Annotated in this window: 65 protein-coding genes and 2 pseudogenes (1 of these 67 running past the window's edge); 20 read left to right on the plus strand and 47 right to left on the minus strand. The window is 34.0% G+C overall.

All coding sequences use genetic code 11. From position 1 onward, the window contains the following. Nucleotides 1-315: 315 nt before the first annotated feature. Nucleotides 316-861 (minus strand): DUF3967 domain-containing protein, encoded by a 546-nt coding sequence (locus QRY57_RS01155; RefSeq protein WP_026593416.1) that lies wholly within the window; start codon nucleotides 859-861, stop codon nucleotides 316-318. A gap of 483 nt (nucleotides 862-1344) precedes the next feature. Between QRY57_RS01155 and QRY57_RS01160 the strand changes: the two are divergent. Next, a pseudogene (locus QRY57_RS01160) lies at nucleotides 1345-1518 on the plus strand (IS4 family transposase); the annotation flags it as partial. Nucleotides 1519-1801: 283 nt separating this feature from the next. Then, nucleotides 1802-2449, plus strand: coding sequence for a type A chloramphenicol O-acetyltransferase (gene catA, locus QRY57_RS01165; protein ID WP_286015256.1), 648 nt, complete (start codon nucleotides 1802-1804; stop codon nucleotides 2447-2449). Between the two features lie 311 nt (nucleotides 2450-2760). Here catA and QRY57_RS01170 read toward each other — a convergent pair whose 3' ends face one another. The 4 genes from QRY57_RS01170 to QRY57_RS01185 form a co-directional block, all read right to left on the minus strand. Beyond that, nucleotides 2761-2916, minus strand: a complete 156-nt coding sequence (locus QRY57_RS01170; protein WP_286015257.1) for a hypothetical protein — start codon at nucleotides 2914-2916, stop codon at nucleotides 2761-2763. 267 nt (nucleotides 2917-3183) lie between these two features. Beyond that, a complete protein-coding gene (locus QRY57_RS01175; RefSeq protein WP_286015258.1) occupies nucleotides 3184-3819 on the minus strand; it encodes a recombinase family protein in 636 nt (211 codons plus the stop codon). Nucleotides 3820-4133: 314 nt separating this feature from the next. After that, on the minus strand, nucleotides 4134-6704 hold the full coding sequence (locus tag QRY57_RS01180) for a Spaf_1101 family AAA-like ATPase (protein ID WP_286015259.1): 2571 nt from the start codon (nucleotides 6702-6704) through the stop codon (nucleotides 4134-4136). A gap of 367 nt (nucleotides 6705-7071) precedes the next feature. Further along, a complete protein-coding gene (locus tag QRY57_RS01185) occupies nucleotides 7072-8091 on the minus strand; it encodes a hypothetical protein (protein ID WP_286015260.1) in 1020 nt (339 codons plus the stop codon). Nucleotides 8092-8436: 345 nt separating this feature from the next. Between QRY57_RS01185 and QRY57_RS01190 the strand changes: the two genes are divergently transcribed. Both QRY57_RS01190 and QRY57_RS01195 read left to right on the plus strand, forming a co-directional pair. Next, nucleotides 8437-9027 (plus strand): recombinase family protein, encoded by a 591-nt coding sequence (locus tag QRY57_RS01190; RefSeq protein ID WP_286015261.1) that lies wholly within the window; start codon nucleotides 8437-8439, stop codon nucleotides 9025-9027. A 746-nt stretch (nucleotides 9028-9773) separates the two neighbouring features. Continuing rightward, nucleotides 9774-11195 (plus strand): transposase, encoded by a 1422-nt coding sequence (locus tag QRY57_RS01195; RefSeq protein WP_286015262.1) that lies wholly within the window; start codon nucleotides 9774-9776, stop codon nucleotides 11193-11195. A gap of 746 nt (nucleotides 11196-11941) precedes the next feature. On the opposite strand, the gene QRY57_RS01200 is transcribed toward QRY57_RS01195, so the two are convergent. Next, complete coding sequence (locus QRY57_RS01200; RefSeq protein WP_286015263.1) at nucleotides 11942-12274, minus strand: hypothetical protein; 333 nt, start codon at nucleotides 12272-12274, stop codon at nucleotides 11942-11944. 179 nt (nucleotides 12275-12453) lie between these two features. On the opposite strand from QRY57_RS01200, the gene QRY57_RS01205 reads away from it, so the two are divergent. After that, nucleotides 12454-12582, plus strand: a complete 129-nt coding sequence (locus QRY57_RS01205; protein WP_286015264.1) for a hypothetical protein — start codon at nucleotides 12454-12456, stop codon at nucleotides 12580-12582. A gap of 140 nt (nucleotides 12583-12722) precedes the next feature. On the opposite strand, the gene QRY57_RS01210 is transcribed toward QRY57_RS01205, so the two are convergent. The 3 genes from QRY57_RS01210 to QRY57_RS01220 form a co-directional block, all read right to left on the minus strand. Next, complete coding sequence (locus QRY57_RS01210; RefSeq protein ID WP_286015265.1) at nucleotides 12723-12974, minus strand: YueH family protein; 252 nt, start codon at nucleotides 12972-12974, stop codon at nucleotides 12723-12725. 37 nt (nucleotides 12975-13011) lie between these two features. Then, complete coding sequence (locus tag QRY57_RS01215; protein ID WP_286015266.1) at nucleotides 13012-13206, minus strand: hypothetical protein; 195 nt, start codon at nucleotides 13204-13206, stop codon at nucleotides 13012-13014. Between the two features lie 63 nt (nucleotides 13207-13269). Next, nucleotides 13270-13845, minus strand: coding sequence for a recombinase family protein (locus tag QRY57_RS01220; RefSeq protein ID WP_286015267.1), 576 nt, complete (start codon nucleotides 13843-13845; stop codon nucleotides 13270-13272). A gap of 211 nt (nucleotides 13846-14056) precedes the next feature. Here QRY57_RS01220 and QRY57_RS01225 point away from each other — a divergent pair, with 211 nt between their 5' ends. After that, entirely contained in the window at nucleotides 14057-15475 is a 1419-nt protein-coding gene (locus QRY57_RS01225) for a hypothetical protein (RefSeq protein WP_286015268.1), read from the plus strand. Nucleotides 15476-15655: 180 nt separating this feature from the next. On the opposite strand, the gene QRY57_RS01230 is transcribed toward QRY57_RS01225, so the two are convergent. The 26 genes from QRY57_RS01230 to QRY57_RS01350 all read right to left on the minus strand — a co-directional run bounded on the left by QRY57_RS01230 (nucleotide 15656) and on the right by QRY57_RS01350 (nucleotide 37386). Continuing rightward, on the minus strand, nucleotides 15656-16150 hold the full coding sequence (locus tag QRY57_RS01230) for a hypothetical protein (RefSeq protein ID WP_286015269.1): 495 nt from the start codon (nucleotides 16148-16150) through the stop codon (nucleotides 15656-15658). 204 nt (nucleotides 16151-16354) lie between these two features. Further along, a complete protein-coding gene (locus QRY57_RS01235; RefSeq protein ID WP_286015270.1) occupies nucleotides 16355-17239 on the minus strand; it encodes an Rpn family recombination-promoting nuclease/putative transposase in 885 nt (294 codons plus the stop codon). A gap of 731 nt (nucleotides 17240-17970) precedes the next feature. Beyond that, on the minus strand, nucleotides 17971-18249 hold the full coding sequence (locus tag QRY57_RS01240; RefSeq protein ID WP_286015271.1) for an AbrB/MazE/SpoVT family DNA-binding domain-containing protein: 279 nt from the start codon (nucleotides 18247-18249) through the stop codon (nucleotides 17971-17973). Between the two features lie 174 nt (nucleotides 18250-18423). Beyond that, entirely contained in the window at nucleotides 18424-18561 is a 138-nt protein-coding gene (locus QRY57_RS01245) for a hypothetical protein (protein WP_286015272.1), read from the minus strand. A 32-nt stretch (nucleotides 18562-18593) separates the two neighbouring features. After that, nucleotides 18594-18806, minus strand: a complete 213-nt coding sequence (locus QRY57_RS01250) for a hypothetical protein (RefSeq protein ID WP_286015273.1) — start codon at nucleotides 18804-18806, stop codon at nucleotides 18594-18596. A 229-nt stretch (nucleotides 18807-19035) separates the two neighbouring features. Further along, entirely contained in the window at nucleotides 19036-19332 is a 297-nt protein-coding gene (locus tag QRY57_RS01255; RefSeq protein WP_286015274.1) for a hypothetical protein, read from the minus strand. A 16-nt stretch (nucleotides 19333-19348) separates the two neighbouring features. After that, the gene (locus QRY57_RS01260) at nucleotides 19349-19702 is read right to left on the minus strand and encodes a hypothetical protein (protein WP_286015275.1); all 354 of its coding nucleotides are present in this window, start codon (nucleotides 19700-19702) and stop codon (nucleotides 19349-19351) included. Between the two features lie 46 nt (nucleotides 19703-19748). Continuing rightward, nucleotides 19749-20333 carry a YddI family membrane protein gene (locus QRY57_RS01265; protein WP_286015276.1) on the minus strand — a complete coding sequence of 195 codons (585 nt, stop codon included), beginning with the start codon at nucleotides 20331-20333 and terminating at the stop codon, nucleotides 19749-19751. A gap of 23 nt (nucleotides 20334-20356) precedes the next feature. After that, nucleotides 20357-21481, minus strand: a complete 1125-nt coding sequence (locus QRY57_RS01270; protein ID WP_286015277.1) for a peptidoglycan DD-metalloendopeptidase family protein — start codon at nucleotides 21479-21481, stop codon at nucleotides 20357-20359. Between the two features lie 32 nt (nucleotides 21482-21513). After that, nucleotides 21514-21909 (minus strand): hypothetical protein, encoded by a 396-nt coding sequence (locus QRY57_RS01275; protein WP_286015278.1) that lies wholly within the window; start codon nucleotides 21907-21909, stop codon nucleotides 21514-21516. A 79-nt stretch (nucleotides 21910-21988) separates the two neighbouring features. After that, nucleotides 21989-24529: a CD3337/EF1877 family mobilome membrane protein gene (locus tag QRY57_RS01280; protein ID WP_286015279.1), complete on the minus strand. Its 2541-nt coding sequence runs from the start codon at nucleotides 24527-24529 to the stop codon at nucleotides 21989-21991. Then, nucleotides 24526-25035 (minus strand): hypothetical protein, encoded by a 510-nt coding sequence (locus QRY57_RS01285; RefSeq protein WP_286015280.1) that lies wholly within the window; start codon nucleotides 25033-25035, stop codon nucleotides 24526-24528. The genes QRY57_RS01280 and QRY57_RS01285 overlap by 4 nt, the downstream gene beginning before the upstream one ends. Nucleotides 25036-25093: 58 nt before the next feature. Beyond that, nucleotides 25094-27664: an ATP-binding protein gene (locus QRY57_RS01290; protein ID WP_286015281.1), complete on the minus strand. Its 2571-nt coding sequence runs from the start codon at nucleotides 27662-27664 to the stop codon at nucleotides 25094-25096. Continuing rightward, on the minus strand, nucleotides 27624-28178 hold the full coding sequence (locus QRY57_RS01295) for a TcpE family conjugal transfer membrane protein (RefSeq protein WP_286015282.1): 555 nt from the start codon (nucleotides 28176-28178) through the stop codon (nucleotides 27624-27626). The genes QRY57_RS01290 and QRY57_RS01295 overlap by 41 nt, the downstream gene beginning before the upstream one ends. 27 nt (nucleotides 28179-28205) lie before the next feature. Continuing rightward, nucleotides 28206-28460, minus strand: coding sequence for a TcpD family membrane protein (locus QRY57_RS01300; RefSeq protein WP_286015283.1), 255 nt, complete (start codon nucleotides 28458-28460; stop codon nucleotides 28206-28208). 15 nt (nucleotides 28461-28475) lie between these two features. Then, entirely contained in the window at nucleotides 28476-29444 is a 969-nt protein-coding gene (locus QRY57_RS01305) for a conjugal transfer protein (RefSeq protein ID WP_286015284.1), read from the minus strand. Between the two features lie 29 nt (nucleotides 29445-29473). Continuing rightward, entirely contained in the window at nucleotides 29474-29848 is a 375-nt protein-coding gene (locus tag QRY57_RS01310; RefSeq protein ID WP_286015285.1) for a hypothetical protein, read from the minus strand. A gap of 21 nt (nucleotides 29849-29869) precedes the next feature. Continuing rightward, nucleotides 29870-30067 carry a hypothetical protein gene (locus tag QRY57_RS01315; RefSeq protein ID WP_286015286.1) on the minus strand — a complete coding sequence of 66 codons (198 nt, stop codon included), beginning with the start codon at nucleotides 30065-30067 and terminating at the stop codon, nucleotides 29870-29872. 13 nt (nucleotides 30068-30080) lie between these two features. Next, a complete protein-coding gene (locus tag QRY57_RS27060) occupies nucleotides 30081-30287 on the minus strand; it encodes a hypothetical protein (RefSeq protein ID WP_432804047.1) in 207 nt (68 codons plus the stop codon). A 4-nt stretch (nucleotides 30288-30291) separates the two neighbouring features. Beyond that, entirely contained in the window at nucleotides 30292-31134 is an 843-nt protein-coding gene (locus QRY57_RS01320; RefSeq protein ID WP_286015287.1) for a replication-relaxation family protein, read from the minus strand. A 5-nt stretch (nucleotides 31135-31139) separates the two neighbouring features. Further along, nucleotides 31140-33953 carry a helicase HerA domain-containing protein gene (locus tag QRY57_RS01325; protein WP_286015288.1) on the minus strand — a complete coding sequence of 938 codons (2814 nt, stop codon included), beginning with the start codon at nucleotides 33951-33953 and terminating at the stop codon, nucleotides 31140-31142. Nucleotides 33954-33988: 35 nt separating this feature from the next. Beyond that, a complete protein-coding gene (locus tag QRY57_RS01330) occupies nucleotides 33989-34213 on the minus strand; it encodes a hypothetical protein (RefSeq protein ID WP_286015289.1) in 225 nt (74 codons plus the stop codon). Between the two features lie 59 nt (nucleotides 34214-34272). Beyond that, nucleotides 34273-34512 (minus strand): hypothetical protein, encoded by a 240-nt coding sequence (locus QRY57_RS01335; protein WP_286015290.1) that lies wholly within the window; start codon nucleotides 34510-34512, stop codon nucleotides 34273-34275. A 53-nt stretch (nucleotides 34513-34565) separates the two neighbouring features. Further along, entirely contained in the window at nucleotides 34566-34793 is a 228-nt protein-coding gene (locus QRY57_RS01340) for a hypothetical protein (protein WP_286015297.1), read from the minus strand. A 35-nt stretch (nucleotides 34794-34828) separates the two neighbouring features. Further along, nucleotides 34829-37084 carry a SpaA isopeptide-forming pilin-related protein gene (locus QRY57_RS01345; protein ID WP_286015291.1) on the minus strand — a complete coding sequence of 752 codons (2256 nt, stop codon included), beginning with the start codon at nucleotides 37082-37084 and terminating at the stop codon, nucleotides 34829-34831. Between the two features lie 71 nt (nucleotides 37085-37155). Further along, the gene (locus tag QRY57_RS01350; protein WP_286015292.1) at nucleotides 37156-37386 is read right to left on the minus strand and encodes a helix-turn-helix domain-containing protein; all 231 of its coding nucleotides are present in this window, start codon (nucleotides 37384-37386) and stop codon (nucleotides 37156-37158) included. Between the two features lie 129 nt (nucleotides 37387-37515). On the opposite strand from QRY57_RS01350, the gene QRY57_RS01355 reads away from it, so the two are divergent. Further along, complete coding sequence (locus QRY57_RS01355; protein WP_286015294.1) at nucleotides 37516-37914, plus strand: helix-turn-helix domain-containing protein; 399 nt, start codon at nucleotides 37516-37518, stop codon at nucleotides 37912-37914. Nucleotides 37915-38334: 420 nt separating this feature from the next. Here the strand turns inward: QRY57_RS01355 and QRY57_RS01360 are convergent, their stop codons facing one another. After that, nucleotides 38335-39510: an AimR family lysis-lysogeny pheromone receptor gene (locus QRY57_RS01360; RefSeq protein WP_286015293.1), complete on the minus strand. Its 1176-nt coding sequence runs from the start codon at nucleotides 39508-39510 to the stop codon at nucleotides 38335-38337. Between the two features lie 443 nt (nucleotides 39511-39953). Here QRY57_RS01360 and QRY57_RS01365 point away from each other — a divergent pair, with 443 nt between their 5' ends. The 9 genes from QRY57_RS01365 (at nucleotide 39954) to QRY57_RS01405 (ending at nucleotide 46697) form a co-directional block, all read left to right on the plus strand. Further along, the gene (locus QRY57_RS01365) at nucleotides 39954-40958 is read left to right on the plus strand and encodes a Replicase RepFR55 (protein ID WP_286015222.1); all 1005 of its coding nucleotides are present in this window, start codon (nucleotides 39954-39956) and stop codon (nucleotides 40956-40958) included. A gap of 1060 nt (nucleotides 40959-42018) precedes the next feature. Next, nucleotides 42019-42945 (plus strand): tyrosine-type recombinase/integrase, encoded by a 927-nt coding sequence (locus QRY57_RS01370; protein WP_286015223.1) that lies wholly within the window; start codon nucleotides 42019-42021, stop codon nucleotides 42943-42945. A gap of 76 nt (nucleotides 42946-43021) precedes the next feature. Beyond that, a complete protein-coding gene (locus QRY57_RS01375) occupies nucleotides 43022-43168 on the plus strand; it encodes a hypothetical protein (RefSeq protein WP_286015224.1) in 147 nt (48 codons plus the stop codon). Continuing rightward, nucleotides 43138-43530, plus strand: a complete 393-nt coding sequence (locus tag QRY57_RS01380; RefSeq protein ID WP_286015225.1) for a hypothetical protein — start codon at nucleotides 43138-43140, stop codon at nucleotides 43528-43530. The genes QRY57_RS01375 and QRY57_RS01380 overlap by 31 nt, the downstream gene beginning before the upstream one ends. A 205-nt stretch (nucleotides 43531-43735) precedes the next feature. Next, nucleotides 43736-44179, plus strand: coding sequence for a molecular chaperone DnaJ (locus QRY57_RS01385; protein WP_286015226.1), 444 nt, complete (start codon nucleotides 43736-43738; stop codon nucleotides 44177-44179). A 44-nt stretch (nucleotides 44180-44223) separates the two neighbouring features. Beyond that, nucleotides 44224-44634 carry a hypothetical protein gene (locus QRY57_RS01390; RefSeq protein WP_286015227.1) on the plus strand — a complete coding sequence of 137 codons (411 nt, stop codon included), beginning with the start codon at nucleotides 44224-44226 and terminating at the stop codon, nucleotides 44632-44634. Then, a complete protein-coding gene (locus tag QRY57_RS01395) occupies nucleotides 44634-44915 on the plus strand; it encodes a helix-turn-helix domain-containing protein (RefSeq protein ID WP_286015228.1) in 282 nt (93 codons plus the stop codon). The genes QRY57_RS01390 and QRY57_RS01395 overlap by 1 nt, the downstream gene beginning before the upstream one ends. Before the next feature lie 229 nt (nucleotides 44916-45144). Continuing rightward, nucleotides 45145-46305 carry a ParM/StbA family protein gene (locus QRY57_RS01400; protein WP_286015229.1) on the plus strand — a complete coding sequence of 387 codons (1161 nt, stop codon included), beginning with the start codon at nucleotides 45145-45147 and terminating at the stop codon, nucleotides 46303-46305. Next, nucleotides 46305-46697 (plus strand): hypothetical protein, encoded by a 393-nt coding sequence (locus QRY57_RS01405; protein WP_286015230.1) that lies wholly within the window; start codon nucleotides 46305-46307, stop codon nucleotides 46695-46697. The genes QRY57_RS01400 and QRY57_RS01405 overlap by 1 nt, the downstream gene beginning before the upstream one ends. A 58-nt stretch (nucleotides 46698-46755) precedes the next feature. Here QRY57_RS01405 and QRY57_RS01410 read toward each other — a convergent pair whose 3' ends face one another. Both QRY57_RS01410 and QRY57_RS01415 read right to left on the minus strand, forming a co-directional pair. Continuing rightward, nucleotides 46756-47340, minus strand: a complete 585-nt coding sequence (locus QRY57_RS01410) for a hypothetical protein (protein WP_286015231.1) — start codon at nucleotides 47338-47340, stop codon at nucleotides 46756-46758. Between the two features lie 109 nt (nucleotides 47341-47449). After that, on the minus strand, nucleotides 47450-47920 hold the full coding sequence (locus tag QRY57_RS01415; protein WP_286015295.1) for an endonuclease domain-containing protein: 471 nt from the start codon (nucleotides 47918-47920) through the stop codon (nucleotides 47450-47452). Nucleotides 47921-48303: 383 nt separating this feature from the next. On the opposite strand from QRY57_RS01415, the gene QRY57_RS01420 reads away from it, so the two are divergent. Beyond that, nucleotides 48304-48525: a helix-turn-helix domain-containing protein gene (locus QRY57_RS01420; protein ID WP_286015232.1), complete on the plus strand. Its 222-nt coding sequence runs from the start codon at nucleotides 48304-48306 to the stop codon at nucleotides 48523-48525. A gap of 38 nt (nucleotides 48526-48563) precedes the next feature. Here the strand turns inward: QRY57_RS01420 and QRY57_RS01425 are convergent, their stop codons facing one another. Genes QRY57_RS01425 through QRY57_RS01435 form a run of 3 tightly spaced genes read right to left on the minus strand, consistent with a single transcriptional unit; the run spans nucleotide 48564 to nucleotide 50703 of the window. Next, nucleotides 48564-49217: a replication-relaxation family protein gene (locus QRY57_RS01425; protein ID WP_286015233.1), complete on the minus strand. Its 654-nt coding sequence runs from the start codon at nucleotides 49215-49217 to the stop codon at nucleotides 48564-48566. Next, on the minus strand, nucleotides 49204-50367 hold the full coding sequence (locus QRY57_RS01430) for an FtsK/SpoIIIE domain-containing protein (RefSeq protein ID WP_286015234.1): 1164 nt from the start codon (nucleotides 50365-50367) through the stop codon (nucleotides 49204-49206). The genes QRY57_RS01425 and QRY57_RS01430 overlap by 14 nt, the downstream gene beginning before the upstream one ends. Nucleotides 50368-50379: 12 nt before the next feature. Beyond that, nucleotides 50380-50703, minus strand: a complete 324-nt coding sequence (locus QRY57_RS01435; RefSeq protein ID WP_286015235.1) for a hypothetical protein — start codon at nucleotides 50701-50703, stop codon at nucleotides 50380-50382. Nucleotides 50704-51174: 471 nt separating this feature from the next. Between QRY57_RS01435 and QRY57_RS01440 the strand changes: the two genes are divergently transcribed. The 3 genes from QRY57_RS01440 to QRY57_RS01450 all read left to right on the plus strand — a co-directional run bounded on the left by QRY57_RS01440 (nucleotide 51175) and on the right by QRY57_RS01450 (nucleotide 52650). Further along, nucleotides 51175-51837, plus strand: coding sequence for a hypothetical protein (locus tag QRY57_RS01440; protein ID WP_286015236.1), 663 nt, complete (start codon nucleotides 51175-51177; stop codon nucleotides 51835-51837). A 12-nt stretch (nucleotides 51838-51849) separates the two neighbouring features. Next, nucleotides 51850-52281, plus strand: a complete 432-nt coding sequence (locus QRY57_RS01445; protein ID WP_286015237.1) for a hypothetical protein — start codon at nucleotides 51850-51852, stop codon at nucleotides 52279-52281. Nucleotides 52282-52485: 204 nt separating this feature from the next. Continuing rightward, complete coding sequence (locus QRY57_RS01450) at nucleotides 52486-52650, plus strand: aspartyl-phosphate phosphatase Spo0E family protein (protein ID WP_286015238.1); 165 nt, start codon at nucleotides 52486-52488, stop codon at nucleotides 52648-52650. Nucleotides 52651-52804: 154 nt separating this feature from the next. Here QRY57_RS01450 and QRY57_RS01455 read toward each other — a convergent pair whose 3' ends face one another. From QRY57_RS01455 to QRY57_RS01480, 6 genes and pseudogenes are all read right to left on the minus strand, one after another. Next, nucleotides 52805-53161, minus strand: coding sequence for a hypothetical protein (locus QRY57_RS01455; protein WP_286015239.1), 357 nt, complete (start codon nucleotides 53159-53161; stop codon nucleotides 52805-52807). A 55-nt stretch (nucleotides 53162-53216) separates the two neighbouring features. Further along, nucleotides 53217-53721 (minus strand): annotated as a pseudogene (locus QRY57_RS01460) (hypothetical protein). Between the two features lie 259 nt (nucleotides 53722-53980). Continuing rightward, nucleotides 53981-54202, minus strand: a complete 222-nt coding sequence (locus QRY57_RS01465; RefSeq protein WP_286015240.1) for a hypothetical protein — start codon at nucleotides 54200-54202, stop codon at nucleotides 53981-53983. Nucleotides 54203-54371: 169 nt separating this feature from the next. Further along, on the minus strand, nucleotides 54372-54542 hold the full coding sequence (locus QRY57_RS27065) for a DUF3961 domain-containing protein (RefSeq protein WP_432804048.1): 171 nt from the start codon (nucleotides 54540-54542) through the stop codon (nucleotides 54372-54374). Nucleotides 54543-54703: 161 nt separating this feature from the next. Next, the gene (locus QRY57_RS01475; RefSeq protein ID WP_023441362.1) at nucleotides 54704-54871 is read right to left on the minus strand and encodes a hypothetical protein; all 168 of its coding nucleotides are present in this window, start codon (nucleotides 54869-54871) and stop codon (nucleotides 54704-54706) included. Between the two features lie 702 nt (nucleotides 54872-55573). Beyond that, on the minus strand, nucleotides 55574-57671 hold the 3' portion of the coding sequence (locus tag QRY57_RS01480; protein ID WP_286015241.1) for a type I restriction endonuclease subunit R. 989 nt of this gene lie beyond the right edge of the window; only the last 2098 of its 3087 coding nucleotides appear in the window; the start codon falls outside the window, past its right edge; the stop codon is at nucleotides 55574-55576.

The raw sequence follows: 57671 nt of genomic DNA on the forward strand, positions 1-57671 counted from the left end.
CGGAATTAATCCACCGATAAATTTTAAAACTGCCGTTGCGATTGCCATATGATTTCACCTCCTTTTGTTGTTGCTACGATGTGATTCATATTATAATAAGCGCTTATGTTTTATCAATACATCATTATATGCAATATTGCATATAATGATGTAGCAGGTTCCCTTTCTTTGTATTGTCATAAAGTGTACTTTTTGAAATAACATATAAATTTATAATGAATCAATCTTATTCCCCCTTTTCGGGGATTTAGGAAAGATTACCCTATTAGTACAAAAATCTGTATAAAAAAGCCCTGCATATAAGCAAGGCTTTTTCTATTTCCAAAATTGCCACCACTTTTTTTGTTGGGTGGCTGCAATCAATTTTTTAGTCTCCTGGTTTTCACGGATCATAGCCATTAGGTTTTGATCACGTTCATCAATTTTTTGAAAATCCTGTTGTTGTTTTTGCTGTTCAGTTAACCATTCCTTTAAATTTTCTTCATGTTTTTTAAGCAGTTCAGATACTCTTTCAGCAACAATTCTATCCAATTCCTGAATAGCTACAACTCCTTCTCCTACTTGGATCTGTTCAGGTTGTTGTTTAGTTATTTGGATAGGTTCAATGTCTATATATTCAGGTAATCCTTCTTTACTGAGGAGCTCAATAATTTGTTTTGTTCGGAGGTTTCTTTTACTTCTCATTTTAGCTATAAATTGAAAAACAGGTATACATTCTTGATGAATTAAATACTTGTTCTTTTCACCTTGTTGGAAATTTAAAAAACTACCGTAGGTTTGACAGTTTCGTTTTATAGTCATAGCTGATACTTTTATTTCCTTGGCTACTTCTTCAGCTGATAACCAGTCTTTTTGTTGCACTGTTCAGATCACCATCCTTCTAAACATCTATATATCTGAACAGAAAAACAAAGGTTTCCTTGTTTTTCTGTTTAGATGGATATTTAGATAATATACAAATAGTTTAACACCTGAACATCTAAACGCAATATATAAAAGAATTACTAGAAAGTAAAATATAAGGATAGTTCTTAAGTCATGCACAGAATGTTAGTATCATGGGGACTATGGGAATATCTAGCTTCTTATAATAGGACATTTGTTTTTTATTATAAATACGGTATGTAGAATTTTACATTTATTCTTATGAAAAATAAAATACCTACAGATTTAACCAAAATCACTTATAATGCTCTATCTTCTTCTTTATAATCACTTAGCTACATTGAATATAATTGCATTAATTTGCCCCCTATCTCATCATACAAACGAATCTGAGCACCCGCTTTTTTCCTAAACGCAAAATTTGAGTGATTATTTTATTCAACTTTAGATTTTGGCTCTCATCAAGCTATACAACAAAACACCATAGAAATGACAAAGATTCTAATCCGCTTATTCCACCTCCTAGAGAAGAATGGACGGAAATCTCATAGATATGAGAAAAAGACAGTCTTTGATATTATGGGCGTTGTCTATGAGTATAGTGGACTTGGAAAACAAAAGAAAGCAGCATAATTTTTAAAAATGATACCTATCTAGGTTTATTTGGTATGTTCATTTTTAAGGACACAAAATATTTTAAGTTTTTTTCGTTAATATGAACGAAAGTTCATTTTATTTTCCTTCTTACTTCTTCAACTAACGTGGCAGGATAGTGGAAGAATGTATGTTGACTCTAGTTAGAGATACTTGATAATATGGTGGCATGAAATTGTATATAAAAAAGGATGACTGTCATGAAAAAAGCAGTGAAAATAGCCTCCTAAGATAAAATTAAGTATATTAGGAGGCGTTAAATATGAAATTCAATATTATTAATCGTGACAATTGGTATCGAAAAGAATACTTTGAACACTATTTACAACAACAAACAACATTCAGTATAACGAATGAAATTAATATTACTATTCTTATGGAGAACTTAAAGAAAAAGAATTATAAGTTATATCCTGCGTTTATTTTTATGGTTACAAAAATAGTTAATTCCCACAGAGAATTTAGAACTAGTTTTAACTCAGAAGGTAATTTAGGTTATTGGACAGAGATTTGCCCTTCTTATACAATTTTTGATAAGAAGACGCACACATTTTCTGGCATCTGGTCACCAAATTTAGCTAATTTTTCTGAGTTTCATTCTCAATATGAAAAGGATGTAGAAAAATACAATGGTACGGGTAGTTTATTTCCAAAAATACCTATACCAGATAATAATATTCCGATATCTATGATTCCTTGGAGTTCTTTTACAGCATTTAATTTAAATATTAATAATGGTGGAGATTTTCTCTTACCAATAATAACTGGAGGGAAATATTCACAAGTAAATAATGAATTATTCCTACCTGTCTCTTTACAAATTCATCATGCTGTTTGTGATGGTTATCATGCAAGTGTTTTTATGAATGACTTACAAAGACTCGCTGATGAAAGTGCAGACTGGGTTTAACTGGCCATTGGAGGATAATACCAAGGGAACTGTGTGCAACAGTTCCTTTTTTATAGAAATACTAAAGTTTGTGAATAAATGCACTTAAACTAACGGGTGCGTTAGTTTAATAAGAAAGGACATAACATATTAGTCATATAAAATATATTATGTCCTTTAATTTATCTAACTTTTTTCAATTTAGGTCTTGATAATATAACAATGATTAAACTTTATTTCAAATCCACACCGTGCTATCAGAAATGACAAAAAACACTTATACATAAGCTTTCTTTATTCAGTTTATTCATTAACGTTCTTTATTAATAAAATCAAAAAGTGATTAATTGATTAATTGTTCCACGAACGGAAGTTTGTTTTAACTGTCTGTTTGGTTTCATATTCATTCGCCAACTGAATATAGACTTTGGACCAGGGATGTTTCTTTGTAGTGTTCTCATTTGATCTATATCATTCCCTTGTTTCATATGCACGCCCCTTTTTATATGCCATACATATTACTTCTTGTACTGTTTAAACGAATCATTTTTTCATTCATATGTTGAACAGAAATCTTATTTGGATGGCTCGTTTTATAATAGATACTTACTATAAATTATCTAAAAAATCCTTCTTATTTACTAATGAGGTATCGCCTAAAATTTAACGAAACTATACGCTAAGCAATTTCGACATAAAATAAGCCAAATTTCTTTCTTTAATAAAAATTCGGCTCATAGTTTTTACATATTAATTTATAATTTACTTTCCTCATATTCTTTCATTATTTTATAGAAAGTATTTTTCTTGAGTTCTAACATTTCCATAAACATAACAGCAGTAATTTCGCCACTCTTCCATTTTGAATGAGTTTCTTCTATTATATTTATTTGTTGTTTGCTTAAGGTCGAAAGGTTCACTTGAGGACGGCCTAAATGTTTTCCTTGAGATTTAGCTACTGCAATCCCTTCCGCTTGTCTCTGATGAATTTTTTTTCGTTCTTGATCTGCAACATAGGAAAGCAAAGATAAAAATTGATCTTCCATTAAACGTCCCATATCTCCCATCTCACGAAACTTTCGACTATCAAACAGTGTTTCATTTTCTAAAACAACAATATCAGCTTGTAATTCTCTGGTTATATATTTCCACTCTGAAATTACCTCATCATAGTTACGTCCCATGCGATCTAAAGCATCTATGTAAACAATATCACCTGTATTCAATATTTTTCGTAATAATTGATACTGAGGACGATCAAAGTGTCGTCCACTTGCTTTGTCGACAAAAATACGCCGAGCTTCCACTCCTCGTTCCATCATCTTATGTAATTGACGTTGTTCATTTTGATCTTTTGTACTTACACGTATATATCCATAAATATTTGCCACATTTGATACGCTCCTTACATTTGTTACCACAATTATACCATTTTGGTTTATAAAGGTGTTCATAAAAAATAAACGTTTATAAAATATTTTCAATCACCTTTATAAACTTGATGTTTCAATGTTTCATAGATATCCTTTAACTGTTTATAAAGGTATACGTTTATAAACGATTATAAAAACGCTTGGAGTATCAAAATTAACGTTTTTTATGTCGAAAATTGCTTAGCGTATATTTTTGTCAAAATGTGGGCGGTACGCCTTGTAGTGATTCCTACAAGTTCTTTTTGTTTTATAATTCTATTTATGAGAAAAATTTAAACGCCCAATAATATAGTAGAATATGCATCCATCTTATGTTTAAATGATTCTTCCCCACCTTCAAGGTATTGAACAATGTACTTCATTACTATCTTATCACTTGGATATCCTCTATTTTCAATCCATCCATGCTTGTTATCTGATTTTAGTACAATTACTTGTTCCGCATCAGCATTAGTTACAATTGTTGAGCTATGAGTGACTACAATAACTTGTCTTTCATTCTTTACCTGTCGCAAACTAGTTACTAAATTCTTATATATATATTGATTATCTAAATTATCTTCAGGCTGATCAATAATTAAAGGGCTGTTATCACCACAATATGTACCATAGTTCAATATAAATGTTAGTATTGCAACTACCTTTTGTCCTAAAGACAAGTATTCTATGTTTCTCATTATTACTTTTTCATGATTTATTGACTCTTTTGAGTTAATGTTAAAGAAAAGTGTGTAATCATCAATGATTGCAAAATATTTATTTAGTGCAGATAATAAGAGTTCTTTATCCTTAAGCAACTCATTTTTAATTTCCTTATAAACTGTAGTTAAATTGCGTTCGGTAATTACTTCAAAACTTTCATCAACATCATGCATAGAGCTACTAGCATTTTTTGTAAAGCTCAAGATTGAAACTGTTTTTTCTAGTTCCTTATATTTATCATTTGCTAATAAATTTAAAAACTCTAAGAATCCTATACGATCTACAATTTCATATAAATATCTTTCCACTTCTCCCCATGTTAAAAAGGTTTTAGCTAGATGTTTATTTTGATTGATACGAAGTAACAAATCTCCAAGAAAGTAATCTAACTGTTCTTGTTTAGGGGAAATGTCAATTTTTATTAAATCTTTATTTTCTTTATTAAATCCATCAATAACAGTTTTAACATGTTTTTTTTGTGAATCCAGACTTTTAATCAAATCATTCAAATTTTCTCTAAAATACTTTTTATATTTAATTTTATTCTCCTTTTCTAGTTGATTTAAAAACTCTTTAAATTCAAGTTTTATTCCATTGAAAACCGTCTCTCGTACAAAATCACCAATTTCCCCTTGATCTATTCGATGAATGATATTATTAATTGAGTACCCTTTTCTGTAAACTTTTTTTAAAATTTCACGTCGGTCTTGAATAGTAACTAAGGATGCAACAAATGTATCCTCTCTCTCCTTCTCGATTTCAAATAATTCCATCCAGTGGCTAGCAAGTTTTATTTTACCATCTTGAAACATATCAACTATAAAAGCCTTCTTATGAAAAACATGTTTACCAGTGTAACTTTCGCTACTATCTCGTTGAGGAAGGAAACGAATAATATATTCCTTTCCTTTCAAAGAAAACACAATATAAATTCTCTTGTGCTGTGAAAGAAATTCTAACTGAGCTCTATTGGTAGTTTCCAAGGTAAAAACCGTTTCGATTATATTTAATAAGGTGCTTTTTCCAGTACCTCTTCCACCTATGATACAGTTTAAATCTTTCGAAAAATCTAAGTTGAACATATTTTTATCAAACTGATCTTGTTTTTCTTGAGTTCCGCATAAGTAACCATCATCTCCAGGATCGATACATATTCCTTTTATATATTTATCTGTAAAATTTGGTTTGGTAGTAAAAACACAGAAACTATGGTTATTAATCGCTTGTTTTAATGCTCCAAAAGTAAAATTATTAAATTTAATCCAAGTATTGTTTATCCCTATACTATCTAAATCATGAGCATCACTTTCATGAAGAAAACAAAATTCTTTCTTTTTTACATATTTTCTAACTGAATTTAATACTTTCTCTTTAACACTTATGTTAGTTAAGCCTAACACTTTTAAGATATCTGATGAAAATAAACTTTTTTTGTAAATATTTGTTCCTATATATTCTGAGCTGTTTATATGAGCTATATAAGGTAACCCTCCAATATCTGCTATAGCCCGAATTATTGTTAGACTATGATCACAAGTTCCATCATTTTCTGTAATTACAAAACGTTCTAAAAAACCCATTACATTTTCATAATGTTCTTCATCAAATATACCAACTACATGATTTTTATCAGCACATGATATTTCTACTCCTAGGAATAGGTGTATGCTTTTTTGATTTAATACTTTCCCTTTTAGCCTCTCTATAAAGTATTTATTAAGAGCATATTGAAGTTTATAATAACCACTGATGGTATTGTGATCTGATATTACTACAACCTCAATTCTGTGTGAGTATAGTTGATGAGCAATTAACATATAAGCTATGTATTCTTTTAAGTTATCATAAGGTACTTTTTGATTAGACAAAGTATCAAGATACTCCTGTCCTTTATATTCACCATCATTAACGAGAGAAAGCATTTTCTGTTGCTGAATCTCGGTAAAATAACCATAATTTTTTGCTATATTAATAACATCTTGTTCTGTTAGTTGTTGAAACGACTTATCAGGAACTAGACGGTAATCATACGAAGCTGGGGTATGCAAATGAATTTCACATTTCTTCAAATCTCCGTATCTTTTCCGTGCATTTTCAATTTTCTCATATACCTCCAAGAGGTCATCTGTAATTACATTCATTCCACTCATCCTATCACTTTAATTTACTAAAACAGTTAGATATAAGTCATTAGCATAATTATATCACTGAAGATATATAATAAAAAAAATGTATTTACATTCACACTAGAGTACGTGAAAATTTAAAAATCTTTACTAAATGCTTAAATATCCTTTTATAGAGTTAATGAATTCTTCAAATCTTGAAAATTTTTTCTGATTACATAGATGTACATCCCTTAGACCATACTGTTAAATGTGAAAATAATAGAAATGTAATTGCGCCTTAAATATACAATAAAAAGGGAACACATATTATATAGCTAATATGTGTTCCCTTTTTAGTAATAGATGGAGAATATTAAGGATAAAGGTGTAACCTCACAGATTACCTTAGTTTAATCCCAATAATATTTGATGTGCAATGTAGTGCTTTTTTTATTGTATCTTCACCCAATACTTTTTCTTCTTCACTATAATAATCAGCAATTTCTTTTATGGTCCACCCCTGAATTTGAAAACGTACAAGCCATTCAAAATGTTCTTTATTTCTTTTTTCTTTCCCTTCTACATATCCTAATTTTTTCATATAATTTTCTGTACGATTCTTATATAAATCTTTATATTGTTTAAAAGCAATATCTAATTTTTTCTCAAATTCATTCCATGTTTGATCTCTAGGATCCCATGCATACCCAAATGTATACCCTTGTATATTTTCTTTTCTTCCATTAAAGGCCTCAGATAAATCAAATTCATAGTTGGTATAAATGTTCTCATAGCTATGTGCTTCAATGGGAAGTCCTGTAATGTTATACGGATTCATATTTTCAGAGTTTGGAGTAAAAACAAAAGGAAATTCATCTCCAGTGAAAACTTTGTCTTTGATTTTATTTTCGTCTAACTCTTCTTCGTCCTCTATATAAATTGAGTCAGTTATAGACCAATTAATAATATACTGTGGTAGCTCTCTACCCATTTGGCTATAGAATTTCTTTTTTTTCTCTATTTCTGCAGGATGATTTCGTTTGCTAGGTATAGCCCAAAGTCCAATTTCTAAAAACGTTTTCTTATTTAATGAATTATCCACTAAATTATATTTTTGAGCCCATTCAATAATTGCATCTCTTAATTCTAGAAGATGAGAATTACATTGAGTATTTGCTTTTTCAAGCACTGCCCAATCACTCATATCTACAATACTACCGTTAGAATCATCTAATGCTTTATGTAATCGCTCCGCTGTCGTATAAATTGGTACAATCTTATTTAAATCTTCCACAAATTGAGGATCAAGTGCTTCTATAACACGTAAAAAATAAGTAATTGCCTGATACTGGTAATAATTTGTGAATACAGGGATATTATCTATTTTATCTCTTTCCGGATGAAAATATATTTTCTTCATGAAATCACCTCAACTTTTATTTAATGCTATTGTCTCACCTTTATTTTTACTTTAATAGGAAATACAAAAACCTTTTCTAATTCTTTTTCACACAGCACTCTAAATTGGCATTATATCCCACAATTAAGTTTTTAAAGTACATTGTAAGAATTTGCAGAGTACCAAAAGGTACACCTTATGATGTACCTTTTTTTCAACGGAATGATTGTAAATTTTAACAATCACCACAACATCTTATTCATAACTTAAAAGTTTTGACACTATTTTCGAAGTACTGTAATATCAGTACATAGAGAGGTGTCATAACTTAGTGTCTAAAGTTAACTGTAAAAAGGAGCAATTTTTATGAAATATGGCTACGCACGAGTCAGTACATTACATCAAGATCTTGAGTCCCAAATTCAAACATTACAAAAAGAAGGTTGCGAAAAAATTTATTCCGAAAAATTCACTGGAACAAAAGCGAATCGTCCAAAGTTCCAGGAGCTATTGTCTTTGTTAGAAACAGGGGATACACTTGTCGTTACAAAATTAGATCGTTTTGCCCGTTCCACAGTTGATGCGATACAAACTGTCAAAACATTATTTGAAAAGGGTGTAAAGGTCCATATACTTAATATGGGTTTAGTTGAGGATACGCCAACAGGTAGACTGGTATTTAATGTAATGAGCGCATTCGCTGAATTTGAAAGAGACATGATTGTAGAACGTACACAAGAGGGAAAAGCAATTGCAAAGTTACGTGAAGATTTTAGAGAAGGCCGACCAAAAAAATTTAACAACAAACAAATTGAACACGCACTATCATTATTAAAAAATCAATCATATAAGCAAGTTGAAGAAATGACAGGCATTAGTAAGAGTACATTAATTCGAGCGAAGAAAAAAGCGCAAGTCAGAAATGAAGTGGAGCCAAGAGAAATTTTAGAACAATAAAAAAGCTATCTACAATAAGATAGCTTTTGATTAAATAACTATATAGAATGCCTGGATGGTTACATAATATCCAGGGTTAACCCTTGCGTGAGTGGATATATCCCTCCGCCTTAGGACGCTGAATCGCCCTAGCCTCTTGTAGCAAAAACTACAATGGCTGTTTTAATTCACCTTAAATAATCCATATAAAATAAACTAGATCAAATTCATATACACTAAAAGATACGGATTCACATTCTATATGGTTCATTCAAAACCCTTCTATCCAATTCTTTACGCAACTTCCGCATAATATTCACATTCTACATAGTTCATTCAAAACTATGGATGTACTCATTAATGAAGTTTTAGCTAGGTAATTCACATTCTACATAGTTCATTCAAAACCCATATACATGTTGTCAAAAAACACGATTGTAGCACTTATTATCTAATTCATGTTCCAAAGGTTTTTTTCCTTTTTTTGCAAAAAACCTTCAATAAAGTTTTTCATTCATACGGTAAAATGCTCATGAACCATTTGATATCAATACTTTGCATTATCATCTTCTATTCAGTGATACGCTGAAATTTTAAAAAGCTGTATTGTTATTAATTTTTATTTTGTATGAATATTTGTTTCAAAAATGAAGAGCTGAATATAAGAAAAAACAGACAGGGGAAAATGAGGTACTTCACGAATTATGATGAACAAGTCCTTTTAAGATATATGCAATACAAGCTTTCTAGTCAAGGAGTGATAAAACATGATTATCGCTAGGAAAATTAAGCTTATTATTATTGGTGAAGATCGAGATACCCAGTATAAATTTATTCGTGAAGAACGTTATAAACAAAATAAAGCTTTAAATGTAGCAATGAATCATTTGTACTTTCTTCATGTTGCAAAAGAGAAAATTCGATTGTTAGATATGAAATTTTTACAGAATGAAAAGAAACTACAAGAAGGCATTAATAAGCTTTATGCTGAAAAGAAGGTTATAAAAGATGAGAAAAAAAGAAATGAACTAGAAAAGAAAATACAGAAACAAACAAATGAATTAAAGAAGTTGCGAAGTAAAGGTAATAAAGAAGCGGATAAGATTTTACAAGAAGCGATTAAAATTAATCTTTCTAGTACAACACGTGAAGTAATCAGTAAACAGTTTGATTTGATAAGTGATACAAAGGATCGGATTACACAAAAAGTATACCAAGACTTTAAATCTGATTTGAAAAACGGTTTATTGAGCGGTGAACGTGTATTACGTACATATAAAAAGAATAATCCATTGTTAATAAGAGGACGTGCATTGAATTTTTATCGTGAAGGAAAAGATGTAATGATTAAGTGGTTTGGAGGTATTATTTTCAAATGTATGCTTGGGCAACATAAAAATAATGCTCAAGAGTTAAAAGCGACTTTAAATAAAGTGTTAGAAGGATCTTATAAGGTATGTGATAGCAGTATTTCAGTAGGAAAGGAACTAATTCTTAACTTATCCTTAGATATAGGAGAAATTGATACAAATGTATCCTGCAAAAAGGGACGTGTTCTAGGTGTTGATTTAGGTATGAAGCTCCCAGCATATATGTCTATAAATGACAAACCGTATATTCGGAAATCATTAGGAAGTTTAGATGATTTTTTAAAAATCCGTGTACAAATGCAAAAAAGAAGAAGAACTTTACACAAGGCATTAGTGAATGTAAAAGGTGGAAAAGGTAGAGAGAAAAAATTACAAGCATTAGATCGCTTAAAAGTAAAAGAGAAGAACTTTGCAACAACTTACAATCATTTTTTGAGTTATAACATTGTTAAGTTTGCAAAAGACAACCTTGCTGAACAAATTAATATGGAATTTCTTGCACTAGCAGGTGAAGATAAAGATATAATTTTAAGAAATTGGTCTTATTATCAGTTGCAACAATTTGTAGAGTATAAAGCTAAGCGAGAAGGAATCGATGTGAAGTATGTAGATCCATATCGTACAAGTCAAATGTGCTCAAAATGTAGGAATTATGAACCAGGACAAAGGGAATCGCAGGAAAAGTTTATTTGTAAATCATGTCATTTGGAAATCAATGCAGACTATAATGCATCACAAAATATTGCTCATAGTAAAAAATATATTACAAATAAAAATCAAAGTGAGTATTTTAAAAAATTGCAGCATACCACCGAATAGAGGATATTAATGCAAAGTATTGATATCAATGGGATTGTAGGTATTTTATGAGAGAAGTAAAAAGTCTTATTACAGGTTTACTGCAAAACAGGAAATTTACCTTTGGATCATGAAGTATATAAATAGTGCTATAATCATGTTCTTTGAAAACATGTAAATGGGGTTTTAAATGAACTATATAGAATGTGAATATATCGTTGATTTGTTTGTTAATACTTACAACACTTGGTTTTAAATGAACTATATAGAATATGAACAAAAACGAATTATTCTGTTATATATTTTGTTTCCAGTTATATATGAACTATTTGGAATTTGAATTTGTGTTCAATGAGATTAAGCATCAAGTTTAAATTATTTATAAGAAACATTAAAAAGCCTGTTATAACCAGGCTAGGGCGATTCAGCGTCCTAAGGCGGAGGGATTTTCCCACTCACGCAAGGGTTAACCCTGGATATTATGTAACCATCCAGGCATTCTATATAGTTATGAAATTAAAAACTATCTTATTTATAGATAGCTTTTTTATCAGTTCAAAATTAAGCCTGCATATAAGGAAACAAAAAGACTCTCATCTACTTACGAGAGTCTTGATATTCTTCTATTTGTTCTCGTGTCCAAACTGGACCACTTGAAATTTCTTGTATAGGTTTTGGAAATACCCCTCGTCTTCGATAGGTGGATATTTTACGCTTATCCCAACCTAAAATATCTGCAACATCAGATAGACCAACAAGGGGCGGAATTACTTTCCCATAATCACGAAAGGAGTTGTATCTGTTAAATCACTTTCGTTTGCATAAATGCAAATTGAATGAGTGTGTACGGATTCCGGCTTTTTGGCGTGGTTAGAGTACATCCATTCTAACTGTAACTCAACGCCACCTTTACCACCTAGCAACCCCTTATTGTAACAAGGCTTTACAGTCATAGGGAATCGGAATGGCACATGATGGTAAGTACATTTTGTAATTAAAGAATAAAAATTTCTTTTTACTGCATCAAGCAAGTTTTCTCCCTCGATTGTAAATTTGTTTGCAATTGATGGTGAACCAGCGATCTGAACTGTAAATTCCATTCTTATCATCCTTTCCGACTGCTTGCCATATGGTCAAGTCTTATGTGGTTATTCATTGTATGATAAAGTCAACATTTTGAGTGAAGAATTTAAATCGATCTTTTTTATAAAACTACACAAAAAGGATTATTTTGTTTGGAAATAGTATGAAAGCATAATTTAGAAAAGGAGGAATTCCAATGAAATACATAAATCATAAATACGCGGATGGAAATACCGGACACCATACCAATGAACAAGGTGGTTTGAAATGGTCACAACATGGGAATGGTGGCGGTCATCCTATTAGTGAGCCAGGTGGACATTAAAAACAACTAATTAAAACATAAAATTAACTCCTCATTATTTTAAGATGTAAACCTAAAAGATGAGGAGTTGACTTATATACAGACCAAAACATACGCATGATCATAATATTCTTTAGAGATTCCCAAAGGTTCCACGCATATTAATTAAATTCACTAAAAACAAAATTATAAAATGCATCTGTAATACTTTCAGCATCTTGATCTGAAACATGTTTTGATAATGTCTGGATTAACAAAGGTCTTTCTTCTTTAAAATCCATTGCATAATCTATTAAAAAACTCCAATTCCAGGATGGAATAGCAATCAAGCAACTATGCTTCATTTCGTGTTCACAAAAATAAACCGTTGGTGATCCATAGCTTTTTAGAGCCTCAAATTCCACACATTTCATCTTTCCATCTCCTTTCTTACAATTTTTATAAAGCCTTTTATTTTTGAGTATTGAAATGTCTCTTATACTTTTTTTGAGTCTCATTGGTAATTTTCATACTGACTAAAATCGCCAATGCAAAGTACATAGTAAATTTACCTATCACTGCAACGATTGCACCACTAATAAGAAGTATCACAAAAGTAAGAAAAGATATGGTGAAAATAAGTTCGTCATTTTTTCTTTCACACATCCTAGTCTCCTCCTTTAATTCCTATAATGTGAATTTATAATTCGTATTTTCATGTCCTTTACCCTAATCCTCTTTTTTAAAATTTCTCTTTTTAATCTCACGATATAATGCTGAACGACTTACCTGTGTTATATTGCATATTTTTCTTATCGTATGATTTCCTTCTTCATATAGCTTAATTGCATAATCCATTCCCTCATGTTTTCTTCCATACTTACGAGGGCGTCCTAACTGAACCCCTTTTTTCTTTGCAATATCTAAACCAGCTCTTTGTTTTTCTTTTAGTAACTCCCGTTCCCATTCAGCAACAGCCCCAATGATATGAAAGAGCATTTTACCAGTTGCTGTTCTGGTATCAAAGTTATAATCTAGGCTAACTATATGAACATTTCTTTTTTCCAGGTTTTCAACCAGCTCCAACATATGTTTCAAACTTCTAGCTAGACGATCCATTCGGGCTACAACAACTGTATCTCCTTCTTGAAGATCATGGAGTAAACTTTCTAACTCTGGTCGCTTTTCAGACACACCACTTACCTTTTCTTGATAAATTACATCTACTCCGAATTTTTCTAATGCTTCAATTTGTGTATCTAAATTTTGATCGTTACTACTTACTCTGGCGTATCCACGAATCAAATTTCCACCCCACTTTTGGAATAAGTTTTTGAGACATCTTAAACATAGAATACCACGTTCAAAATAGTTGGTAAATACTAGGATTCCAAAAACTTTACTTTTTGGGACATTTATAAATGAAATAATTACACAATATTAGATTCGTTTTACTTTTTATGGATTTTAGTTATATAATTTTTTTAGTTTAAGTATTTCACAAGGGGTGTTTCAATTGGCGGATGAAATTATTCAAAGAAAAGACATAACTGCAACAGTAGGGGATTTTTCAAGTGGTTTAACGGATTATTTAGTACATTTAGGTTTACCATGTGAAAGTATTTTAGTTGATCCTGATGAGCGTACAGTTGTTATTAATAATCTCCCTAATATTGTTACAAGGTTGAATGATCAACAAAAAACTGAAGCTATGTACATTTCTAAATTTATAGCAGCATGTGGTGCAGGGTTATTTGATGCTGCTATAAATTTTTTATGGAATGAAACTGTAGTAAATTTAAGAAACAAGGTAATTCGATTTGATATGGATTATTTTTTAAGTACAGTAGTTACTGATCCTAAAAGACGTAAGAATTTTAAAACTGAGGAAGACTTAGTGAAATTAGATGATTGGGAATTAGTAAAAGGATGTAAAGATACGGGAATTATCACTCAAATTGGTTTTAAACATCTTGATTATATTAGAGATATGAGAAATCATGCGAGTGCAGCACATCCTAATCATAATGATCTTGACGGTTTACAAATATCAAGCTATTTACAGACTTGTATTAAAGAGGTTTTAGCGAAAGAACCAGAAGGTCCAGTTTTAGAAATTAAAAGATTATTACATAATATAAGAACAGAGGTTTTAAATGAGACAGATGTTCCTCCTATATTATCTAATATTACAAAGCTACCAGTAGATTTAGTTGACTCACTTGTAAGAGCAATTTTTGGAATGTATTTAGATTCGGAAATTGAAGTGACAGTAAGAAATAATATAAAATTATTAGTACATTGTATTTGGAATAATTCTTCTAAACAGGCCAAACAAGATATAGGATTGAAATACGCTGTTTTTTCAGTAAATGCAGATTTAGAAAGAAAAAAATTATCTCATGAATTTTTATCATTAGTAGATGGTTTATCTTATTTGTCTGAGGATCAGATAGCTGTTGAGATTGATAGTTTATTAGATTCTTTACATACTGCACATTATGGTTGGGATAACTTTTACAATGAACCTAAGCATATTAGAATGATTTCAAAGTATGTTCCTCAATCTGGTGATATTCCTATTTCAGTTTTAGATAAATATGTTAAAACTATAATTACTTGTAGATTAGGAAATAGTTATGGGGTTTCTAGAGATGCTGTAGGGTATTATGATGAACTTATACAAAAATTCCAGGAGGAACACTTTAAAGTTTTTGTTGGGTTGCTTCAAGATACTGATATTATTTCTAAATTAGAAATTACTTCATGTGCTAATTTGTATAAAAAATTGGCTGGAGATTTTTCTATGAAACCTATACAGAATAAGGAATTAAAAAAATTCTTAGAACGATTATCAAGTGCTACTGTAAAATTGCTACCTAAAATTCATCGTGATGAAAGATTTCCAAAAATTATTAATGCTATTAATCAATAATAAAAATCATTAAATGTTATATGTTATTTCTATAAAAAGTAAAAGTAAGTTTACCTCTTTTTATAATTTGTAAAACACACTGTTAAATGTCTAAATAATAACCCATTGATATCGTGCATACGTACCGATATCAATGGGTTTTATGAGTTTAACATTTTGTATCTTTTGTAAAACTAATTTTCAATTTTTAATTTCTTTTGCTTCAAGAAAATGAAAAGTTGGAATACTTAATTCTTGACTTAATTTTTCTTGATATTCATCTACCTTTATAACTTTTAATACACCATTTTCTTCTTGATACTGTACTAAATATGGTTTATCTGAATCTTCATCTTTAGAAACTATATGATACAATACATTATTTTTTTTAATTGTCATCGCTTGTGTTGTCGCAATTTTCCCTGTTTGAAAAGGGTAAGATTTAAATTTGTTTTCAGTATTCGCTTGATCTAATGACCTTTTCTCATTATCAGTCATAATAGTATATACATAATTACCATCTTTTTCAGACAACATAGCGTAATCTTGACTCACTACACTACCATATATCGGATCTTGAGTAACTTTTTGCACTGTCTCTTGAAGAGCATTAATGTAAAAATATAAAATGACCATTCCAACAACCATACCAATAAGAACTACAGTTAAAACGATTTTTTTAATTGATTGCATCATAGATTGTAAAATCCCTCCTATATCTTTCTGAAAAATTAGACTTATACAATTATTTCCTGTGTTTTATATTACCATAAATAGTTCAAGATAAGGTGCTTTTACCCATATCAAGTTTATATCTCTTCGAACACTAATTATACTCCTGGTGGCGGCGGCCACTAAAAAATAACACCTACAGTATTTGTAGGTGTTATTTTTAATCATTTATGCTTGTAAAATGTTTCGTATTTCTTCTATATCTAAACTTGTAAACTTTGCAATATCTTCTATTGGCATTCCGTTTTTGTGCATACCACGAATAAGCTGTATTTTCCCTTTTTCAATGCCCTTCTCAATCCCTTTTTGTTCTGCATAAGCAAACTTCGCGGCTTCATCCATCAACGCTTTCTCCCTTGCTTCATACGCTTGTCGGAAAGAAGAATCTTGACTCATACGTTCCCATTTATTCATGGCCTTTTGTAAAATCGGGTCTTGGTTCATCGCAATCTCCTCCAATGTTTGGGTTAATTGTTCATCTTCATTTGCTGGAAGTAATAATAACCAACGAACAAATGAATCTTCCCAGGGATTTACTTGTTCATTCCGCCACTGTTGCATGAGTTTTGGAATCTCCACAATATGAACTTCAATATCATCACTTAACTTCTTTTGTTGTTGCTGATTCCATAAGATTCCTGTTGTATGAAATGCTTCATATTCTGGAAACATCACAAAGTTTAATAAATTAATCGTAATGGTTTTGTGAAGAGAACTATATGGCATTCCCTTTTGTAGTTGGGATGTATATAGCCTTCCCCAGTAATACAAACTTCTCTTAATCATGTCATGATTGTTATTCAGCTGTATTTCTACATTTACCTTTGTTCCTGTATCTAATGTAGCGGAAATATCTAAAATCGATAATTTATCCTCTTCATGTTCGCGGTGTAAGTGTGGATCTTCTAGTTGTAACGAAACAATGGGTGATTCTAAAGAATCTTGTAACATCGCATTTAAAAAAGCAATGAGAATATCTTCATTTCCACTTGTGCCAAATAATTGTTTAAAAGCAAAATCAATGCGTAAATTCACTAATTGTTGGTTGGACATGGGTTTTCCTCTCCCCATCTCATATGATGTTTTTCTTTCATTGTACATAAAAAAGTGATACACATGCAAATAAGCCCTTATGTCAACATACATGAGAGAATAATAAGGTTGCTATCCATTTCATTCAAAATTCTATCCAATGAACCTATTAATGCACCCTTTTACCCAATTTATTATCCAAATTAGGAATTTCATGCACCATTTTTTCGGAATTACTCTCCAGCTTCCACATAATTATAGCCACATAGACTTAAGCACATATACCTAGATATATGTACTTAAGTCTATGTTAGGGTGCATAACTTAGGTACATATCTCTCTCCTAACATAAAATGTTATAAATTCAACATTAATTGACATTTCAGAGACCCAAAAAACTGATTACAGTACGGCTCTCAAAACGGCAACTCAATACCCCTTGAAATAGACAATTTTGTTTAGAAACATGTTCATATTCCCCAAAAATTTTTTGTACAAAAACTAGGTATAATTTTAGCATTTTCACTATTGCACAACACCTAAATTACCACTCAAAAGTTTACATCTATATGGAAACTTTTAAAGAAAAAAACATGCCGATTTTCGGATAAGAAGTACAAAATTCTCATGTCTTTTATCATGTAATTAATACTAAAAGATTTTCATTCATCATATGAAGTAATTATGAAAAAAGGCCCCTTCTTTCTATCTAGGAACCTTTTACATTGAGTAGAGTTTTTACCTATATTCTTCTATTTCACAAGATATTGCTGTAATTCTTTTATTAAAAGTTCAGCACCTTCTGGACTAAGAACAATCTTTCCATTCGCTAGGGAAAAGTTTCTTTTTGAAACATCTCCTGTTATTATGCAAGCTTGGTGAGATTGATATTTTTGCAAAACAATCTTATCATCTTCTACAAAGATTTCCATTGGATCTTTTTCTATAATTCCTAATGTTTTTCGAAGCTCCATAGGAATAACAATACGCCCCAATTGATCTAATTTCCTAGTAACTCCTGTTGATTTCATGAAATCCCACCTTTTATTAATCTAGTCTTCTCCTATTTATTGTAACGGAAAATCACCGGTCGGAATAGTGTGATATACTCAATGAAATATAATTGTCACACATAAGAAAAAGCCCTGCTGTATAAGCAAGACTTTTTCAAACAACCGTATATCTGCTATCTTCTGAAACACATATCAATAAGTGAGAGGGCTTCTATCCTCATTCTCATGTCGATAATCACACTTCTTACAAAAAAGAATCCAATTTGGATATTCATCATACATCGGAATCATTTCAATTTCTTTTTCTTCTGAACATCTTGGACATACCATATTCGTTTCCTCCTTTTAGCAATATTATTTTTTCACTTTTGTACGACTGTATATCGAATTTCCTCCGAAATATATAAACTTGTATTATCAATTTTTATCCAACACTTTCCTAGTCTTCGTTTTATTTCTGATTGCAATTTCTCGTTTGCTTCCTCTAAAGAACGTGCTGGAATGATTGCGGATTGTAAACCTCTTTCCTTGCCACCATACATCACTGAAAAATCAATTTCATACCGATGTATCATGGTTCCCTCACTTCCTTTCTTTTGGAATCACTTTGTCCACTCGAGCGAAAGATAAATACCCATACATAATCAAATATATGCAATATCTTCTAAAAAATTGTCCATCTCCCTCTTATTTCTTCAAAAACTCATATGAAGCTCCTAATAAACTGAATAAGAAACAAAATCTCATTTGACATCAAATGTATTAGGATAATCCATAAAGTTCATTACAAGCGAATCTGAAAAGTCATTTTCTTTGAAAAGGAAACTTTCTTTGTCTGTAATCATACAAAAACTGTTTTCCAACACATGCAATGGAAAATCCAGCTGTAAAAGACGCTGCACTGATTCTTACTAGGCGCTGCCAATGATTTTCTTGCAAATAGTGATCTGCAAGATACATACAAATGACAGTCCAAAGAATGATTACAAAACCATATTCATCATATTTTCCTCGTTCTAATTTTGTTTGTTGAAATGGGTATACCTGGGTACATAAAAAGGCTATTAGTAACACCAATAGCCCAATTTCTATAGAAATCATTTCGCATCTCCACCTTTTATCTATTCATGATTTCATACTGTTGTAATAAATCCTTTATAACCATGCAATACCTGCTAAAATGGAGGATGTTTTGCGTGGCGATCTTTTTAAGATCTATATTCGTTACAAAATCTTGTAATATTCTTAACTCAAAAACTAAGAACTTTTCATTCTGTTGTTGAATAGAATGAGGGACATTGTGGATTGCATCTGTAATTTCTTGTATGCATTTCGCACCGTATTTATCTTCTTTTGAAAAGAAATCATTTTGATTCTGTTCATCAATTGGAAACAATGATACATTTCGAATAAAAACAAATGTTTCATGCAACACTTCATAAGAGATATCATATATTGATTTTTGCTTCATTCAAATTCCCCCATATTCTCTTTTTCTTATTCCGAGACAGAATGCATCAAGGTCCTTCCATTCCAGAATGAATTTGAAATTCATAATTCTCAACAAACCATTTTTCACCATCTAATACTAAATTTAATTTCATCGAATGTTTTTCTTGTTGCTCTGTTCCATCTACTGTCACAATATAATCATACTTGACCGTTACATCTGCCTTGTTCTCTGCGGTCTTGATATAATACATATCTGTAATCTTAGCTTTCGATTGAATATGCATAGAAGAATCATTCGTATGCCCATGTGTATCTTCTGTTGGCGCCTCAAACAATTTCTGCTTTGCTTCACCAGTTACCATTCCTTTGATTTCTTCTATGCCTGGCTTTTCCTTTTCTTTGCTATCATGTTGTATGAGGAGCTCAACAAACCGTTTCGCAACTTCTTGCCCTTTATCCTGTGTGTTTTCTTTTAAAACTGTAATGCGTTTTTCTAGCGTCTTATTCTCGGCTTTCAGCTCTTTTACTTGTTCTGTCCATTTCTTCTCTGTTCGCTCCACTTTCTTTTCTAACGTATGATTCTCTCTCCATAACCATACACTCGCTATACCCAATACAATGATGATGAAAACTGTTATCCCTTGCTTCACTTTCATGCCCCCTTTTTCTTTTGTTATTGTGGTAAGAATGGTCCTGGGTCTACTTGCCCAAATTTGAAAGATGTTTTAATTTCAAAGTGAAGATGTGGCCCTGTTACCTGGCCCGTTTTTCCGCAAACACCTACTTGCTGGCCGACACCAATGTTTTGTCCTTCTTGAACAGTAATAGATGACATATGACCATATAAACTCCAATATCCATTTTGATGATTAATAACTACTAGGTTGCCATACCCCCCGAACCCACTGCCAGATTCGCCAAACCTCGCTAATTCCACAACGCCATTTTTCGACGCGGCAATTGCGGTGACGCCGTCTTGGCAAGCGTAATCAATTCCTTTGTGAATCGTGCCCCAACGTGGACCATAAGGGCTCGTAATGATTGTGTTTGGAATAGGACGAACAAAGCCTTGTGAACTTGCCCCTCCTGTATCTACGACACCACCTGGTTTCCCTGCTTCGCAATTAAAAGTAAGTCCTCCCATTTCTGAAGCAAACTTCTTCACTAATGTTGGCCACAAACCGTTCGTACCAAATGGATCATTTGCTGCGCCAGGTGGCGCATACTTTGCACCAATGGCATCAATCGTTGTAATCCCCATTCCGATATAGTTTTTATATAAGTTTTTAGCCATAGCGTTAATGCCTTCGTCAAGTGTTGGAAACTTCATAAATCCCTTCATTTGAGCACTGCCAGGATCCATGAGCCCCCCTGGATTGTTATAGTTCTTCACCGCATTGGAAGTACCATTCCCCGTTTCTAACTTCGCAATCGCGGCCAATAAAATTGGATCAATTTGATTTTGCGTTCCCGCATTTAAAAAAGCCTGTGCTTTCCCTGTGAATACACCGCCCAGATGTGGTTGCAATTCCTCTGGTGTCACTGTCTTCCCGCCTGGGCGACACACTGTCATGCCATTGCTCTGTACAGTAGGCGGTGCCTCTTCTGGCTTCCCTATGTCTTGCCCAAGTATGATAAATAGAAGAAATCCCAAAAACACTAGTACTCCCACGATTAAAGTCGAACTACTAAAAAAAAGAGCTAGTAACCAAGATTTCTTTTTCTTTTTTTTCTTATAACTTTGGACTATCTCCTCTTGGATCATTTTGTCTACGGTTTCTTTAAGCTGTTCTTTCATATCAACCCTCCCCCTTTGTCGCTATGAAAATATTATGAGTTGGAATATCTTCTATATATCACCATGTACACAATAGCTAAAATGACGGGAATCGATGTAAATATGGGAAATCCGATTGTTAAAAAAGTAGATTGTTGTGATTGTACGAAGCCTAGAAGTCCAAAATGTCCGGTTCCTACAAACCAAACAAATAATACAAGTTGAGGAATTCGTGTTATGAAAGAACGTGTTGTTTTTTGTATGACCTGGATCAGAATTAAAATCAACATGTACCATATCAGCAATATGGAAACAACCCAAAACATCGTATTCGCTTGCCATTCCTGTTGTAAAAAGAGTATGATCAGATTCATCCAACCTAAAAAACCAATACAAAGAAATAAACCAACACTCATCACCTTTACCATTGTTAATACTTTGTGTTCCATCGTGTATGACACTCCTTTGCTTCTATACTTGTAACCTGGTATTTCTTATAAGGAAGTAAAGCCCTATGACACTAGGACTTTACTCATCTTTAGGTGATTGTAAGCTATCTAAATTCTTGAAATCTTGTGAAGGAGGATTCCAGTTTTCACTTCCGGCCGCTAAAGAATCCCATTGTAAATTTGGTGTATCTGGTAGTTCCATATCCCATTCTGAAGCAGGTTTATCCTTTACTTGTGCCAAAACTGAAACGGATTGAGTTGGAATAGAAAAACTAGATTCGTTTGTTGCTTGCATTTGTTTAGTTGACTCGACATCTATATCAGTATCTTGTGGGAGAATGCGCCCTGTTTCGTCTACTTTGGCAGGAATCGCTGATGGAATTGTGTCACTTACTAACGATGAATTCGTGTTTTCTGTACGTGGGACAATGACACCATCTTCTGTCACATCTGCACGAATCGTTCCTGGAATTACATCTGTCGGGATCTCTTCCGTTTGCATTTCTTGTGTTGGAATGTTTGTTGGGATTTCCTCTGTTGTAATGTCTTGTGGTAGTGCATCTGTTGGGATTTCTTGTACTAGAATATTTGTAGGGATTTCTTCTGTTGCCATATCTTGTGGCAATACATCTGTTGGGGTTTCTTCCATTGGAAGTTCTTGATCTGTTACCACTTCTTGCGTATCAAATTCATTTGTAGGATGGTCCACAATTTCAATTGTATCTAGTCCATCATGTGGTATATCTTGCGCGTCATCTTCTAGTGTAGGCAACTCTCCATCTATTGCCTCCTCTTCTTTTAGAGATGCAAGTTCTTGATCTGATACCATATCAGGATCTTCTAATGGTGTTGTTTCGTACTCTTCTTCCTGCCCCTCTTCAAGTTGCTCCTCTAATGCTTCATTATCTAAACTGATTAGGTTATGTTGCAATGACGCGTCTTCATCTGATTGGTCCATTTGCTCCACTTCTTCGTTTTCTTTTTCATCTTCTGTCTCTTCTTCTTTCTTAGCTTGATCTTGCAAAGAAATGAGATTCGATTTCTTTTTGTCTGCTTCTTCTTTTTCTTGTTCCATTTCTTCTTTTGACAAATCTTTCGGTACATTGGCCTTCATCAGCTGTTGTTCTTTCCCCTCTTCTGATTGATCATCTAACGCTTCTACCACTCCACCTGCCGCTGCCAATTCAGCTGCTGAATTGAAATGTCCTCCAATTTTATCTCCAACACTCGATACTGTATCTCCAGCCAATTCCTTCCCTTTATCAACAAATCGTTCTGTCATAAGAGAAATATCTGTTGCAACTTGATACACACCTTTTACTTTTTGGAATGAAGCAACAAGGTTATCTCTAAAGATGTAACATAAAACGAAGACAAGAATTTGAAGAACCATAGTCGATACATAACCTGCAATTCCCGCTTCTGGTAGTACGTATAACAGCTCCGCAACAGTGAAGATAATGACAAGCAAGGCAGACGCAAAGATTTTTAGAGCTAATGGTTTTACCCATTGTTTTGCCCAGCTTTCCATCACACGTCGATTCCCTGGTAATAAAGCAACTGCCATCACAATAGGTGCAATAATACTCATCACCATGAACCATAGTTGGAATGCTACAATCAGTAAACAAAAGACGATTACTGGAATACCCGCAAATGCATTGACGATATAGTACATGAGCGTAAATACGAGACGTTCACTTACTGATGATATGACCATCATTTTATTACCATTATTCACTTCATCTTTTATCAACTTATTGCGATCCCCTCCAGGAGGTTTCGCTAATAATTCATCTACTCGTTTTTCCCCAATTTTCTTCTTAGAATCTTCTCCATACTGCAAGAACAAGTATGGTCTCTCCACTAACAAATCCCAAATTTGCTTTTTCACTGAAAAAATCGCATCTTGTTTGGAACGTCCTGGATCTCCTGCAACTGTTCCTGTCGCTTTTGCTAATACGACTGTACTAATGTCAGAACTGATTGTATTGGCACTTTTTAGTATCGTGCTTGCATTCCCGATATAGAACACAATAAAAGCAATGACTAGAACTGTTTTGACTAATTCGTTTAAGCCAGCTGTTGGTTGACGTTTTACAAAGAAAACATATCCTGCATAACAGGCAGATAAAGCACACGTAATTCCGATAATCGCTGGGAATAAGCCACTGTCTAAAAAGCCTTTCTTTCCGACCCCTGCGATATTTTGCATGGCTGCCGCGAGTTTATCCGCAACTGCATCTACAATATCTAATTTCAACGCTTGATCAACTAAAAAGATGGTTAATTGTGATAGAATAACATTCAGCTGAAATGCCATATTTGCAAACCATTGACATACGGTGTATAGCATCCTTTGAAGGTCTTTTCCTATGCTGTCATCTCCAAATAAATAATCCCAACCTTTTTCTAGAATATTTTTGTCATCTTCTTTTGGCTGATACGTATCAACTTCATAATATTTATCCTTGTAAATCCCATCTGTATATCCTTGAAATAGATTGTTCGAAATCCGATCTGTCCCCGTTTTGTTTTTCTCTTCCGCTAGGGCCACTTGTGACCCTAGTGGAAGAAGGAAAAAGACAAAAATCATACAAATCGAAAGAAGTTTTCTCATTCTTTTTGCCCCCATTTATGGACATGAACAGGTTTCACACTACCTACAATTGATTTCAAACTATTATTTGAATCCCATGCCCATTCGTAATTTTTCCATTTCCCATCTTTCTTGTCTTTTATCATCCGCAGATATAATCCCATTTGCGCTTGTTCTACAGGATGATAAAATTTAATTCTGTAGTAATATTCATTTTCGTCTTCTTGTAAATCATATCGAAATACATCATATCGATTTTTCATGTCTTTACTAATACCAGGATTTCTAACTCCTTCATTCATAAAGCTGTACTTTTCATAATGAAGATCATTTAGCTTTTTCGTATCCATTTCAATATAGGCTTTTAAGTATTCTACTGCTGCTTTATCCGCTTCTTTTATATCTCGTTCCTTTTGATTTTCTTGCTGCGTTGCGTTACTTTTTGTTTCATTTCCGCATCCCGCTATACCCGTAACCATCAACATTCCTGCGACACATAATCCAGATAATTTGTGTAATGTTTTCATTTTCCCATCCTCCATATACAGATAATTTCGAATACTCTTATCTGTATTGTAATACGAATTACGCCAATTGTTGCGCACGTTCTTCATCCGTCTTCGTGGAGGAATCAAAGGCAGTCAATAATTCTTGGAAAACAGGATCAATATCAACGACAGCTGTTCGACCAAAAATATCCTGGAACAAAGCTTGCCCGCGATGTAATCCACGTAATCTTGTAATATTTTCTTCTGTGACTGGCAAATTATAATAACGTAACATTTCTTTTGCTTCCTCATCATATTTCAATGCAAAACAAAATTTCATACCCACATTGGCTATTTCTTTATTTTCAGATTGATAGTCAGAAGCATTTTGACTTCCAAGATATAGACCAGTGTTATGATAACGACCTTCCCGAATGATTTTATCGGAGGAAGCCGCTCCCTCTTTATTCTTCAAAATACTTGATGCTTCATCTTGTACATACACTTTGAAAATACTACGGTCTGAATGCATCAGTGACTTACCAAATGCTGCTAAAGCAATTAAGATACTGCGAGACAATTTATCTGTCACACTTTCGTTTTTCTCTTCTGTTTTTGGAATACGTAAGTGTTGGATTTGTAAGACTTGTAATGGACGTTCTAGGCTCAATACGCGATACTTTTGACCTGGTCTTCCAAATAATAAGTCTCCTAACTGTATGCCTTCTAATGTCGCTAGGCGGTTCGTAAGTGCGTTTAACTTTTCTAATTCGGTCGCTAGTAAATTCGGTTGTTTCTTCATCTCCTCTAGCTCTTCTCGAACCAACGTCATACATGCTTCTTCTTTCTCTGCTACCTGTTCAATGGCCTTATATAAATAGTCATATCTTGTATCTTCTAAGCCCACATTAGATAAGAAAGTGAGAATCTCAAGAGCTAAACTCTTCGCATCTTCTATTGTTGCACTAATGCGAAATGGATCTAAACAGCCTGCATCTTCTTTACTTTTACCAAGCGTCCAAACTTGCAACTTCTCTTCATCAAACCCCGGTAATAATTCTGGCCATCTTGTACGATCCCCCTTCGGATCAATCACGAATGCCCTTCCTCCGCTCATAACAATCCAGAATACTAAAAGGTTCATTAAGAATGACTTCCCTTTTCCCGTTTGTCCGGCAAACATAACCGATAAGCTATCAAATTCCGTCACAATATGACCAAGTGCTTTCGCTGCTAAATCTGGTCGAATAAAGACTGGACGGTTCAATTTGGTTGTCTTCCCAATATAGAATCCTTGATTGTCACCAATTTGTGTCGTGGCTCCAAACATTCCTTGTGCCAACACGCCTGGCTCTACAAATAATTTAAAATCTGTATTGTAACGGGTAGAACCTGGTAGGAACTCATAGAAGTAAGCGAGCTGCTCCCCGTATGGATTAACTAACTCAATTTTCATTTTTCGGTATTCTGTGATGAGCGTATTCACACGTGACTTCAATGTTTTTTCATCCTCTGCATAGACACAAAACAGAACACTTAATTCATATCCAGGTGCCCCTGTGGTTTCAAAGCGATCTTTTACAATCTTTACTCCTTTTGCTTTTCGCTCAATAGTTAAATCCGTTGTACGCCCTCCCACCATTGCCTGACGACGTTGATCATTTAACTCTAATTCACTATTGGTTAACTTTTGCGTGACTAACTGATTTTCTAAGTGATACGCACGCACACTCATTTCAACTGGAAATTTAAGCGATTGCGATTGTAATCGATAAATCCATTCTCCTCCTGGAAAACTGGAGATTTCCGGCATACTTTTTACCGCTAAAAAAGCCACATGCATGTTTTCTATTTCGCCTTCTTCATTTTGTCTCTCTATTGTAAGAGATCGTCCTGGGCTTTCATCAATCACACAATCTGTGAGGTGAATCATTTCTTGCAAGTTTGGGCGGCGAACTTTTACTGGCTTTCCTTCTTCATTTTTGAGGGTAAGAGTCGTTCCTGTTTTCCAGTTTTTCTCTACATGCGGCTCTTTCATGCCACGAGTGAAATTATGTTGGAAGAGAAAGCGAATCGATGCCGGAGTAGCACGACGGGTGTTCCGAAACGCGCCCCTTACCTGGTTATATAACACTTCCTCTACATCCAAATACTTTTCAATTTCTTCTTCTAAAATATCTGTTACGTTCATGCCCGATACATTGTGAGCTGTTTCAGAGAAACCTTCTTTTAACTTCTTCATAAATTTCCAAGTTTCTACGACAGGGTTTCGAATTTGTCTTTCCTTTTGCTGCGGATTGAGCTGTACAAGGACATAAAAGCGATATTCCATATTTTCTTTTGCAATGGATGCATTGCGTAAGTACTCTTTCATTTTCGTAAACAGATAACGACCAGCTGGTGCCATTGGCCCTTTTAAATTTGCGATATGTTCATCTAGAATTTCATCTGAATTTGTTGTACGAGGGATAACAAGTAAGTGGACATCATATTCTTGATGGGTAAAAAGTGCGAGTTGGTTACGATAGTACATTTTTTTTGTACTTTCATCTTGATGATCGTATTCAAATCCATCTACTTCATAGACACCAGATACTTTTCCGTCTGTACTAATCGCAAGATTATTTTCAATGTGTTTCAGTGAACTTCTCTTCATGCTTCTTAGCATATTCCAACTCCTCCTTTTGTGGTAAAAATGTAAGGTTATAAGCGTGTATATCTTGTTCTTCTATTGAGATAGAATCTGTTCTTACTTCTTTCAAATCATCCGCACTGTATTGCACGCATACATGACCACGAAATACATGCTTTTTTAACTTTGGTAATGCAACGAGCCGGCTACTTTGATGTTTCCGTAATTTAAATGTGATCCATGAACGAATAAAGGCGAAAAAAGATTTCCCATCCGTTTTGTATTTATCAACGCCCCATACAAGGAAGAAGGGGATTACACCATAATACACAAGCCAAGCACTATCGATGAGATCTCCCAGGAACCATTTAAAAGGAGGGAGGAAGCGGAGCGCAACTAGCCCCGCCTCTACCGCCGCAAAATATCCGAGTGCCCTCCATGTTACAGCTCTTGGAAGTCGATATCCCATAATTTCATATTGTCTCCGCATGTAATTCATATAGCTGCCAAAGCAATATACGAAAATGGAAGACGATTCTTTTTCTTTCATACAGCTCCCTCCCTTTCTGTCATCCACTTACATGCCTGCTAATCCACCCAACCAAGTACCAATTGCTTTCAGTGCGTCTGGTTTGTTGATAAAGAAGGCAATCATACCGCCACCTACAACCAATGTCACAACTAATCCCCATGCACGTTTCGCCGCTAGAATCAGCGCTACAATGATAAATGCACAATATAAGGCGTAAGTTCCTTGCGTTTTCACCGTTTCAAGAACTCCTTCTAGCCCAATTCCTAACACCAAACTATTCATCATTTCTAACATATACATGCTCCTCTCTCTTCCTTAATTTTTTAAATCTGTAACAACAAATTGTTTGCCATCTTTTTTCACAAACAATGTGTATACGGTTTTCATTTTTGTTTCAGAGTGTGCATCGATCAGCAACACTTCGGTTTGCACCTCATACGTACCTTTTGTTTTAACAGGGTACACTTTAGATGAATTGACTTTTTCGAACTTCATTGCACCCTCTAAACCTTTGACTTTAGGATTATCTAGGACATAAGCTAATTCTTTTTGTGTTGAGGTTGTATACGATTTAAAAAATGTTGGTAAAAACTCACGAATCTCTTCTTTCATTGATACATCTTTTACTTCTTCTCGTTCGCTTTCTTCTTCTTTGATTTGTGCTTTTTCAGCGACTTTCACGATCTGCGGAAACCCATTTACAACAAATGCTTTCTCATCAGATTGAACAGGAACGGATATTTGCTGCAATACTTCTTTGACTTCTTCCCCGCTATTATCTGGTTTCATTCGATGCAATTTATATTTCACTTTAAAAATCACATTTGCTTCCTTTTCTTTTGTTTCATCTACTTTCAAGATCGTTGCGTATAAAAAAGTGGAATCCCACTGTAAACTGGATGTATCTAATCCAACTTGAGAATCTAATGTCTGAATGACATACGGTTTTAAGCGTTCTGCTCGATTTTTCTGGCCTTCTTCTCCTCTTTGCCAAGTAAAATACTCTTTGACAAATCCACGTGCAAATTCTATAGCTTCTGGACGTGTCGCGAGGTTTGGTTTTTGTGTCACTTGTTTCGGAATCGTACTTGCATTTGCTTTCGTCTCTGTTTTTCCTTTTATAACAGTCGTTACAGATACAATGAGCATCCAACTAAATAGAACCCAAAACGCCCATTTTCCTATTAAACGCCCCCTATAAGAAGGAATCCGAGTTGACTTTCTCGCCTTTCCTTGCTTATTTTCAAACGTTTTTTGAAACCACTGTTTTGCCTTTTGCCACATGAACATCCCTCCCTTTTTATATTTTGGTATTACGCACTCTCCTTTTCTTTTAAACTTTCAAGAAAAGTCTCTGCCTCTTTTTTAAACATTGAGCCCTTACTAACTCGCGCTTGTTGGAACATGTTGTAACAACATATTTCATACTCCACTTCCGAAATAGCTTTTTCTTTCGTTAGTTCTTTGCAATCACATTTCCATTCCAATTCTTCTGTATCTAAACCAAATTCAATTTCGAGCACTTTCCCATTCCCCATGACTAGCAACTTTTGTAGATACGTATCTGTTTTAGATAAGCAAATTTCATGACTCTCTCCACAATCCAACTGATTACAAATTTCATCCACAAAACGGCATTCTACTTCTTCCATACTTCCTCGTTCATAAGATCGTTTGTATGTGAACATACAATAATCCCTCCCTTTCCCCTAAGAACCTAATCCCATAATCTCTTTTATATAGAAACCAGCAATCCCCGTTATTCCAGCTAGGAGAAGGAACAGACAAGTTCTCCACTCTTTCTGTTTCGCTGAATAAGCAGCTAGAATCAGAGAGCAAATAAACACCACCAACCCTGCATAGGAAAAGTAAATACTCGATGTATCAATCACAACAAATGGATACATGTTGTTTTTCACCTCATCGATCCATCATTTTATATACACCAACCGCTACCAGCGAAAGGATTAACAACCCTTCCCACCCTTGTGTCTGATAAATCTCTATGACTTTACTCTTGATAACTCCCCAGGCCTCATGTGATCCTGGTACCCTTTCAAACACCCAGTCTGAAAACACGACTAATAGAAAAATACTGGCACTTATCGATAAGACAAATCGGAACACATTCTTACAACCTCACTTTCTTATCCGAATTTCGAATATTCCGATAAATATTCCCGAATGGATCCTGCAATATATCTTGAAACAGTGTGATATACACCGGAATTTCTGAACTATTTACTTCCTTCAAATAACGAATTAACTCTTTCTCCCTACTTTCACTCCCAGCAACAAAGACCAAACGCCATATCGGAACTTCATACGCCATGCCTGCATGTATCCGATACTCTTTTTGCTTTTCTTCCCGTTGCATAAAATCGTTATAGCGAAGAATTTTCTTTTCTAACACTTCTTTTGATCCATACGAACGTTCCATTTCCATGAATACACCGATATTTTTATCCATTGCTTCTTTTAAACCAATTACCGCAATTCCGTCTGGTCGTATGACACGATTTTTTCCTTTTGCGTATTGAAACGTTGCACGTGGTTCATTGATCCATTCTTTTAATTCCAGTCTTTCTTCTTGTTCAGAAGCTAGGGTCATAGCGCTTTCTATACGTGCTAACATTAAGCTGTGATACACAAAGGTTGCGGAACGTTGTGACCAACTGGATTTCCAATGTACTTCCCCCCTTAACCCACGAACGATTTCTACCCCTTTATTCGCGAGCGTGTATACATTTTGTGGCCTTCCCGATTTACGAACTTGACTTCTAGGAACAGGAATAGGAAGTAATTCATTCTTCAAATAATTTTCCTGTACCAAGCGATTTAAGCGGTAATACACTGATTTTTTCTTATGGTTTGGATATACTTTTTCCGTTATATAATCCATATCGACATAAATATGATTGTGTATGTCGATAAGTAAATTCTGATCTTCTGGTAATAACAGCATACTGCTCATAACCTCTACTCCTTTTCCCAGCTATCGAAAATACTTGCTTCTTCTTGTTGTGTTTCTACTTTTATTTCAACAGTTGATGTATCCGGTAATGATGATGATTCTTCTATGATTTCCACTGATTCTTTGCTTTGTTTTTCTTCTTTTGCGGATTCTGTGGTTGGTTGTTTTCGGAATGGGATAATTTGTGCTTGATGTATTAGCTCTGGTACAACTTCTTGGGCTGCTGGTACTGTTTCTTTCACTTTCTTTTCAGCTATTTGCTCTACACTTTTCTCTAATTCTTCAAAGCTAGATGCTTCTTCTGGTTTTTCCAGTGACACCTTTTTTTGTTTTGATGTACTTGGCTTCTTTCCAAATAAGAACAAACTAATTTCTTCATCAATTTCTTGAATCGATTTCCCCCGTTTCTCTAATTCTTTAATTTTAGATCTGGTCCAATCATTGGCCGTATTTACTTGTTTTGCATCTTGATAGTTAGCCACTGTTCCATCTGGCAAGTATCGATCCAGTGGTGGAACTTCCATGGTGCACCATACATTTTTTGCCTTCCCGTCAATCTTTTGTTGCGTTTGCACAGCAACAATACGATCTGATAAGTCTTGTAAATACTTTGGATTGAATTTTTGTTGCATGACTTCTGCCAACGATTTTGCGGAATTGGAACCTTGCCGACATACTAGGAAATTCCCTCCGATGTCTGTTAATGCTCTTGCTAGTGATTTATCTAACTGTGCATTAATTTCTTGCGTAATAAACCAAAGGCCTAATCCACGTTTCCGATCTTCTGCAATAATCTTTGGTAAAATTTCCACTTGTACCTTGTGCCCTTCATCAATGAATGTAAGATGGACTTTAGAACCAATTGGACGACTTTGAACAACTCTGTGATACTGTGCCATGATATAACCTACTATGAGCTGTATTTCTTCTTTCTCCATACCATGTAAGTCATAAAAAACAATGTGTCCCTCATCAAACCATTTCAAAATATCAAGTGAGAAACCTGGCTGGCCGAAGATGCGTCGTAAATATGTGGTGCTTCGGAATAAATCCAATCGATTCAAAACAGGTTGAATACTGCTGTCTAATGCATCCCCGACTTCTTGTCTCCAAAAGTGTAAGTAGAAGTCTTTATCTGGACCACTTATATTTTCAAGTACTTCTTCACGAAATAACTCGTTGGATAAGAACATCGGAATGCTTAATGTTGTATGTTGCTCTGTATGATCACTTAACAAAGTGCCAATGGTTGCCTTTAACACCCGTTCTGTTTGTACCGCTTGCCCTGGAATCATCGACTTAATCGTTGTCATAATTCCGTTAATCACTGTTTGTGTATCTTCACCAGGGAATCGATGAAGCAAGTTTAATGCAATGGGATGCTCAGAATTTCGAAACCGGATATAATGAACCTTATTCCAATCGATCTTTTTCCCGTCTTTTTCTGCCTTCAACATGCGATTCAACATAATCAGAGCCAAATCTGATGTAGGATCAATTAATGAGAAACTTCCTACTGCATTTGAATCTTCAATCCATTGATCCAACTGACTTTGCATAATTGTTGCGGATACAGTACTTTTTCCAGAACCCGTTTGCCCTAACACCGCCCCATGCTTGGTAAGTTGTTCCGCTTCCACCTTAATAGCACGTTCTTTTTGAACAGGATGCTTAAGATATCCAAGTGTAATCCCTTCACACAAGCGATCTTTTGGCAGCATTTCTTCTCCTTTTTCCAAATAAAGAATTTGGTGTTCATCTTGCACTTTCTTGGCTTCTTTCATGTTGGGAAGATGTAATAAATTTGCTAGTTCTGATCCAGTCCACATCATATTTCCATAAGTAGGACGTGGTGCATATGGAACTGCGTATTTTCGCCATTTTCTATAACGGAGCTCATTGACATCTGCCATGATACTTCCTACCATACTGCCAAGATCTTTTATGTGTAATACGCCTGGATACTGTTCTGTAGAAAAGGAGACAGATACTTGAAACGCAACTTCATTTCGTGAAAATCGCTTATTGAGTGCGATTAATTCCTCTTTTTCAAAAGTGTTTAATCCATAATCACTACTTTTCCTTTGCTTTTTAATCCCTTTTTCAGCTTTTCGAATGCCTTTAATGAGCTGATACCCGTTGTCTGGCGAAAAAGCGATATCAATCCAGGTTTGTTCTTGCATGGTATTAAGTAAAGTAGGTAATATATCTTTTTTGTAACGCGCTAAAGACAAAGTAGCTTGAAGTCGTTTCCGCTTTAATATCATTCGTCCTCCCACACTTTTACGGGATGGGAATGGAACCTGTTCTTTTGTGACTTCATATACCTCTGCTCGCACATATGCACTTTTAAACGCCTGGATCACACGTATAATGCCATCTTTCGGACCACCTAGATAAAGATGTGCCTTTTCTTTTTCACCTTCTGGTCGATAGATCATCATGCGATACCAATCGCGTCCTTTCCACAAACGATCAAGTGGCTTTCGGCCAACACCATGCACATGACGAATCATTTGACCTAATTTATCAGCTGATACATCATCCTCAATATGTGGAATGATGAGATAATGTTTATATCGTTTTTTATCAAAGTGATGAAGAATCAGATATACAATGATTCGTATCACTAAAAGTAAAACGAGAAACAAAACAACCAGCCTCATAATTCCGACTACTGTTGGCACCAGCTTCATCAATTCCCCTAGGATTCTATCTTTGGAAAACCAGACAAATCCAATCGCTCCTACTCCTAAGAGCATTTTCCAGTTCTTTTCAACAAAGTTTTCTAGTTCTTTATCGAATTTGCTGCGCGCCACGCCTTCACATCCTTCCTATCTTGCAATTTCATGGCTTACGCGAGTGCTAATTCTTTCTCTTGGTGTTTTTTAATACATTGTTCTGCTAATTGAATCAGTATGTGAGGTTGTTGATTTGCAAATTGAGGTTTCTTGATTTGATCTAAAAGTGTTTTGTATTCGAAGAGTTCTTGTTTCATTTGTTCGATATCTAATTCACCATCTATTGTGACTTGTTCTTTCCAAAACGCTTCCCAACATTCATGCCGATTGATATACACTTTCTTTTCCTCCTTTAATACCTTGGATGGAGAATGCTCTATGAAAGAGCATTCTCTAATCAACCAAACTTGTTACCACTCTTGATTTTTTCATAAAAATTCGCTTTCGGATCCACAACTTTTGTTCCTTTGTTATGCCCTCTAGCTAATGTCATTAACAGATTGGAAAATGACATTCCTCTTCCTTGGACTCCTGCCCATTCTGGTGATACTTTCGTTGCATGAATAAGATTATTTGCTTCTCGCACTCTTCCGATATAAAAACCACGTTTGCTGCGCATATGCTTGATTGGTTTCACTACAAATGCCCCTTTCATTCAATTATCTTTTTATATCGTTAAATAGAAATATTTTATATTCTTATGCTTTCTTTTTTTGTTCTCTTTAGGATGCTATTAAATCCAATTAAATCCAATTCCTCTAAGTCAGTAGCAAGAATCGCTACTTCTTGTTGGTGCTCTTGAAATAGAACATGTTGAATGTTTTTTCGCAACTGAAACCCATCTTCTGACAATGCTAACAAATACGACTTTGTGTATTTGATTCCATCGATTTGATAATGTACATCAAATATGCACATGGTATCCCACCCTCCCATATCAGTTGAGAGTAAATTTATCTTTCTTCTTTTACTTCTTTACGTTTTCTAAAGGCATAAAAAGTTACGATACCGCCTAGTGCTAAACATGTAGCGCCAACCCATATCCAGTATGGATTTTCTGCTTTACCGCCTGTTGTTGGTAAATAACGGTCTGTTTTCTTAGGTTGTTCTGGTTGAAATTCTAGCTGTTTTACAATTTTGTGTGGTGTCTCTGGTGTTTGTGGTTGTTTCTCTGGTTGTGGTTGAGGTTGTTCTGGTGTTGGTGTTTGCTTCGGATTTTCTGGTTGTGGTGTCTCTGGCGTTGGCGGGACATCTTTTTTCTTATCTTGTACAGTATGTTTGATAATTTGACCATCTTCTTTAATCTCAAAAGAGAAGGTCTCTTCATTAATTAAATATCCGTCTGGCGCCAGTGTTTCTTTATAGGTGTATTTTCCATATGGTAATTTTTCAAACTCCGCAATTCCTTGTTCGTTTGTTTTCCCCTTTACTACTTCCTTGCCTTGCTCATCGTAAATTGTGAATTCCGCGCCTGGTAATTTGTTATTTCCATCCGCTATATCCACCTTTGTGATTTCAAGGATTCCTTCGATTTTCTTATCTTTTACAATGTGTTTGATAATTTCCCCATCTTGTTTAATTTCAAAGGAGAATGTTTCTTGATTAATCACATAGCCTGTTGGTGCCAGTGTTTCTTTGTAGGTGTATTTTCCGGCTGTAAGTTTCTCGAACTTCGCAATTCCTTGCTCGTTTGTTTTTCCTTTTACTACTTCTTTGCCTTGCTCATCATAAATCGTGAATTCTGCACCTGGTAGCTTATTGTTTCCATCTGCAACATCTACTTTTGTAATTTCTAAGCTCCCTTTTGCTTGGGTATTCTTCGCAACCAATTCAATTGTCTTACCGTTTTCCTTGATGCTGAAAGGAATTGGTTCTTTCACAAGAATGTAACCAGCTGGAGAAGTTTTTTCGATAAATTGATAGTTACCAAATGTCAAGTTTTCAACTTTGATGACACCATTTTTATCAGTGGTGTGTTCGCTAATCGGATTCCCTTTTGCATCTGCAAGTGTAAATACTGCACCTTCTAATTTCTTTTTCCCATTTTGATCTACTTTTACGAGCTGTACATTCCCTTTGATTTGTACGTTTTTCATTTCAATGACAGCAACTTCACCTGTTTTCACTTCAAAAGGCTTTGGTGTAGCATCTAGCACATATCCAACAGGTGCTTTCACTTCTTTTACAGTGTATGTGCCAAGTTCTAAGTTCCCCATTTCAGCAATACCGTTTTTATCAGCTGTAATCGTTCCCATAACTTGTTGATTGCTGTTTACAACTTCAAATACTGCGCCTGGAAGTGGCTTTTTGTTTTCTTCGTCCACTTTCATCACTTTTAAAGCGCCATTTGCTTTCCAGAATACTTGTAAGTCTGTGCTTATTTGTTCTGTACTACGCTCTAATAATACAGTTGCATCTTGAATCGTACTTGTTCCTTTATATACAACTGCATGAACATTTGTTAGATTTGAAACGACTTTTAGAGATAGTTCACTACTCTTAGAGGATTTTGGTACTTGGATACGGAACTTTTCTCCTAGTTGAAACGTTTCTTTCCCTTCACCTTGTTCTGTGACAACACGTGTTCCTTGTGGTGCATTGTTCATTTTTACTTGGAATGTACCTTTTTTTGCATTTGTTTGAACGGTGTATGTTGTTGTTTCGAAATATTCACCGTTTAATTGTGCTTCTTGTTTATCCGTTGGAATGACATTCATCCAGACATCTTGTGTATCCTGGCTTTGATTTGCCGCATGAATGATGTTCTTTGCTGCTTTTTCAACAGCTGCATTTTTGAACTGTAATTCATCAACGGAAATCTGGCCAAGTGCATTCCAAAGAGCTAATTGTGTCGCGTAATGGGCTTCTTGCCAATTGGAAACACCTAAACTTTCTGGTGTTTTCTGTGGGTATCCATTCAATAAGACACGATAGGATACATCATCCGTTTTGCCTGCTTCGGGTAAATCCTCTCCATTTGGGGATTTTAAGCCATATACCAGACAATACGCGATTTGACCACTAGCGTTCTTTAGAAGCTCTGTATGAACATCTTTTCCAAACTGCGGACTATAGGCCCAATCCATCTTATACCTTTCTCGATTGATAACCTCCGCACTGGCTTGATTTAGTGGAATCAAGAAGCTCATAACTAATAAAAGTACACTCGTAAAGAGTAGTAGTGTTTGATACGATCGTTTCAAAATCATTTTTTACAGCTCCTTTAGGATTATTCAGTTTTCAAAGGACAATTAAAAACCAATTTCTTACGAATTTCGATTTATACAATTCGTGCTCGATAATAAGTAGGTACAAACAATTCTTCAACTGGTCGATTATAAAAAGCTGCAATACTATGTGCACGTTCTGCAATTGTACTTTTTCTCCCAGATTCAATAGCCTGTAGTACACTTTTATTTAAGTTTAAATCTGCTGCAACTTTTTTAAGAAGCACACCTTTTTCATCTCTAATATTCCTAATAATCGAAATTTTTTGTTCGCACTTAGTCACTTTCTCACCCCCCTTAATTACATAATAAACACCTAAAAGGTGTCTGTCAACACTAAAAGTGTTAATTTTACATCTAAACTTCCTACACTAAGTTTTTTAATAATTAATATAATAAGTATAGGAGTGATTATTATTATGAAAAAAAATATACTGGGAAAAAATGTAAAAAAACTCAGAACTATAAGAGGCTTAGATAGGTATGAACTAGCGGCAGACCTCAATACAACTTACAGAACTATATCTAGCTGGGAAACGGGGGAAAAAATACCACGATTAAATAAAATACATGAAATTGCCAATTATTTTAATGTTAGTGAAGCATATTTATTAAATCATATGATAAGCGATGATGAACTTCTTCAAAGAGTAGAAGGAGAAGAAGATCCTGTGCATCGCTTATCACAATTACTTTACGATAAATACATGAGTGTTCCAGATGAATATAAGCCATATATAGAAAAGGAACTCCTTAGATATACGAATTTTCTGTTAATAGAAGTTGACGAAAAAGAAAAGGGAAAAAGCTAAAAAAGGAACATAGAAATTAGTCTTTAGAGGCATCAGCACATAAATCTATCCAGTCACCCAAGACTTCTAATTCAATGTTCTCAACAATTTTTATAAGTAAATCTTTGTCTAAAACCATAAAAAACACCACCTTTTATAAATTCGATTTCATAATTTCCTACATACGCACTAATAAAATCCTTTATAAAATCACAAAAGACATCGTATTTACGACGTCTTTTGTGATTTTATATATTTTTATATTTTTTCTCTATAGCCCGCCACCAGGATCCATCCTTTTAGGTTCATTACTCTTCTGTAGTCCTTGAGACACAAAATGTCCACTATCCAATTTATTATGTTTATTTATTGATACTAAAGCCCAGCAACTGTTGATTACTAAAAACGATATCATAAGTATAGAGATAACTTTTTTCATTTTTAAAATCCCTTTCCAATTCCTTGAATACTCTTCTCTTTATATTCATTAAAGATGTCTTGCGCAAATCCTGCATAAAAAAAGTCATTTTTCGCCTTCATTGCATCAATAGCTTTTGAAATTTCAATCAAATCATTATTAGCCATTCCTCTATAAACACGCTGAATTGGAGTTAAGCCTTTGTTTTTTCGTTCAAGATAATCTAGAAGTTCATTAGCTCGATCTCTTTGATTAATCTGAATGAAATACAAACCTTTTTCAGCTATATCTAATGTGTTCATATCAATTTTATCAATATCTTTCCACTTTATTATTCTTAAGAAATTTAAAGTATTTAATGCGATTTTATATTTATGCTCTTCTTTTTGTGATGATAAAATATTACAGGCTTTTTCTAGATAATAAAATGAAGCTTTTTCATCTGAAAACAAACTACTCTCACCCATCCTAATATCTATCACAGCTTGCATTACTGGGAAAAATTCTAAATCAATAAACTCCATTAAACCCTTATAAATTTCTTGAAAACCCAATACATCATTACTTCTTAACAGGCTATATCCCCAGATACTTTCTATCCAAAAATTATATAACTTGATTAATTTTTTATTTTTTATTTCTTTTAAATTGCACTCTATCCTCTGCTTATATGTTGCCATTAAATCGAATTTCCCTAAATCAGATAATATTAACATACTTAATATGTCACAAAAGATGCCTACCTGAAAATGTTTTTTATTATTTAAGGGTCTCGATCCTTCTATTTCTAAAAATATTTCTTCTAATCCTTTAGATTTTTCCAAGCGGCATTTAAATAAATGGAAAACCTTAAAACATCTTTGCATTTCCAATTCAGAATGATCTTCACACAAATCAATTACATAATTTAATAGATTGTCAAACCCATTTAAATGCGCTATTAAAAACGCTATTTTCACATTTAGATTTTGCCTACTATGTTTTTTTAAATGCTGGATGACATCTTCCTCTTGAATACTTCGATCTAAAGGAGATAGCATAGATGAAATTTTTATTAATGAATATACTGAAATATTTTGTTTCTTTGTATACCAATTTGAAAATGTAGTTTCTGGTAAACCTAATTCTTTTGCAATCAATTTATGTTCTAACTTAGAAGACTCTAAATGTAAGTGCATTCTTTTATGTATATCAAGCATACAATTTCACCCTTTTAATCCTCTACTATTACTAAATTATAATTATTAATTTTATCATAGGAAAATCCAGGAATTTATGAAATAATTTAGTCTGAATATTCCGAATATTCATAGTGAAACAAACCTTTTACACCTCTCATACAGAGTTTACATTTTTAGTGTTGATATTAATGCCGCTGACTTGTAAAATAGAAAAAGAATAGATTTTAATTTTAATTTGATAAAAAAATAAAACCCCCACAACACATCCATTTTAAATTGGTCTACAGTTTGCCGACTCTAACCAATTTAAAACTCCAATGAAAGTAGGGGTCTTAATTTATAACTAATATTCACTTATGAAAAAATTATAACACAAAGTGAATGTGGTGTGAATAAGAACCTCTATTTTCCCAAGATTTTTCTGTAAGTGTGTGTAATGGGAAAAAACAGGAGGGTTTTTTGTGCTACTAAATAATTTTTTGCTAAGTAAAGCAAAACGAGAACTAAGCCCACAACTTTCACATGTTCCTACAGGTGCTATCAATAAAGCTGTAAAAAAAGTAATTAAAGCTATTGATATTATTCTGTTAGATTGTGAGGGTCAAACCACTAAAGAATACTTCGAACAAACGCCACGTCGGTATGAAGCATTGGAAGTCGTTTTATCTTATCTTGTTCAAGAAGGCTTCTCTCAAATGCGACAAACTCAAATCAGCGAAAGATCGGGTATCTCTGTGCCAATCATCAACTTTATTCTGAATTGGTTAGAGGACCTTCAAGTATGCCATCAAATCAAAACAAGACGTCATGGTAAGATTGCACCATCTATTTACATATTAAGTCTCAATAACAATTATTTAAAAATCGTTGAATATTTCAAGAAAAAATGGGCTTTTTCAATTGACATTTTTTCTACATTTACAAAGTTTCTATCTAAAAAACTAAGTAAAAAACAGGGGAAACCTACAGATCAAACCAAAAAACCAACTGTGCCTACATGCCAGGGAATAGATATATTGGATTCTGTTGCCCCTACAAATGAAGAATTAGAAGAAAAAGAGCTAGAGAATGCCCCTAATTCGGGTGAAAAGTTAGAACTACGATTCCGCGAAATGGATGAGTTTATGAGTGAAGATCAAAAGAGACTTTATATATACATCTTAAGTAAAGATACAAATATTACTGAAAAAGATGCTTATACAATCGCATTACGTATGCCACCATACGTAGATTGGGAGGTAAGAAAGACTTTTGAGGACTGTGTACAGCTGTTTGAATTAAACAAATCGCAAGTAAGTACACCTGCACATTTCATAACAACATATACAAAACAGTTAACTGCAAACAGAAAGCGTAGAGAGCAACAAGCAAAAGAGCGTACAACAAATATGGTATTTGGAAAACCAAAGAAGAGTCTAATACCATCAATGGATTTATTCAAAAAAATGATTGATCCAAACGCCTAAATCTCATTCTTCACAAAAAAATAATTGTTTTATAGCCTTGTTCAAAAAAATTATCTCTAACAAGGCTTTTTGTCATGCCATCATTTACCTTAATAGATTAAACATATTATCAATCTATTATATTTTTATAAGTTAAGGACGTTTTCAACAAAAAATCCACTATGAATTTATATTCGAATTGAACCTGCTCTTAAATCAGTAATTAAATAAGAAAAATTTTCTAATCCCTTGTGGGAGTAAGTCTCATTGAGCAAAATTAAATCCTAATGTATTTAATTTTTTTAATGTTATTTAAAACAAGTTTTAATAATAAAAAGTATCCCATATTGGGAACTATATTTTTCTAGATTTTTAAACATCAACCCAAGATCGAACTAAATATCAAAATAGAACTCTTCTTTTCATTTAATATACAAATCTACGGAACACCGAATATCTGTTGACAGTATAAACAATAATATTCGTGATTTTCACCATTAATATATTGTACAACATTCTAAAAATAAACGATTATTTTTGTTCATTATGAGCATTTCAGTAAACAGAATAACCTCAGAATTAATTCAGAATAATATGAGATAAATTTACAGAATTAGTTGCGACAACATACTAAGGTTATTCTGAACTTATTCTTATCTTAAACTCATTGGTAGAACTAGGTTCCGCTGAATATTCGAAAACTTAGATTTACCTTGAAGCTCTCCTGGTAAGGGTATCTTGATTCAGCTATGAATCAGATTCCGTTGCCAGGCAGATTTTCATAAAACTACGTAGGCGGGGCGGCGGCCATTCCCATTCCTCGCCTATCCTCCTCCCTAAACATCGGCCCATCATTCGCCTTCCACTCATTCCACAACATCTATATATCCCCCTATATCCTAACTCCACGCCCTGTCTAGCCAGGCCCATATGTCTCCGCATAGCCCCGCAATGTCTCGGCTCCTGCATCATACACAAGTCCCTCCCCAAAACATCACGACCTAGAATCCCCTATTGCTTGTTTGCATGGTTCTCGTTTATAATTGCGGTACACAATTTTTAGGACAAAGGAGTATAAAACATGACTTGGGATCATTCTGTTGATATTTTTCTTTCTGATTTGTTAAAACTTGGCCGTAAATCCTCCACAGTTAAACAATACCGCTACGACCTCTTACTTTTTACGTCTTGGATTCAGAAACACATCAAATCATCTCCAGAATCGTTCTTTCATTCTTTTGATACAAATGTATTAGAGAGATACTTAAAAGCTCTTAAAAAGGAACGTGGCGCGTCGATTTCTAATATAAAGCGTGTACGAGGCATTCTAATTAACTTTTTACAATTTCATGGCGCGGCCCAGGATTTAAAAAGTGATGTCTCCCCTCCTGAACTTACTTCTAAACACTTTGCATCGGACAAAGAAATCACAAAGCTCTTCCGCGTCATGCGTAGTTATGACGGATTAACCGACTACCAGGCAACAGGAAGAAGATTTATTCTAGAACGTAACCTTTTATTAATTCATTTCATGTTAGATTATGGGCTATCTATCCAGGATATACTTACGCTTTCTATGCATGATATACACTTTGGAACGAATACTATTACCCCAGGAGGACTACACGCCTACAAGCGATCTATTACCCTTTCAAAAGAGCATGTAAAACTTGCCTTATCCTACTACAACCAGATTCCTAGTCTTGTTAGGCCGCGCCAACAAACGGGCGATCCCTTCTTTGTGGCGTTTGATTTCGGCCCGCAAACGTTCCGCTGGGACTATGAAAAAGATCACCCCGCCGCTTTAACTCGAATCGCTGTACAACGCATGTTACAGAAAGAAGCGAAACGCGCTGAAATTCATGTCACGCCTACTATGCTACGGAACCGTTTTATATTAACTGCGCTACAAAATGGCATGAAACCCATTGAAATTAAAGCGGATTTGGGATTAAAAAGCATTGAGGCCCTACATCGATATGTTCAATTTTGGAATAAACAGCAATAACATGGGGGCTACCCCGTAATGGAACGATTTTAAATTGTGATATACTGAACAAAAAGATAGATATAGAGGGGACGTTATGACAAAAGAACAGCTACTAGAGCTTGCGGAAGAAATTTACCAACAATCATTTGAAGCAAATAACTTTTATGAAATAATGATGCAATTAGCGTTAAAAAACTTCTTGATCGATGTATGGAGTATAAAAAATTTTCAACTGAATTGACAGTAAATGGACCGACACCAGAAGTCTTTTTTAAATCCAGAAAACAGGAATATGAACAATTCGAAAAAGATAACAGCTTAGACTGGTTGTATACTCAAAGAGATAAAATATATAGTCATAATACTAGGCAGGCTATGAGAAACATGGACAAATTGATTGAAGAAAATCCGTTAAGAAGAGAGCAAATAAAACAATTTATTGATTTCTCACTTCAACTAAGTCAAGGTGTCATTGCTTATTTGACAGGCATATCAAAACCTTCATCCCCAGTCAATATTTCTGATTTGAAAAATACATTGATGTTGGTTCGTATAGGGAATCAATATAAAGAGACTTATATTAGTGAAAAGTTTCATAAATAAATCGTTGAAAAAGAATAGAGTCATATAATTATAGTCCTGTTGCAATTAAAGCCAGGGCTTTTGTTATGCTATTTTTAACCCTCAGAAACAACTTCAAAAAAATTCAAAATAAGTAAAAAAATACTTGTTTTGTGCGCTAGCGCATGATAGAATATAATTAATAAATGCGCTAGCGCATTAAAATATTAAAAAGGAGCTGTTGACCATGAAATTTTTTCAAAGTGTCACTTCCATCGAAGAATTAAAAAAGCAATATAAGAAACTAGCAAAAAAACATCATCCCGACTTAGGCGGAAAACATGAAGACTTTATCGCATTAAAGAAAGAGTATGACAGACTTTTCGAACAACTACATAGTAACTCTGGAAAGCAAAACACTGGAGCATATCAAAACATTATAGATGAACTTATCAAATACGATATTGAAATTGAGATTATTGGGACCTGGATTTGGCTCACAGGAAACACTTACTCATTGAAAACTGAATTAAAGAAACTTGGATTTAAATGGGCATTTAAGAAAAAGGCTTGGTATTGGTATGAAGGAGAGTACAAGAAGTTCCATAAAAAAGACTTCTCGCTCGACGAAATCAGATCAATGCACGAGGTAAAGAGAATTAAGAAAAACAAGCCAAAACTTGAAGCATAAGAGGGGATTCCCCCTCTTATCTTTCCAAAAAAGGAGATGTCCACATGTATGTAAATGCAAATTGTGAAAAATTCAAGCACATTTATGATATGAAAAGATTGAAGAGTTATAGTGACATGGTTGATCGGGATATAGAAAGGTTAGAAGAAATAATAAAAAAGCTTAAAAATTATCAAATGGATATATATGAACATGCTCAAACTGTTATAAACACTGAATTTATAAGTATTATAACACTTGTCAGAAGAAGAGATTATTATACAAATCATGTGAAATACCATGTACAACTAGAAATGCGGCCAATCGTTGGCACAGATTATATAGAAAATGAACGGGTGTACGGTTTTTATAAACATGAAAAAATGTTCACAGGTAGAGAACGTCACCTGGCTTTAAAATATGCGGATCAGCTCGCAAAGCAATATCATTGCGAAATTGAAAGGAAGGGATTTTGATGCAAAGAAAATTTAGGCTTCCAGACGATGTCTGGGAGCAATTTCTAAAAAAAACAAGTGCCCCAGGCGAAACATTACGCCTATTGGTCATTAATTACAATAATGATGATAGCGACCCATTACAAGAAGTCATGGGCGTTGAAGAAGCCGCCGAAAAGTGGGCTATGCCACCAGGAACAATTAAGAATTTATGTGCTGCGGGAGAAGTAAAAGCCAAAAAAATAGGTAACAGATGGATTATTTCAAAAAGACAGTCAGCCCCACGACCTAAAAACAATTAAACTATGTAAAAATCAATAAAAGTCAATACAAATGAATACAAGTGAATATGAATCAATACGTAAAACGCTTGTATTTTAATGATTTTTATAGATTTTTACTGATATTTTTGTATTGACTTGTATTAAATTGTGTTAATTTGTATGTAATTGTATTGACTTTTTAGAAGTATTTAGCATATAATGGAATCAAGAAAAACGATAACAAATAATCTTTAGGAGGTTTTTATATATGGTAATTCTTAAAGCTGGTGCAGACGCGGGGAACAGTGGTTTAAAATTAAATGTATTAGGGCATGATCCTTTATTCATACCAAGTATTTATTCACATCATATTGGAGAAGCAACAAACATTTTAAGTGAGGAAGATGTTTCTGTTGAGGAATTAGAAAATAATATTGATGTTACAATATCATCCCCTACTTTAAAGGCAAACAATATGCGTTATATTATTGGTCAAAAAGTGATTGATGAAAACATTAAAGGTATTGAAATGGAAAAGAAATCAGATAAATCGAAAGATGATCTTGTGCTACTTGTTACATTAGCTGGTTTAGCAATTACCGCTATGAAAAAACAGCAAAATAAAAATAAAATTGATGTTACGTATGATCTTTCTGTTGCATTACCTGTCGCAACAATCACTCCTCAAACAGCACAAGAATTTGTAGAGCGTTATATGAATCATCATACGGTAAAATTCCACCACCCAAGCGGACGTGAAGTAGTAGTTAATATCCAAATTGAATTTTGCAAATGCTTACCAGAAGGCGCGGCGGGTTCATGGGGAATCGTTTATGATGAAAAAGGTAAAACCATTAAAAGAAAAGTTGAAGCTACAGAGGGTAAAACCACAGAAATAGACTTTGTTGACAAAACAATCTTATCTTTTGACATCGGCGCTGGTACGACAGAAGAAGTTGTTTCACAAGGGGTTAGCTTTAAGCACAAAATGAGTCGTGGCTTACCATATGGAGTTAAAGAAACTTTACTTGATATCATCAAAGTTTGGAACTTAAACAATAAACAAAAAACAATAGACAGTATTGCTGAATTTAACGCTATTTATCTAGATTCTGAACATCCTCGTCATATTCGTTTAAAAGAGGCATCACGCGGCGCATTACTAGGTTTAGCCAATCGAATCGCAACTGATATTATTAATAAAATTGATGATATGAAAGACGATCCGTATGTATTCATTTACGGTGGCGGTGCGGCGATTGTAAAAGAAAGCCTACAGCAAATTTTAGAACAAAAAGGACGTTTAACAAATGTTATTTTCTTAAAAGACTCACTTTTCGTAAATGCACGCGGATTGCTTGTGTACACATGCTCACCAAGATTTGAAGAATTAAAAGAAAAAGCGCTTGCTCCTGTCGGTGAAAAATAATGGCTCGTAAAATATACAAAGCTGGTGATAGAGCAAATGTCTATATTAAGAAAGACATTTCACCAGAAATGATCGATTTTATTAACAAACAAAGCGATTTAACAATGTTCTTTTTGTATGCGGCGCAACAACTTCACAAACAAATTGGCGATACAGACGTAGCGGAAATTCTACCGCGCAAATATACTTTTTCATTAGATGCTGAAACAAAACCTTTAACGACAGGACCGACAAAGCAAGATGAAGAGTCACAGCCTATTCATTCATCTACCTTAGATCAAACACATGTCGAAACAAAGAAAGATATAGCGAAGCCTGGGGAAGCCCATGAAGAACAAGAAGAGAAATCCTGGGGTTCTCTAAATGATTTAGACGATGATCCATATGCATAATGGATTCAAACAAAAAGAGTTGCTTATATAAATGCAACTCTTTTTGTTTTGTATAAGTTTAAAATAACCCAAATAACTTCTTCCTTTTAGGTTCGGTATTAGAACTATCTGTTTTAGCATTAAGCTTTTCTAATTCTGCCATAATACCATCCAGTTTTTCCTCTAAATCCTGGTTCCGTTTACGCTCTGTTTCGAGCTCTTTCCGAACAAGTTCATTACTTTGACGTTCCATCTCAAGTTCTTTTCGAAAACTTATAAATTGAGTTCTTATATCTTCGAAAAAACTTTGCATTTCCTGTGATACAACTTGTATCGCGTGTCGCTCCTCTTCACCATGAACCCTTGTCACAGCAACCTCCGAAGCCGCCACACCCTGTATCGCACGATTTTGCTGTGTCATCAACACAGTGACAGCATGACTCAAAGAAACCTTTGTTTTTCCCCTAATCTCCTTCAAAGTATTAAAAACCGTCACATCATCCGCGTGATACAGTCGTGTATCGCCATCTTTATTGAACTGATACCCTTGTTTTTCTAATTCTAAACTATATTTTCTAATTGTACTTTCCGCTAAATTGGTGATACGGGAGACATCTATTGTTTTCAAATGCACTTCACTTACAACATCATCATTCTTCTCCATATCATCACCTCCACTATAGTGTTGCTACACTTGTACTATAGTACCATTGTACTAATTTCTAGTGGGAATTTATATATGGTTTGTAGTTTAAATAAAAATTAAATGATGTTTATTCTTGTTCTGATAAAACAAATGTCTCTTTTTTAGATGGATATATCTCATATTCATTTAATGTGGCTTCAACTAATAATATCTGTTTTTCGAAATCGTTCTTTAATTCAATATCTGTGATGCGAATGATTTTCCATCCATTTGCTTTCATATATTTATCACGTGTTCGATCCCGTTTTATTCCTTCTGGTGTCCGATGGAATGGTCCATCAACTTCTAAATCGATTTTTACACCAAACGGGGAAAAGAAAGCAAAATCTAATTTATAACGTGTATTTGATACTTTATACTGTACAATTGGATAATATCCTTTATAACGCAATGTATCATATACGCGTTTTTCTAGTTTATTGGCACATTTTTTCCTTTGTAAATCATGATTTGGATGATATGTGGATGAAGATGTTGTAATTTGAGCTAAAAAGAAAAACAAAAGTGTACATCCTAAAACTACTAATAAGCCAATCATATTTTTCACTCCATCAAATGTTTTAAGATAACTAACGAGAATTAGAATATCCATTATTTGTTTATTCCATCCCGCTTTCTGTTGACTTTTCTTTATACAAGTAAAATAAATGTGCCATTACTTCTATTAACAATGAATGGAGTGTGGCGGACTTTTTTTGGAAACCGCTTTGCAAAGATTTGTTGTATGATGCGTAAGTCAAATCTTTGCATTGTATGTATACCTCATTCCAAGAGAAAATATCAATAAATCGTTCGTGTGAATAATCTATTAATCTCATTTTTTCATATTTAAAATAACCCCAAGGTAAATTGAAGTGTATATAGGTTCATTTTCCTGTCCATAATTGTAAATAAAAAATTATGGATATGGGAGTGAGAAAAATGTTTTTTCGCGATAAAAGAACTAATCTAAAAAAATGGTTAGATCGACAAGGCATTGAACAACAAGAGTTAGCAAAAAAATCCAAAGTATCTACCAAAACTATAAGTAAAGCATGTAGAGACACCTCTTATATACCAAAACCAGAGATTATGAAAAAAATATTAAATTCTATAAGGAAAGTTGATCCTCATGCAAAAATAAATGACTTCTGGGACATGTAAAAAGCACAAGAAATAAAATCTTGTGCTTTTCTTCACTATTATAATTGTTTTCTTGATGATCCAACTTGCACAGAAATTGGTTTTGCCTTTGGTTTCACTTGTTCAAGAAAATCCTGTATAGAAGAGGCTTGAAAAATACGGAAATTAGAACTTGAGATAGGATATTGAGAGTCTGTGAGAATGAGAAGGGAAGGAAATACAGTGGTATGTTTGGGCTGCCAGGATTCTTTTTGCCACTCCATGCTACGAAAATAGGCTTCATAGCGGTTTATCTTGGTTTGCATAACAGCCTTGCTATAAATTGATTTTTGTACTTCAATACAGAATGGACTATTTCGCCAAATCGTAAAGATATCTGGCTCCATATATCCTTTTTTATATTTCGGTTCTACTTGGAATACTTTCGGTTTTTCTACCTTTAATAATTGTTTATACACATCTAAAATGGCTAAAAAATGCCAGATCTTTTGACTATTTTTACGGATAGGACTTGGATAGGGGAAATATATATATGGACGCTGTGAAGTGTCTACATCAACGTATTCTTCACGACATAAGCGTTTCATGACTGTATTACAGCAAGTTACCGCATTCTTTAAGTGTTTAAAATGAAGATCGATAATATCATCTCGTGACATGCAGCGGAACTGATGTAAATGGCTTAGAATCTGTTTATCTCTATTCGTTGTCATCTTCTAACACTCCAAATACTTCTTGTGTTTGGCTCTCCAAGTCTTCATTTACAGCATTTTGTTCTTTGGATAAACGATACGGTTCTACAATCTCTTTCGCTAGAGCTAAGGCCAAGAAAGGGGCTTGCACCTTCCTTATACCATCTAACTTCAAAATCATTTGGCCAGATTGTTCTAGGCTTTCTGACCCTGGCGTTCCTACAATGTTACTATTAATCGCATCTGCACATTTGAATCCCATTCGTACAGTCATATTGAGCTTTAATTTACCATCCAGTATTTTTGCGTCTGGACGTTGCATACTTAACATGAGAAAGATGCCAAGTGATCGACCAACAGCTGATATTTTTTCTATCGTGGTGATACATTCCTTTTCATCTTGTAGCATTGCTACCTCATCAATCGCGATTAAAATATAAGGAAGTTGTTCTTTCGTCGTTATTTGATTGTATTCATCGATATGCCCCAGTTCATATTCCTCCATTAACTTCCTTCTATGCAATATTTCTTTCCATAGCTTAGATAACATGTTTGCCATTTCATGATCTTCCATACAGACTTCTTTTACATGTTTCACTCTCCTTAAAAAATGAAACTCTGAATTTTTGAGGTCCCCTAAGTACAAATGAAGTCGCTCTGGTGACATGTATTGTATCAATGTAGACAAAACAACACGTACCATGCTGCTTTTTCCGCTTCCGGTTTGCCCAGCAATTAATAAATGCGGTGTATTTGCATCCACCATATCGTACACAATCTTCTTACCAAACTGATTTCTTCCAACTACGACTGGTAATCGACAATTCTTCAATAATGGCAACCATTGTTTATAGCGATACGTATATTGCTTTAAACCAGCGTGAGAATGAAACACATGGAGTACAAACTTCTTAATATCTCCCTCAATCATTAGGTTTTTCCCTAGAATCTGTTGAAAACAAAACCATTTCTTTTGAATTTGAGCTGGATCTACGCCATTAGGCAAGGTGAAAGTGTATCGTACACTTTCTTTTTCTTCAAACACATCATGAATTTTAGGGTATATAGGTATTTTCCCACCCCTTGTGACATGTTCCTCAAATAGCTTTGCTTTCTTGAATACCTCCTCTAATTGATATCTATATTTTCGCTTTTTTAACCACTCTTTCACTGTTTCTCCCCCCTATAGCATGATGAAAATACGAATCAATACATAACCAATCAATCCCATTCCACCAAGCTTCATCCCATAATATAGACCGTCTGAAACGAGCTTTGCTGAAAATACATGATTGTTTCGTATCAGGTATTTTTCCAACAATACAGCACCAATTGTCACGCCTCCTAAGATGCCAAGCGCCATATACGTATTCGCAATAGGTTGTGACATATGAAAAAAGGAAAATGGACTGATTACGCCAATACTGTATAAATGTACAGATTTTTTTCTTTTATAAGACTGATCCATAAATGAACGAAATGGGATTACTTCTTTTTTAGAGAACATAATCTTAGCTCCTTTAATGTTTATCAAACTGTGAACAAGATTCAGAGCAATATTTCTTTCCCCGATACTCCCAATATAACCAAGCTGATAAAAGACATTTACAATAATCGCATGTTTCTTCTGTTTCCATCTTGCTGTTCATTACCTTCCCTCCCTTTATAAACACGACTCAAAAACGCCTACAAACATACAGAAATAAGTGATTTCTTTTGATAGTGCTATCATGATAGATTCTTTGGTTATAAACTCGGTATTTACCTTGATAATTTCTTTGATAATGAATATTCGTTGTTGATTGTCTAATATGCACTTTCAAATGTTGTCTAATTAAATAAAAAATTACATCTTAATGGTAATATTCAAAATTTTCTTTCACTTATGATAAGATGACTATATAGCCCATATATTGGATGCTACATACAGAATCTTTTAGTTTATCGCCAAGATAAAACATAAAAGGAGGAGAACAAGGTGATTCAACTTACAGTAAAAGGTCAGCCTTCTCATATTCGTCATTTAGCTCATGATCCAGAATATCTATTTGCAATAGAATTCCATGATTTTACGAAGCAAACGACATGTATTAATAAAGAAGAACGTTCAGTTAAAGTAACAGCACTAATTTGTCCAGAACAATGGAACCAATTATTACAGATGATCGCAGAGGCCGGAGATTCGTTAGCTGATGCAAATGAAATTATAATGGAAGGAACAATGGACCACACTCCTGAAGAGGTGTATACTTTCGCTCCTGCCCATATTAAATATCGCTCTCATTTACAACAGAAACAGGAAAAAAAAGAAGCTGAAATACGTGAGGAAAAAACAACAAAAATAGCTTCAAAAGCTAAATCCACTGTATCCAAGCGTATAGAACAACTACATGCAAAATACGATGGAGTTTGTCAAAAGTGTGGTCAACGGTGTGATAAGCGGGTAGTGTCTATCAAAAAAATACAATCCAAAATGGAAATTGTTTGTCCAGATTGCAAGAATGGAACAACATTTTTAATTAGAGAAGTGAAAGATCAGTTACAACAAGAGCTTCTTCAACAAAATTTATTTTCTACAGAACAGGAAATGCTATCGTATTTTCAAGAGTTTCATTCTCAATTTGCACTTGTAAATCACTAAGAAACATATCGTATGTACTGGTCATGGGACAAGAAACAAGTATGTAAAGAAGTTCATATTTCAAAAGAAGGCACTATATATAAAGTAAGACTAAATGAAGGAGGGAGATGTATTCCTACAAAATTCTCCTCTCAAATTACTATTAAAGAAAATACATTTCGAGTTTACCATCCAACCACAGAAATGCGGATGGATAGAATCAGGGCATTATCAGATACACAGAAAGCAAGTATTGAAGCGGAAGGAGTTAAAAAACAAGTTCAATACTATGAGGCAAATAAGACGTTCTCAGAAAAGATTATTGTTAAACGAGCAGATAACTCTAAACGATATCAAGTGTTATCTGGATACGCAGCCTATCAAGCTGCAAAAAAGATAAAACCTAGACATATCTATGTGACAGTTGTTGTTGATGTGAGCAAGGAAATTGTACAGAATACCTAAAAAACAGGTTTTGTATTAGTAAAAAATGATATTTATTCAATTTTTTAGGGTTTTCCTATTTAAATAAAATAATTTTTAGTGTATTCTCTTTATTAGAGTTATTCACTTGAATAGGAACATTTAAGACAAGACCGTCGTTAACGGTCTTGTTTTTATATTTGAATATTTTTCTTATTAAAACGATATGTATAAAGGAGTTTACAAATGGAATTAACACTGTTGCATAGTTTGATAGAAGACAAAAAGAATGAATTAATTCAACTTGCTATCAAATATGGTATGAATCATGAAAAAGTGCTTTTATTAAGCCAAGAATTAGATAATTTGATTTTCAGATTCATGAAAAAACAAAATAGAATTCTTTTATGAACATTCATACTCATTATATATTTTTTCTTGAAATCTCAGTGGAAATGGGTATAACATAAAAAAGGAATTGAGTGGTCTAGACTCAATTCCTTTGGTGAAGCTATTTGCCAACGAACACCTGGTATGAGAATCCTTCATTAAATGTTGGATTCTTTTACTTTGTCTTTAACATGAAATGTAATACTGTATATGCCATTTTTCTTGCTGAACATCCTCGTTTAAGCGCTAATTGTTGTAAGAGTTTTTGTTGAAATAGTGATAATTCAATTTCTACAAAATGTTGAAAAGCATGAGATTGCCTTACAGGTACATCCTCTACATAAATATAATCTAAGCCCTCTGTTACTAACTCCGATGCAATTTGATCTAACTTTTCGTTATACAATACGAACTCTTCCAGTCTTTTATACAAATGTGGTTCTAATGAAATTAATAACTTCTTATTGTTTTTTCGGAATTTCTGTTTTTGGCCTTTCCAATAATTCTGCTCTTGCATAACTGCATGTAACATTTTAATTCCCCCATTTTATCATTTTAATTTGTATTTCTCCCTTAAAATCGAATCCCTACTTCTTATGTCTTACAGTATCAACAGCGGCTAAACAGGCGGCTACTCCCAGACGATATTCACTATATATTTTCTTGTTCACTGTTAGGTACCAGCAACCATTTTCTTTTTACACTAAAGAGATCATCATATTGCCTTCCTAATTTCTCTAAAATAAAAGTGGATTCCTCAACAGGGTTAAAATATTCAACTAGCATTCTAGTAAATGGTGTCTGATTCTTCCCCCAATATGTACCGCATTTTTCTAACCCCAAAAACTCTTTTGCAATTACATAATCTAGCCTTTCTGTTGCGACAGATAGATCATGATATGGTATCCACCAATTAGAAGAACTCATGGCCACAAACTCTTTTGTAATACTGTTGTATAAGATTTAACAGATACTAATACCTTCAAAATCATTTTTTGTAATAACAAAATCAGACTGTCTTAATTTGTTAGCTTTTTTATCAGTTGTACCGATTTCAATTTCTTCACTTTTCAACAATTGGACTGTTTTCATCACATTCAATTCTCCCTTTATTTCTTAAATAAACATGCTAAAATATTTTTGAAGGCTTATTATTTCTTATGCCCTTCACCAATACGATCACTCATCACACTTCCCCTTTCTGTTACTTCATAGCAATAGAAAGGGCTATTTGTTTGTAAAGCGGCTTTTAGTTTCTTGCATTGCATTTTGAAGTAATTTCAACTTTGTTTCTTTGCAAAGAACTCTCCATACAGATACACCAATTTTCATTTTTCTTGCCTCCCTTGTTTTACAATTCTTTCCCACAATCATGGCAAATCGTAATAGATTCATCTGTCCCTTTGATTTCGATTGTTTGATTATCTTCATGCTGACAAGAAGCTTCTTTGTCATTTTCTATCTGTTTTTTCATGTAAATTACGACCTCTTCAATGCAGTAATAACAGAGTCTTCCTAAAGCAAAGCCTTCCGCGGCAATCTCTTCGCACGCTCTACATTTGTAATCCTCCATGTGATTACTCCTTTCCTAAAGCACTAATTTACTAAGCTAACAGCAATCAACGCACTAATTAGGACCAAACCAACAAATTGCAGGGTATTCTTTATTGATTGAATCAATGTTTTATCTCCTTTCTAGAGGAATTGTTTTAAAAACAACCTTTCTTCCATATGGTTTCCCTCTAAAATCCATATAGGATACCCGAAAATAAGTAGGTGAAAAGCATCATAAAAATTGAGGTTGCAAAGAAACCATAAAACCAAATCTGATTGGAAACATTTTCTTCAATACCGAAATAACGATTTAATTTTTGTAATTTTCTGAAACAAATGAGTAAAATTTTTTCGAGGATTTAAATTTGTGGTGGGGTTGTGTTAAAATTAACTCACCACTTTTGATTTTTAAAAAGGGGTTTGTCAACACAATTCATCCTTTCTTGAATCAAAGTTTATAGGTTTTGAAAAAGTCCTTACTAAGTTGGCAGACCTGGGAAGGGCTTTTTCTTATATACTTTTACTTTTTCAATTCTTTTAGCGTTACATCCCTAAAGAACTGTGAATAGGGTTTTTCGCTATCTTCAATACGTTTCCAGGCTTCTTCTGGTAAAGTGATGGAAACTTTTTTAGTAATTCCAAGAGATGGGCGACCAGCGCCTTCTCTTTTACCTCCATGTTTTTGCATTTTAGCTCCTTTCTTGATTTAAGTTACTTTTATTGTAAATATTTAAGTTACCTAAATCAAGTTTATTTCTTATTTTTCTTTCGTATTTTTTCGACAAATCAAAAAAGCCCTATCAAGACAGGACTTTTTTACCTTCCAATATTTCATTGTCGATATCCATAATATAATTTATAAAATAATCTGGTTCTAATCCATAAGTGTTCCAATTGATATCCTCTTTTTCAATAGAGTTATGTTCATCTGGATATACACGCCATATTTTTTGTTTTACTTTAGGATTTATCCATAAATCATCATAATTACTCATAAGAAAATCAAATACAAAATGAATTTTTCTCTTGCGTTTGTCCTTTTTGGGGGTACAGCCGAGATACGTGTAAAAACAGGTCATAGCAATACATTTTTTACCAAACGTTATTTTTCGATGATATTTGCGACATAAACGTTCATTTTTGTTACAAAATAAATTACTTTGCCCTCAATCGTAGCTACGCTGGTACTGGGCTTATCAAGTTAGTATTTTAAAGTGTCCTCAAAACGAAAATTTTATTATTTTACAGTCATTTATGAGAATTCGGCTCATTTTTTGGTTTTGGGGAACAACCAATTTCTTAAGTTGATGGGCATGTATGGTGACCTCTAATACAGAAAGCGCCAAGTAAAAGTAACAAACTTTTACTTGGCGCTCTAACCGTTTCTTAATTATGAAGAGCTACGTTCATTTTCTCCCCAATTTTCGTAACATTCTTTTGCCGCATCCAGAATGCGCTCTGAGTAAAATCGCAACTGTTCACCCTTGATTTGGTGTCGCAAAAGTGTTGCACGAATGGCAAAGGAAATGCCACTATAGATGCTAGCCTTATGCGGCTTAGTCCAATCTAAATCTAGTCGACCTTTGATTTCTTTTACAACTGCCTTTGTGAGTTCAGCTAAAAACGGAATTGTAAAAATTTCGTCCTTCATCTCAGTCAATACATTTAGAATCATCATTTCGTCATCAGTCAGTTCGAAGTCTTTATACAAGTCTCTCTCCTTCTCAAACTCTTCCTTCATTTTCTTCAATAGCTCTAAAAACTGAACAGCATCAATCATACCCTTATTATATTGGTCAATATGACGCTGCAGTTTTTTCTGTAGGTTCGATTTCCCTTCCCCGTTTGGAATCTTACTTTCTACTTCATCTTGCAACAAACGTTGCAATAATCGCCCCTTCGTATTAATCGTAGGATCTTCTTTTGCACTTGCTAAAAATGTCTCATTCAAAATGCTTACATCCATCGCTTCAATTCCAAGTGCCTTTAACAAATCTACCGTACCCGTTGCCTCGATATGTTTATCCATCAACCCTTCCATCGCTTTAACTAAATCGTGTTGAGAAGTCCCACCTTTGTAATACAGGATTTTCCGTAGCTGTGAAGTGATTTCTCGATAGAAGTACACTGTAGATTTGTATGATTCAACTTCTTCTAAAGATTTTACAAGTACAAAAAGCTGATATAATTGTTTTTCAAGAGTGAAATAACGTAATTTCGCTTCTTCTTCGTACAGAACATTTAAAAAACCGTTTACAAACTGGATTTCTCCATCTTCTTTTTCTTGTCCCTTCAGGGACAAATATTGCCTCGTATCTTCCTCGTTCCAAAAATCATGAATATAGGAATGAAATTCTGTCCATTTACTTTGAAATTTTTCCAAAGCAGCGTGAAGGTCCTCAGCAATTTGACCTTCGCCACCATGTTCCGTATATCGCTTAGTCGCTTGTTTTAAAGCTTCTGAAATATGAATATAGTCCACAATTACACCGCCCGTTTTATCTGGAAATAAACGGTTCACACGTGCCACGGCTTGCATTAAGTTATGGCCTTTCATCGGCTTATCAACATACAGATACGTTACAGGTTTTGCATCAAATCCTGTTAACCACATATCACAAACGATAATCATTTTAAGTGGATCTTCTGGATCTCGCAGACGTTGTTTAATCTCATCTTGCTGCTCTTTGCTCTTAACGATAGGATACGTTTGATCATCAGGGACTTTATACCACGCTTCATTATCTTTTGCGATACTCCCCGAAATGATAATTTCGACTTGTGGTGCATTTGGCAATGCTCTCATGATGTTAAGAAGAGAAACTGCATTTTGACGTGACATACAGACAATCATACCTTTTGCAAAAGAAGAGGCGTTCTCATTAAAATGCGCCACAATATTTTCAGCAAGTTCTTTTTGCCTGTTAGGATGACCTGTAATTTTCTCTAGCAATTTCCACTGCACACGATGTTTCTTCCAAAATGCATCTTCATCCGTATCATTTTCAGCAAGTAATTCTCTTAACTCTTCTTCAAATGATTGATTATCAAGATTAAGAGGAATATGCCTAGACAAATAATAGATAGGTACCGTTGCTCCGTCTTGTACTGCCTGTTCCATATCGTACACATCAATTAATTCTCCAAATTCCGCTGTTGTACTGCGTCCAATGGCATCAATCGGGGTTCCTGTGAACGCAATTCGCATGGCATTTGGGAGTGCTTTTTTCATATTATCTCCGTATCCACCATATTGTGTACGATGTGCTTCATCTGCAAAAATGATGATATTATCAGCCTCAGAAATTAAAGGGTGTTCCTCTTCTTTGACCTTGCCTTCTGTCCCTTCAACTTCTTTTAGACGAAATTTTTCAATTGTGGTAAATATTACTTTTCCGACTGCGTTACGGAGTTCATATCGCAACTCTTCCGTCCCCTGTGCTTGTAAGATATCAGGCACTAGTTCACGCGCTTGTAGGAATGTTTCA

Origin of the sequence: Bacillus arachidis (assembly GCF_030285945.1) — a bacterium.
Taxonomy (GTDB): domain Bacteria; phylum Bacillota; class Bacilli; order Bacillales; family Bacillaceae_G; genus Bacillus_A; species Bacillus_A arachidis.

Excerpts from the sequence above, each read along its gene's own strand:
- catA (WP_286015256.1), top strand. The coding sequence starts at position 1,802 with ATGAAATTCAATATTATTAATCGTGACAATTGGTATCGAAAAGAATAC.
- QRY57_RS01170 (WP_286015257.1), bottom strand. The coding sequence starts at position 2,916 with ATGAAACAAGGGAATGATATAGATCAAATGAGAACACTACAAAGAAAC.
- QRY57_RS01180 (WP_286015259.1), bottom strand. The coding sequence starts at position 6,704 with ATGAATGTAATTACAGATGACCTCTTGGAGGTATATGAGAAAATTGAA.
- QRY57_RS01185 (WP_286015260.1), bottom strand. The coding sequence starts at position 8,091 with ATGAAGAAAATATATTTTCATCCGGAAAGAGATAAAATAGATAATATC.
- QRY57_RS01190 (WP_286015261.1), top strand. The coding sequence starts at position 8,437 with ATGAAATATGGCTACGCACGAGTCAGTACATTACATCAAGATCTTGAG.
- QRY57_RS01195 (WP_286015262.1), top strand. The coding sequence starts at position 9,774 with ATGATTATCGCTAGGAAAATTAAGCTTATTATTATTGGTGAAGATCGA.
- QRY57_RS01200 (WP_286015263.1), bottom strand. The coding sequence starts at position 12,274 with ATGGAATTTACAGTTCAGATCGCTGGTTCACCATCAATTGCAAACAAA.
- QRY57_RS01205 (WP_286015264.1), top strand. The coding sequence starts at position 12,454 with ATGAAATACATAAATCATAAATACGCGGATGGAAATACCGGACACCAT.
- QRY57_RS01210 (WP_286015265.1), bottom strand. The coding sequence starts at position 12,974 with ATGAAATGTGTGGAATTTGAGGCTCTAAAAAGCTATGGATCACCAACG.
- QRY57_RS01215 (WP_286015266.1), bottom strand. The coding sequence starts at position 13,206 with ATGTGTGAAAGAAAAAATGACGAACTTATTTTCACCATATCTTTTCTT.
- QRY57_RS01230 (WP_286015269.1), bottom strand. The coding sequence starts at position 16,150 with ATGATGCAATCAATTAAAAAAATCGTTTTAACTGTAGTTCTTATTGGT.
- QRY57_RS01235 (WP_286015270.1), bottom strand. The coding sequence starts at position 17,239 with ATGTCCAACCAACAATTAGTGAATTTACGCATTGATTTTGCTTTTAAA.
- QRY57_RS01240 (WP_286015271.1), bottom strand. The coding sequence starts at position 18,249 with ATGAAATCAACAGGAGTTACTAGGAAATTAGATCAATTGGGGCGTATT.
- QRY57_RS01245 (WP_286015272.1), bottom strand. The coding sequence starts at position 18,561 with ATGGTATGTCCAAGATGTTCAGAAGAAAAAGAAATTGAAATGATTCCG.
- QRY57_RS01250 (WP_286015273.1), bottom strand. The coding sequence starts at position 18,806 with ATGATACATCGGTATGAAATTGATTTTTCAGTGATGTATGGTGGCAAG.
- QRY57_RS01255 (WP_286015274.1), bottom strand. The coding sequence starts at position 19,332 with ATGATTTCTATAGAAATTGGGCTATTGGTGTTACTAATAGCCTTTTTA.
- QRY57_RS01260 (WP_286015275.1), bottom strand. The coding sequence starts at position 19,702 with ATGAAGCAAAAATCAATATATGATATCTCTTATGAAGTGTTGCATGAA.
- QRY57_RS01270 (WP_286015277.1), bottom strand. The coding sequence starts at position 21,481 with ATGAAAGAACAGCTTAAAGAAACCGTAGACAAAATGATCCAAGAGGAG.
- QRY57_RS01275 (WP_286015278.1), bottom strand. The coding sequence starts at position 21,909 with ATGGAACACAAAGTATTAACAATGGTAAAGGTGATGAGTGTTGGTTTA.
- QRY57_RS01280 (WP_286015279.1), bottom strand. The coding sequence starts at position 24,529 with ATGAGAAAACTTCTTTCGATTTGTATGATTTTTGTCTTTTTCCTTCTT.
- QRY57_RS01285 (WP_286015280.1), bottom strand. The coding sequence starts at position 25,035 with ATGAAAACATTACACAAATTATCTGGATTATGTGTCGCAGGAATGTTG.
- QRY57_RS01290 (WP_286015281.1), bottom strand. The coding sequence starts at position 27,664 with ATGCTAAGAAGCATGAAGAGAAGTTCACTGAAACACATTGAAAATAAT.
- QRY57_RS01295 (WP_286015282.1), bottom strand. The coding sequence starts at position 28,178 with ATGAAAGAAAAAGAATCGTCTTCCATTTTCGTATATTGCTTTGGCAGC.
- QRY57_RS01300 (WP_286015283.1), bottom strand. The coding sequence starts at position 28,460 with ATGTATATGTTAGAAATGATGAATAGTTTGGTGTTAGGAATTGGGCTA.
- QRY57_RS01305 (WP_286015284.1), bottom strand. The coding sequence starts at position 29,444 with ATGTGGCAAAAGGCAAAACAGTGGTTTCAAAAAACGTTTGAAAATAAG.
- QRY57_RS01310 (WP_286015285.1), bottom strand. The coding sequence starts at position 29,848 with ATGTTCACATACAAACGATCTTATGAACGAGGAAGTATGGAAGAAGTA.
- QRY57_RS01315 (WP_286015286.1), bottom strand. The coding sequence starts at position 30,067 with ATGTATCCATTTGTTGTGATTGATACATCGAGTATTTACTTTTCCTAT.
- QRY57_RS01320 (WP_286015287.1), bottom strand. The coding sequence starts at position 31,134 with ATGAGCAGTATGCTGTTATTACCAGAAGATCAGAATTTACTTATCGAC.
- QRY57_RS01340 (WP_286015297.1), bottom strand. The coding sequence starts at position 34,793 with ATGTGCATATTTGATGTACATTATCAAATCGATGGAATCAAATACACA.
- QRY57_RS01345 (WP_286015291.1), bottom strand. The coding sequence starts at position 37,084 with ATGATTTTGAAACGATCGTATCAAACACTACTACTCTTTACGAGTGTA.
- QRY57_RS01360 (WP_286015293.1), bottom strand. The coding sequence starts at position 39,510 with ATGCTTGATATACATAAAAGAATGCACTTACATTTAGAGTCTTCTAAG.
- QRY57_RS01370 (WP_286015223.1), top strand. The coding sequence starts at position 42,019 with ATGACTTGGGATCATTCTGTTGATATTTTTCTTTCTGATTTGTTAAAA.
- QRY57_RS01375 (WP_286015224.1), top strand. The coding sequence starts at position 43,022 with ATGACAAAAGAACAGCTACTAGAGCTTGCGGAAGAAATTTACCAACAA.
- QRY57_RS01380 (WP_286015225.1), top strand. The coding sequence starts at position 43,138 with ATGGAGTATAAAAAATTTTCAACTGAATTGACAGTAAATGGACCGACA.
- QRY57_RS01385 (WP_286015226.1), top strand. The coding sequence starts at position 43,736 with ATGAAATTTTTTCAAAGTGTCACTTCCATCGAAGAATTAAAAAAGCAA.
- QRY57_RS01390 (WP_286015227.1), top strand. The coding sequence starts at position 44,224 with ATGTATGTAAATGCAAATTGTGAAAAATTCAAGCACATTTATGATATG.
- QRY57_RS01395 (WP_286015228.1), top strand. The coding sequence starts at position 44,634 with ATGCAAAGAAAATTTAGGCTTCCAGACGATGTCTGGGAGCAATTTCTA.
- QRY57_RS01400 (WP_286015229.1), top strand. The coding sequence starts at position 45,145 with ATGGTAATTCTTAAAGCTGGTGCAGACGCGGGGAACAGTGGTTTAAAA.
- QRY57_RS01405 (WP_286015230.1), top strand. The coding sequence starts at position 46,305 with ATGGCTCGTAAAATATACAAAGCTGGTGATAGAGCAAATGTCTATATT.
- QRY57_RS01410 (WP_286015231.1), bottom strand. The coding sequence starts at position 47,340 with ATGGAGAAGAATGATGATGTTGTAAGTGAAGTGCATTTGAAAACAATA.
- QRY57_RS01415 (WP_286015295.1), bottom strand. The coding sequence starts at position 47,920 with ATGATTGGCTTATTAGTAGTTTTAGGATGTACACTTTTGTTTTTCTTT.
- QRY57_RS01420 (WP_286015232.1), top strand. The coding sequence starts at position 48,304 with ATGTTTTTTCGCGATAAAAGAACTAATCTAAAAAAATGGTTAGATCGA.
- QRY57_RS01425 (WP_286015233.1), bottom strand. The coding sequence starts at position 49,217 with ATGACAACGAATAGAGATAAACAGATTCTAAGCCATTTACATCAGTTC.
- QRY57_RS01435 (WP_286015235.1), bottom strand. The coding sequence starts at position 50,703 with ATGTTCTCTAAAAAAGAAGTAATCCCATTTCGTTCATTTATGGATCAG.
- QRY57_RS01445 (WP_286015237.1), top strand. The coding sequence starts at position 51,850 with ATGTACTGGTCATGGGACAAGAAACAAGTATGTAAAGAAGTTCATATT.
- QRY57_RS01450 (WP_286015238.1), top strand. The coding sequence starts at position 52,486 with ATGGAATTAACACTGTTGCATAGTTTGATAGAAGACAAAAAGAATGAA.
- QRY57_RS01455 (WP_286015239.1), bottom strand. The coding sequence starts at position 53,161 with ATGTTACATGCAGTTATGCAAGAGCAGAATTATTGGAAAGGCCAAAAA.
- QRY57_RS01465 (WP_286015240.1), bottom strand. The coding sequence starts at position 54,202 with ATGGAGGATTACAAATGTAGAGCGTGCGAAGAGATTGCCGCGGAAGGC.
- QRY57_RS01475 (WP_023441362.1), bottom strand. The coding sequence starts at position 54,871 with ATGCAAAAACATGGAGGTAAAAGAGAAGGCGCTGGTCGCCCATCTCTT.